This window comes from Bacillus paramycoides (assembly GCF_001884235.1).
Classification (GTDB): domain Bacteria; phylum Bacillota; class Bacilli; order Bacillales; family Bacillaceae_G; genus Bacillus_A; species Bacillus_A paramycoides.
Window position 1 is genome coordinate 115,343 of the sequence record NZ_MAOI01000065.1, and the last position, 57,671, is coordinate 173,013.

Genomic DNA, 57,671 nt, shown 5'->3' on the forward strand with positions numbered 1-57,671 from the left:
TTTACAAAATAGTGATGCTGTACAAATGGATATTAAAACAATAAAACAAGCTTTTGAACAGTTGCAACATCAGGAGCAAGATTTGATTCATGTATTTCAGACGTTAATTCAAAAAATTAGTATTCATCAAGATGGTACGGTGGATATTACGTATACTTTTGAAAGCCCATTATAAGAAGGGAGTGTACATATCCCTTCTTGTTTTTATTATGGATAGGATACACATGTTGTTTCCTATGCTATTTATTATGTTTCTCTACATTATCTGAACTACTATAATAGGTGTTTTTTAATTTAACAACATTGTAAAATTAACCAAGTATTTTCGAAGTTTTTTTGTAATAAGTCTTCTTTTTTTATCCAAAAATATAGTCGACCAGAATCTCCCCAATACATTTCCGACTCATCATTGGTATCAATTTGCAAAAGTAACATCCAATCGTGCGGGCTACCAGGTAAACGTTTTATCTCTTTATCTGAAGGATACGACGCATTTCCTAAATAAAATCTGTTTGTAACAAGATGACACTCTTCAGCCATTTCTTCTGATTGTATAGCTTGTGCTGAACCAAGTAAATGATGAAATCCATCGTTCTCTTCTCTGATATACGATTCTTCTATTTCTTCGTAAAAATCCCATTCATCATCATCTGATAAACCTGTTTCTCCAATTTTTTCTTTTGCCAATGTCCATGTTTCTTCAAATGAAATTAATGAAGAAGGGAATACTTCTGTTGTGATTTCTCTTCGTTTTAGATTTGCTATATTTTCTGTGTACAGAACACGATGTCCTCCAATATCTTTTGGATCAAACCCCCACGGTTCTTCTTCTACATCATAGAAGAAATACAACATGCCCTTCGTAGGTAATGGATTTCCTTTGTGATAGGATTGCACTTCCTCTAAATTCAGTTGTCCAATAAAATATAGAGGCATGTCATTTTTGGTTGGAATCTCTAATTCATCAGGTAAATCAGGAAAACCTCCGAATTTTGATGTTCCCACTGCTATTTTTTCATCAGCTTCTTGGCATAAGTGTATTTGAATCGTTGGTTCAAGTGTATCTAAAATACGCTTCTCTAGATGTACGATACCATACTCTTTGAGCACATTTTGTAGCATTTTTTCATTATGTATCACCTCATTCTTATTGTACAACAACAAAGTTTTAATTCATCTTCAAAAAAGAAAAATAATAATATCGTTGATAATATTTAAAAAGGTCCTTATCTTTTATCGAGATATCCTGCTAATATCTATGTTTTGTCTTTTGGATTGTATATGTAGCTAGTTCAATAAATTTTCACATCAACAAAACGGAAGCTGCTAATAACTTAGATTCCTGTGTATTGTTTTGCAAAAACTACGCATTTCAAAATTTTTACCTCAACCAATTATCATATGTTATTCCACTGAGCTCCTCATTAGTTGAATAAGATTCTTTGAAAGAAGGATATTAGGTTTAGGTGATGCTTATGAAGAAAATCTTAGTTTTAATTAGTGTATCAATGCTTATTTTTTCTCTTTTTTCTGCCCCTGTTCAAGCGAATGAAACAGAAACCACCAATGAAATGGTTAAGTACGCCCTAATTGTAAGTCTCGCACCTTCAATTAATAACGCTTTGGCAGAAATTTATAAGGATGCTTCAAAGGGAGTTCCTCAATGGGGAGGATGGGAGACTGAGATTATAAATATAAAACAATTGACTGGTGTTGGAGGTATTTATGAAGTAACAGTTAGAGTTCATTCTTATTATGGAGCCCATACAGGAAATGGAATTGATGAAATTACAATAAGAATTGCTCATGATGGTCAAGAAGTGACCGATTTTAAACATATTCAGGATGTTTAAAGGGATAAGGGAATTTTCCTTGTCCTTTTATCATAACCTCTTGTTCAACTAACCTAATAAAGCAGGCATTTATTTGCAAACACTACGCATTTCAAATGCAATGCAAAAGCTAGGGGTTAAAGGACGTTCACAAGCAGTTGTTGAGCTTCTTCGTATGGGAGAACTCGAACTATAATAGAAGAAGCCGACTTTTATAAAAAGAGTCGGCTATTTTTCTGTTTATATTTTGAAGTGGGAAAAGGTTCTTGAACTTAAAAAGCAGGTATCTCAGATTTTGAGATAGAAGATATGTTAAGGAAGGAAGAATCCTTTATTGCGTGGTTTTGTAAAAACTTATTGGATGGTACTTATTTAGAACTGGATAAGCCATCAGGTACAGTGATGAAAACATATAACGATTTCAATACAATGCTTGAAGGAGCGTTGAAAATAACTGTTTTATAACATGATGAGGTATTCCAGGTAGGTATCTTTGCTATTCATGAATAAGAAGGTGTAAATATGAAATTGTATTTTAAAGATATAGAGATAGGTGAAATTAAAGATGTTTTTGGAGAAATGCCATGGATGTATGGAACAATTCGTTTATACGAGAATAGTAAACCAATTCAAAAATATTTTCGCGAGATGGTAGACGAAGAGAGTACATTTGATTTTGAAAGCATAGACCGTGAATTTCTAGATGACGAAAATTGGTCTGTTTTTGATGAGGGTGAGCGACGATATTTAGGGATTAATATTCCTGCTATTCATATGGAAGATACAACGATTGCATGGCGCTGGAGATAAGAACTATAGCGTGTGCAATCAGTAGGTGAGCTTCTTCGTATGGAATACCTCAAACGATAAGAAAGAAGCCGACTTTGATACAAGGAGTCGGCTGTTTTTTTGTTTGTATTTTGAAGAAGTTGGATTTGTCAAAGAAACTTTAAAACAATAGTATAAAATGCTTGATAATTTGAAAGGGGAATGTTTAATGAATATAATAAAAAATTCAAATGAGGTTTTCGTATTAGAAACACAGGAACCACCAGCAACTAAAGAAGCCATTCAAGAATTAAAAAAATTTTCTTTAATAGATGTGCCAGCTGATTATTTAGAGATAATTCAACAGAGTACAAATGCAGAATTTAATGTGAATAATGAAATGTATATACGCATTTGGGGACCAGTTGACTGTATAGAGATAAATGAAGCACATAATATTCAAAAGTATATACCAAATTCATTGGCTATTGGTGATGATGAAGGTGGAAAAGCATTATTATATGCAGGTGGGAATGAAGGATTCGGACTGTATATTGTAGAGTTTGGAAATTTAGATATTGAAGAAGCAATTAAAATATCCCATTCATTAAAAACGCTGTTAGTAGACGGCATGGGGGTAGAAAAATTATTGTTGTAGTATTCACAGATACGGAAGTTCAGTTAGAGAAATTTTTCTAGATAGATCTTTTAAAAGGAGAAAAAGAACATGAGTAACTTTGATTTCTTGAAACAATATGTTGTTTCACCTGGAATGGAAGTATCTTCTGATGTTATGTGTGTATTTTATCCTATTGAAGAAAATATAGATTTAATTGAAAAAGAATGGGGAAGAGAATTTCCGATAGAAGAAACATTATTTAGTAACAAGAAGGTTTGTCCGTAATCATATTAATAACGCAATGCAAAAGCAAGGTGTTAAAGGACGTTCACAAGCAGTTGTTGAGCTTCTTCGTATGGGAGAGCTCGAACTATAATAGAAGAAGCCGACTTTTATAAAAAGAGTCGGTTATTTTTCTGTCTTGCAAATTATGAAAAAAAGGAGCAAAATAAAAAAGGTCCTGGTCTATACAGGTACAAATGAAAAATTTTATACAGGGGCATTTTAAGTTAGCGAACTTAAAGTGTGTAAAATATACTGATAAACATAAAATAAGATGATGAATGAGAAAACGGGTGATTAAGTTGAATAGAGCGATCGGTGTCATTGATTCAGGAGTAGGTGGATTAACAGTAGCGAAGGAATTAATTCGTCAGTTACCTAAAGAACGTATTATATATTTAGGGGATACAGCGCGTTGCCCTTATGGTCCGCGTTCTCGTGAAGAAGTGCGTAAATTCACGTGGGAAATGACAGAACATTTGTTAGAACTAAACATCAAAATGTTAGTTATTGCATGTAATACAGCAACTGCGGTTGTGTTAGAAGAAATGCAAAAACAATTACCAATTCCAGTAGTTGGAGTTATTCATCCTGGATCACGTACAGCTTTAAAAATGACAAATACGTATCATGTTGGGATTATTGGAACGATTGGTACTGTGAAAAGTGGTGCATATGAAGAGGCGCTAAAGTCTATTAATAACCGTGTTATGGTAGAAAGTTTAGCGTGCCCGCCTTTCGTAGAACTTGTAGAGAGTGGGAATTTCGAAAGTGAAATGGCATATGAAGTTGTAAGAGAAACATTGCAACCGTTGAAAAGTACTGATATTGATACCCTAATTTTAGGGTGTACACATTATCCTATTTTAGGTCCTGTTATTAAAAAGGTAATGGGAGATCAAGTACAATTAATTAGTTCGGGTGATGAAACAGCACGTGAAGTAAGTACGATCCTATACCATAGTAAGATGCTAAATGAGGGAGAAGAACAAAGTGACCACCTCTTCTTAACAACTGGTAAAATAGGTTTGTTTAAAGAAATCGCTTCAAAATGGTTCGGTCAGCCGATTGAAAATGTGAAGCATATTAATTTAGAAACAGAATAATAGTAGATTCATATAAGAGAACCCCTGAGAAATCAGGGGTTTTTTCTGTATAAGTAGCCATAGCTTGTTCTAAAACATGAAACAGCTCGTATACATAATAGTACAAACTTAGATTTTAGGGGGGAATGGCATGCCTAAATCCACTTTTAAATGGGTTGTTGGTGCTACTATGAGTGCAATTTTATTAACAGGGTGTGGCTTATTAAATCAGGAGAAAGCGAAAGAGCAAATTGATCCGCCGAAAAAAGTTACGTATACAGAAGGTGAAAAGAAAGAAACAGCTAAAAAAGATAAACAAGGGCAAACAGTAAATAGAGAGTTATACCTCGTTGATAAAAATGGGTATGTTGTACCGCAAACTATTGCAATGCCTACTCCGAAAGCGAATGAAGTTGTACAGCAAACGTTAGAATATCTTGTGAAAGATGGACCAGTCACAGATTTATTGCCGAATGGATTTCGAGCGGTTCTCCCAGCAAATACAACGATGACCCTAGATTTGAAGAAAGATGGGACAGCGGTAATTGATTTCTCTAAAGAAATGAAAAACTATGCAAAAGAAGAAGAGCGTCAAATTGTTGAATCAGTAGCGTGGACTTTGACGCAATTTAAAGAGATAAAACAAGTGCAGTTCCAAATAAATGGTGAGAAGTTAGCGAAGATGCCTGTAGCGGGTACGCCGCTTGGTGAAGGTGTGAGCCGTGCAAATGGAATTAACTTTGATGATGAACAAGTAGCAGATGTAACGAATACAAAACCGGTTACACTTTATTTTATGGCGCAAAGTAATAAGAAACAATACTATGTACCAGTAACACGCCGCGTTGCAGATGGGAAAGAGAATGATTATTCGACAATTGTGAATGAGCTTGTAAAAGGTCCGATTCAAGGTTCGCTACTAAATGATTTTAATCCAGGGGTTAAGCTTATTACGAATCCAAAAGTAGAGAACGGAAATATTACATTAAACTTTAATGAAAATATATTTGCGAATCAAGACAAAAATATGATTTCAAATTACGTACTGAAATCGTTAGTATTATCTTTAACGGAAAAACAAGGTGTAAAAAATGTTTCTATTGAAGTGAATGGTAAAGCGAATCTTATGGATGAGAAAGGTGAAAAATTAATAAAACCTGTTGATCGTCCACAAAACGTGAATACAGGTAGTTTTTAATCGTGAATAATTTGATATAATTATGTAAGAAAGGGGAATTGCTTTTTGAGTTCCCCTTCTTTTATTGTTATACATATCATACATTTAAATTTGGCTATACTAATGAGTAGTAGTTAAGAGGGGGTTATTTTTATGCGAGTAGATGGTAGAGGGCAAGCGGAACTACGCCATATACATATTCATACAAATTATTTAAAACATCCAGAAGGATCGGTACTAATTGAAGTTGGGGATACAAAGGTAATTTGTTCAGCGACAATTGAAGAGCGTGTACCGCCATTTATGCGTGGAGAAGGAAAAGGATGGGTAACAGCAGAATACGCAATGATTCCACGTGCGACAGAGCAACGTACAATTCGAGAGTCAAGTAAAGGGAAAGTAACGGGTCGTACAATGGAAATCCAGCGTTTAATTGGACGAGCATTACGTGCGGTTGTTGATTTAGAAGCGCTTGGTGAAAGAACAGTGTGGATTGACTGTGATGTAATTCAAGCGGATGGCGGAACGAGAACAGCTTCTATTACAGGTGCTTATGTAGCAATGGTATTAGCTTTTGAAAAATTATTGCAAGCAGAAAAAGTATCTAAAATCCCTGTGAAAGATTATTTAGCAGCAACGTCAGTAGGGATTGTTGAAGAGCAAGGTGTCGTTTTAGATTTAAACTATATAGAAGATTCTAAAGCAGACGTTGATATGAACGTAATTATGACTGGAAAAGGTCAGTTTGTTGAAGTACAAGGAACTGGAGAAGAAGCGACGTTTAGTAGAGCGGAATTAAATGAATTACTTGATGCTGCTGAACAAGGGATTTTCCAACTTGTTGAAAAGCAAAAAGAAGCGTTAGGTGACATCGTATCTCATATAGAGTAGAGGTGGGAAATATGAAGCAAGTTGTTGTAGCGACAAAAAACGTGGGGAAAGTGCGTGAGTTTGCTGAGTTATTTGAGAGATTTGACTTAGAAGTGAAATCTTTACACGATTTTCCTCATATTGAAGAAGTCGAAGAAACTGGTGAAACATTTGAAGAAAACGCAATTTTAAAAGCGGATAGTCTTAGTAAACAATTGAATTCCATCGTAATTGCGGATGACTCTGGTCTTATTGTAGATGCTTTAAACGGGAAACCAGGTGTATATTCAGCTCGTTTTGCTGGAGAACCGAAAGATGATCAAGCGAATATCGATAAAGTTTTGCAAGAGTTAACTGACATCGTTTTAGAAAAACGTACTGCTCGTTTTTACTGTGCGTTAGCAGTTGCCTTCCCTGAAACGGATAAAGAGCCGGTTATTGTAAACGGAACGTGCGAAGGGAAGATTTTAGAACAGCGCCGCGGGGAAAATGGTTTCGGATACGATCCGATTTTTTATGTAGAAGAATATAAAAAAGCGATGGCTGAGCTAAGTTCAGATGAGAAAAACGCAATTAGTCACCGTGGGCGTGCTCTTCGTAAATTAGAAGAAAAAATCCCAGAATGGTTTTTAGAAGAGTAAGGGAGAGAGATTGATGAAAGCTTTAATCGTAAGCGATAGTCATAGCTCTGTGAAGGAATTACAGCAGTTAAAAGAGAAATACGAAGGGAAAGTAGATGTCATGATTCATTGCGGTGATTCAGAGTTAACGCCTGCTCATGAAGAGCTGCAAGGTTTCGATGTTGTAAAAGGTAATTGTGATTATGCTAACTTTCAAGATGAAATTGTAACTGACGTAGAGGGCATTCGTTTCTTAGTTGTACATGGACATCGTCATAATGTGAAAATGACATTACAAACATTAGCGTACCATGCAGAAGAAGTGAGAGCACAAGTTGCATGCTTCGGACATTCTCACGTATTAGGTGCGGAATTCATTGATGGCGTTTTATTTATCAATCCAGGAAGTGTTTTATTACCACGTCAGCGTGTAGAAAAAACATTTGCTTTATTAGAAATGGATGAAAATCAAATGGAAGTTCGTTTTGAAACATTAGATGGACAACTAGTTGAACAAGCAGTTTTTAAAAGAGGATAAGAAAAATTATCCTCTTTTAAAAAAGGTGTTGACTTTATGTGTGGATATACATATAATAAATATTGTCGATAGGACATCGGCGCTAAAAACAAACAATAAAATAACATATGCGGGTGTAGTTTAGTGGTAAAACAAGAGCCTTCCAAGCTCTGGTCGAGAGTTCGATTCTCTTCACCCGCTCCATGTCCCAGTAGCTCAGCAGGATAGAGCAACGGCCTTCTAAGCCGTCGGTCGGGAGTTCGAATCTCTCCTGGGACGCTAAGAAAACCTTGTTATCTTTTGATAACAAGGTTTTTTGTTTGTCTTTTTTGAAATCTTACAATTCTGTAAGGTAAGTGTAAGGAAGTTCGATGGTAACAAATTACGAATCCTCTATAATGAAGATAACAACGATAAATGAGGAGGAAGAGATGATGAAAGGATTAATCGTAACGGGTTTAACAGTAGCGTTTGGATTTGTAGCATATGAGAAATTAACGTATGTAATTGACGTTGTAAAACATTTAGTAGCTTAGAAAAACTACCATGAGAGGGAAAGGGAATGAGTGAATGAATGGAATGGTTATTCGGAATTATAGGTACTTGTAGTGTAGTTTTATTGTTCTTTGTCCCGAGTGGTATACTTAGTTCGACAACAAGTTTGTTCTTCTTAAGTTTGTTTGCTTGTACAATGCTTATTATTATGTTTTTAATGAAGCGAAGTAAACCAATCTTCTTTTTTAGCATGATTGTTATGGCAATTATTGTTCTCCAAATTATTACCCTTGTTATATATCCCACAATTATAAAAGCTTTCCATTAATGATGAATCCTCTGCGTCTGTTGCTGAGGGTTTTTGTTTATGAAAAAATGAATTTTATGTAACAGTTTGTTGATTTTTTGTTATAAAAATTAAATATTCCTATATTTCAAATAAACAGTTTTGGAATGTTGTGTTCTCATTACGCATTTGATATATTTACTGTGAAGATAATTAAAATCTAGAAAAAGAGGCGGACGTATGGATAAAAAAGAAAATACGGTCGTATTGTTTCCGCAACTATCAGAACGCTATATTGACGAAGGTTTTTTAGCGCTGAAAGAGCGAAAATTCGAAGATGCATTGCGCTGCTTTGAAATATTACGTCAGTATAATGCAGAAACGGAACAAACAGAATTAGCTTCAGTTATTTGTTTGCTAGAATTAAAACGTATGGAAGAAGCGAAAGAAAAATGTGAGCAGTTGCTTGAAACAGGAGCTGTATTATTTGGTGATATTCTTGAAACGTATGTAACTATTTTAGTTCAAACAAATGATTATGAAGGTGTTATCGAAACTGTTGAGGAAGTTTTGCAAACGAAAGATATAATTCCAGAGCAAAAGGAAAAACTAGCGCAGCTTGCTTTGTTTGCGCAAGGGATGCTGAATGATGGAGATATACCGCTAGTGGATTCGAATTTTGAATTGGGGGAATTTACCGATGAACTTTTTGGAGAAAACTTTGGTCAAAAATTAAGGGTAATTCAGAAGCTTTCGTTAAAAGATCTTGATCTTGCACTTCCTGCTTTAAAGAAATTTTTAATAGACGAAGATCAGCACCCGTATTTAAAAACTTCTATTTTGTATAAAATGGTAGAAAATCAAATAGAAGAAGAGATAGAAGTAGAGAAGTTTGGAAATACGATAAAGGTGATACCAGCATTTACAGGTCATAATGAGGAGCAATCCGATAAAATTATACATAAATTATCAAGCCGATTAGAGCAAAGTTATCCAGATATATTTGATACAATGGTTACATACTGGAAAGAATTACAAATTAGCATTTTCCCATTCCCTCTATTAATGGATAAAGTAGAAATTTGGGCTGCCGTCATAGAGAGAATTGGAAGAAAGCGTTTCGGATTGGCTATTGATGAAGAAGAACTTATGACAGCATACAATATCGAGTTTGAGGAATTTCATATTGCTTATCAATGGTTACTACGCGTTGAAAGAGAAGGGTATTTGCCCGTATAATTATGAAAAAGAATCGTTCAGTTATTGAAACGAGCATATTCTATGTTATAATGTAAGGGTTGCAAAAGGCAGAAAACTGCCTGTTTGTAAGAGAAGAGGAGTATAATTCTCTTACTTAATATGTTTCATATTAGTCTCGAACAAAATATACCGTAGTTGTCTTTTAGACAATTAGTAGATTGGAACATTATATCTGAAAGCTTTTGCTAGAGGATTATTTGTACATTTGTTATTTCAAAAAAGAGATAATAAAAATCTTAATCTATAGAGGTATGTGCATACATTATTATAGTTGGAGGGAAAGAATAAATGTCTACAAAATGGGAAAAATTAGAAGGTAACGTTGGCGTTTTAACAATCGAAGTTGATGCTAAAGAAGTAAACAACTCTATCGACGCTGCATTCAAAAAAGTAGTAAAAACAATTAATGTACCAGGTTTCCGTAAAGGAAAAATGCCTCGTCCATTATTCGAACAACGCTTTGGTATTGAATCTTTATACCAAGATGCTTTAGATATCATCTTACCAAAAGCATACGGTGAAGCAATCGATGAAGCTGGTATCTTCCCAGTTGCTCATCCTGAGATTGACATCGAGAAATTCGAAAAAGGCCAAAACTTAATTTTCACTGCAAAAGTTACAGTAAAACCTGAAGTTAAATTAGGTGATTACAAAGGTTTAGCAGTAGAAAAAGTTGAAACAACTGTAACTGACGAAGATGTAGAGAACGAAGTAAAAGCTTTACAAGAGCGTCAAGCTGAACTAGTTGTTAAAGAAGAAGGAACTGTTGAAAACGGTGATACAGCTGTAATCGACTTCGAAGGTTTCGTTGATGGCGAAGCATTTGAAGGCGGAAAAGGCGAAAACTATTCTCTTGCAATCGGTTCTGGTACTTTCATCCCAGGTTTCGAAGAGCAAGTAATTGGTCTTAAATCTGGTGATTCTAAAGAAGTTGAAGTATCATTCCCAGAAGAGTACCATGCTGCTGAATTAGCTGGTAAACCAGCAACATTCAAAGTAACAATTCACGAAATCAAAACAAAAGAACTTCCTGAGTTAAACGACGAGTTCGCTAAAGAAGCTGACGAAGCGGTTGCAACTCTTGATGAATTAAAAGCAAAACTTCGCACAAACTTAGAAGAAGGCAAAAAGCACGAAGCTGAGCACAAAGTACGTGACGAAGTAGTAGAATTAGCTGCTGCTAACGCTGAAATCGACATTCCAGAAGCTATGATCGACACAGAGTTAGATCGTATGGTTCGTGAATTCGAGCAACGTTTAAGCCAACAAGGTATGAACCTTGAGCTTTACTACCAATTCACAGGTACTGACGCTGACAAATTAAAAGAGCAAATGAAAGAGGATGCACAAAAACGTGTAAGAATCAACCTTGTTCTTGAAGCTATCATTGAAGCTGAAAACATCGAAGTTACTGAAGAAGAAGTAACTGCAGAAGTTGAAAAAATGGCTGAAATGTACGGTATGCCAGTAGACGCTATCAAGCAAGCTCTTGGAAGCGTAGACGCTTTATCTGAAGATCTTAAAGTGCGTAAAGCTGTAGACTTCTTAGTAGACAACAGCAAAGCTGCATAATAAAATAACAAGGCGCGATTTTAATCGTGCCTTGTTTTATAAATATAGAAATATATTTATAAAACTTTTCGATGAAGAAGGAAAAGTTCCTTTATAAGTCGAATATACATATTTCAAAAGTTTCAAAAAATTTTATCTGTACATAACTAGTCATATTATTTGTATTTCTCGCCGCGTAGTGACATAATATGTATTTACATACGATACATTTATCGTGTACATACGAAGGCAAGAGGTTAGCACTTTGTAAGGGGTGTGAAAATATGTTTAAATTTAATGATGAAAAAGGGCAATTAAAATGTTCTTTCTGTGGTAAAACACAGACGCAAGTTCGTAAGTTAGTTGCAGGTCCAGGTGTTTACATTTGTGACGAGTGTATCGAGCTTTGTACTGAAATTGTACAAGAGGAGCTTGCGAAGGATGAAGAAGTAGAATTCAAAGATGTACCGAAACCGGTAGAAATTCGTGAAATCTTAGATGAGTATGTCATCGGACAAGATAACGCGAAAAAAGCACTAGCGGTAGCGGTATATAACCATTACAAACGCATTAATTCTAACAGCAAAATTGATGATGTAGAATTAGCGAAGAGTAATATTTCACTTATTGGGCCAACTGGTAGTGGTAAAACATTATTGGCACAAACATTAGCGCGTATTTTAAATGTTCCATTTGCGATCGCGGACGCAACATCTTTAACAGAAGCTGGATATGTTGGGGAAGATGTAGAAAACATCTTACTAAAATTAATCCAAGCGGCTGATTATGATGTAGAGAAAGCGGAAAAAGGAATCATTTATATTGATGAGATTGATAAAGTGGCACGTAAGTCCGAAAATCCATCAATTACACGTGATGTATCTGGTGAAGGTGTACAGCAGGCACTTCTGAAAATTTTAGAAGGTACTGTAGCAAGCGTTCCACCTCAAGGTGGCCGTAAGCACCCGCATCAAGAGTTTATTCAAATTGATACAACGAATATCTTATTCATTTGTGGTGGAGCGTTTGATGGCATCGAGCCAATTATTAAACGCCGCCTTGGTGAAAAAGTAATTGGATTTGGTTCTGAGAAGAAAAATGCTGATGTAAACGAGAAGCATGTTTTATCTCACGTTTTACCAGAGGACCTTTTAAGATTCGGTTTAATTCCGGAGTTTATCGGTCGTCTTCCAGTTATTGCGAACCTAGAGCCGCTTGATGAAGATGCTCTTGTAGATATTTTAACTAAACCCAAAAATGCACTTGTTAAGCAATTCCAAAAACTATTGGAGCTTGACGATGTTGAGTTAGAGTTTGAAGAAGGTGCACTGATTGAGATTGCGAAAAAAGCAATTGAACGTAAAACAGGTGCTCGTGGACTTCGTTCAATTATTGAAGGCTTAATGCTTGATGTAATGTTCGAACTTCCATCTCGCAAAGATATCGAGAAGTGTATTCTTACAAAAGAAACAGTAGCTGATAATGAGCCACCGAAATTGGTGTTACAAGATGGTACTGTACTTGATACAAAAACATCTGCATAATGTGAAGGAGAAACAGCAATTTTTATAATTGCTGTTTTTCTTTATGTTTAGCACTATTCCTCCCAGGAAATACTAAAAGATAAAACATAGCGGGAGGAAATGAATTATGAGCTGGACAAATATATTTTTACTTGTTCAACTTGTTTTTGGCGTAATTGTCGGATTGTATTTTTGGCATTTACTTCGAAATCAGCGAACACAAAAAGTTTCAATTGATCGAGAATCGAAAAAAGAATTAGAGCAACTTCGTAAAATGCGTGAGATTTCTTTAACAGAGCCACTTGCGGAAAAGGTACGTCCTACATCCTTTTTAGACATTGTAGGGCAAGAAGACGGAATTAAGTCGTTAAAAGCGGCTCTTTGTGGTCCTAATCCGCAACATGTGATCATATATGGTCCGCCAGGTGTCGGAAAGACAGCGGCAGCACGCCTTGTATTAGAAGAAGCAAAACGAAATCCGAAATCTCCATTTCGTACGAATGCAACATTTATCGAACTTGATGCGACGACAGCTAGGTTTGATGAACGTGGTATTGCAGATCCTTTAATTGGTTCAGTGCATGATCCGATCTATCAAGGAGCGGGTGCAATGGGGCAAGCGGGTATCCCACAACCGAAAAAAGGGGCTGTAACAGATGCACATGGTGGTATTTTGTTCATTGATGAGATTGGTGAATTACATCCGATTCAAATGAACAAAATGCTAAAGGTGTTAGAAGATCGGAAAGTATTTTTGGAAAGTGCGTACTATAGTGAAGAAAATTCGATGATCCCAACGTATATACATGATATTTTTCAAAAAGGTTTACCAGCAGATTTTCGCCTAGTTGGTGCAACGACACGTTCACCAGAGGAGATTCCACCTGCAATTCGGTCGCGTTGTTTAGAAGTGTTCTTCCGTGAATTAGATACAGAAGAAATCCAAAAGGTAGCTAAAAATGCAGCTGATAAGGTGGAAATGCAAATAGGTGAAAACGGTATTGAAATGATTGGAATGTATGCAAGAAATGGACGGGAAGCAATTAATCTCGTGCAAATTTCTACTGGTATGGCGATAAATGAAGAACGTTCTTTCATTAAAGATGAAGATATTGAGTGGGTTGTTCATTCGAGTCAACTTACACCAAAGTACGAAAAACGTATTTATCCAATTCCAAGGATTGGTCTTGTAAACGGGCTTGCTGTATATGGACCGAATACAGGCGCGTTATTAGAAATTGAGGTAACAGCTATTCCTGCGAAAGATAAAGGGTCAGTAAATGTAACTGGAATTGTAGAAGAGGAAAGTATTGGTAGCCAAACGAAATCGATTCGTCGAAAAAGTATGGCGAAAGGTTCTGTTGATAATGTGTTAACAGTACTTCGTTCTCTAGATGTGTTGCCAGAAGGGTATGATATACATATTAATTTTCCAGGTGGTATCCCGATTGATGGTCCTTCGGCAGGGATTGCTATGGCAACAGGTGTCTATTCAGCGGTGCATCGTACGTATGTGAACAATGAAGTAGCGATGACAGGTGAGATAAGTATCCACGGAGAGGTGAAGCCTATTGGTGGTGTGTACGCAAAAATAAAAGCTGCGAAAAAAGCAGGAGCTAAGAAAGTCATCATTCCTGCGGAAAACATGCAACCATTTTTGTATACTATTAAGGGAATTGAAATCATTCCCGTTCGCAAACTAAAAGAAGTATTTGAGCTAACATTTATGCAGGAAAACAAGCATCGTGAGCTTGATGTACATAATACTTTGGACGAAACAGATGCACAATCAATGTGAGAATAAATAATAATAAAATTTGCCAGACTTCGTTTAAGTTTGTATGCTTAAGCGGAGTTCTTTTTCTTTTCATGAGGCAGAAAAAAACAGGGGATTTACAATTACGAAGAATCTCTGCAATTGCATCTAGATGTATTGTAATATAAAATAGTTGAACAGGAGTTTAATTTATTATGGAGGTGCTATGTCTAGTATGAATGCGAACGAAAGAATCGTGCCCCTCCTACCATTAAGAGGCGTTCTCGTATATCCAACGATGGTTCTGCATCTTGATGTAGGACGTGATAAATCGATACAAGCACTAGAGCAGGCGGCAATGGATGAAAATATCATCTTTTTAGCAATGCAAAAAGAAATGAATATCGACGATCCGAAAGAAGATGACATATATAGTGTAGGTACAGTGGCGAAAGTGAAGCAAATGTTAAAATTGCCGAACGGTACGCTTCGTGTCCTTGTAGAAGGTTTACATAGAGCAGAAGTAATAGAGTTTATTGAAGAAGAAAATGTAGTACAAGTTTCTATTAGAACGGTAACTGAAGAAGTAGAAGATGATTTAGAAGAGAAGGCTCTTATGCGTACGTTACTGGAGCATTTCGAACAATATATTAAAGTTTCGAAAAAAGTTTCAAATGAAACATTTGCAACGGTAGCTGATGTAGAAGAACCAGGAAGACTAGCTGATTTAATTGCTTCTCACTTGCCGATTAAAACGAAGCAGAAACAAGAGATTTTAGAGATTGTATCTGTGAAAGAACGATTACATACACTTATTTCAATTATTCAAGATGAACAAGAATTACTTAGCCTAGAAAAGAAAATTGGACAAAAAGTGAAACGTTCAATGGAGCGCACGCAAAAAGAATATTTCCTACGTGAGCAAATGAAGGCGATTCAAACTGAACTTGGTGATAAAGAAGGCAAGGGCGGGGAAGTTGAAGAACTTCGTGAGAAAATCGAACAGTCGGGAATGCCTGAAGAAACAATGAAGGCTGCACTGAAAGAATTAGATCGCTATGAAAAGTTACCAGCAAGTTCTGCGGAGAGCGGCGTAATTCGCAATTATATTGATTGGTTATTAGCACTTCCGTGGACTGAAGCGACAGAAGATTTAATTGATCTTGCTCATTCTGAAGAGATTTTGAACAAAGATCATTACGGTCTTGAAAAAGTGAAAGAGCGCGTACTTGAATATTTAGCTGTACAGAAGTTAACGAATTCATTAAAAGGACCTATCCTTTGCTTAGTAGGACCTCCTGGGGTCGGGAAAACTTCATTAGCGCGTTCTATTGCAACATCATTGAATCGTAATTTTGTTCGTGTATCTCTTGGTGGTGTACGTGATGAATCTGAAATTCGTGGTCACCGTCGTACATATGTAGGAGCGATGCCAGGACGTATTATTCAAGGTATGAAAAAGGCGAAAACAGTTAATCCAGTCTTCTTATTAGATGAGATTGATAAAATGTCTAATGATTTTAGAGGAGACCCATCAGCGGCATTACTTGAAGTGTTAGATCCAGAACAAAATCATAACTTCAGTGATCATTACATTGAAGAGCCATATGATTTATCGAAAGTTATGTTCGTTGCAACTGCGAATACACTTGCAAGTGTTCCAGGCCCTCTTCTGGATCGAATGGAAATCATTTCGATTGCTGGTTATACAGAACTTGAAAAGGTGCACATTGCTCGTGAGCATTTACTGCCGAAACAATTAAAAGAGCACGGCTTACGAAAAGGTAATTTACAAGTGCGTGATGAAGCGCTTCTTGAAATTATTCGTTATTATACGCGCGAGGCTGGTGTTCGTACATTAGAGCGTCAAATTGCAAAAGTTTGTCGTAAAGCAGCAAAAATTATTGTTACAGCAGAACGCAAGCGCATTGTTGTAACGGAAAAAAATGTTGTTGATTTACTTGGTAAGCACATATTCCGTTATGGGCAAGCTGAAAAAACAGACCAAGTTGGTATGGCGACAGGTTTAGCTTACACAGCAGCTGGTGGAGATACACTTGCAATTGAAGTGTCTGTAGCACCAGGAAAAGGGAAATTAATTTTAACAGGGAAACTTGGGGATGTTATGAAAGAATCCGCACAAGCAGCGTTTAGCTATATTCGTTCTCGTGCAGAAGAGCTTCATATTGATCCGGATTTCCATGAGAAAAACGATATTCATATTCATGTTCCAGAAGGAGCGGTTCCAAAAGATGGACCGTCAGCAGGTATTACGATGGCAACGGCACTTATTTCGGCACTAACAGGTATTCCTGTAAGTAAAGAAGTTGGTATGACAGGTGAAATTACACTTCGTGGTCGTGTATTACCAATTGGTGGTTTGAAAGAAAAAACATTAAGTGCTCACCGCGCAGGCTTAACAAAAATTATTTTGCCAGCAGAGAACGAGAAAGATTTAGATGATATTCCAGAGAGCGTAAAAGAAAACCTTACGTTTGTGCTTGCATCTCATTTAGACGAAGTATTGGAGCACGCATTAGTAGGAGTGAAACAATGAAAGTAACAAAAGCAGATATTGTAATTAGTGCTGTTAAACCGGAACAATATCCAGACAGTGATTTACCAGAAATTGCCTTGGCGGGTCGTTCTAATGTCGGGAAGTCTTCCTTTATTAATAAAATTTTAAATCGTAAAAAGTTAGTACGTATTTCTTCTAAACCAGGAAAAACGCAAACGCTGAACTTTTTCTTAATCAATGAAATGATGCATTTTGTTGACGTTCCAGGTTATGGATATGCGAAAGTATCTAAATCGGAGCGTGCGGCATGGGGTAAGATGATTGAAACTTACTTTACAACACGTGAGCAATTAGACGCTGCTGTATTAGTAGTTGATTTACGTCACCAACCAACAAAAGATGACGTGATGATGTATGATTTCTTAAAGCATTATGAAATCCCAACAATCATTATTGCAACGAAGGCCGATAAAATTCCGAAAGGGAAATGGCAAAAGCATTTAAAAGTTGTAAAAGAAACGCTTGCTGTTGAAATTGGCGATGAAATCGTTCTATTCTCTTCTGAAACAGGACTTGGAAAAGAAGAGGCATGGAAAGCAATTCATAAAATGACAAAAACAAAAAACGCGTGACGAATGTCGCGCGTTTTTTTATTTACGTAACTTTTTAGCGTACGTTTAATGTAACTTCAATATTTCCTCTTGTTGCTTTAGAGTAAGGACATACACCGTGAGCAGCTTCTACAAGTTCTTGTGCTTCGGCATGAGAAACGCCAGCGACATGTACATCAAGTACAGCAGATAGTCCGAAACCACCATCTGTATCTTTACCGATAGAAACGTGTGCAGTAACTTCTGTACTTTCCACTTTCACACGTTTTGTACGAATGACAAGTTGTAATGCACTATCAAAGCAAGCTGCATAACCAGCTGCAAATAGTTGTTCTGGATTTGTTGCCTCTCCGCCTACGCCACCTAGTGCCTTTGGCATTTTCACATCAAGATTTAATATGCCATCATCTGAAACTACTTTCCCATTTCTTCCACCTGTTGCTGTTACTGAAGCTGTATATAATTTATCCATGTTTATTCCCCTTTTCTATCATTAATTATTTTCATGGTTTCAATTAATTTATTTAATTGGATTAATAAAGAACGATATTCTTGTTCTGTAATTCCTAAATTTGTAGCCATCGTTGTCGGTAATGAACAAGCCTTTTCTTTTAAATCTTTACCTTGTTCCGTTAATTCGATACAAACTTTTCGCTCGTCTTCCTTTGAACGAACACGTTTTACAAGTTTTAATGATTCCATCCGTTTTAACATAGGTGTTAAAGTACCAGAATCTAAAAATAGACGTTCTCCAATTTCTTTTACTGTTAGTCCGTCTTGTTCCCATAGTACGAGTAAAGTAATGTACTGGGGGTACGTAATGCCCATTTCTTCTAAATATGGTCGGTAAAAACGGGTAACTTCTCTTGAACAAGCGTAAATAGAAAAACAAAGTTGTTTATCTAGATGCAAAGAATCTTTTTTCATGAGTAACTCCTTCCTTTTTAAATTGTGTACAATTTAATTTTGTAAAATTAATATAACGAAAAAGAAATACAATGTCAAATACATTGTATTGAGAAAGTGAGTGCTATATTTTGGAACAATCATACATATTTTCCTTCGTTATGAAAGAAGATAGAAAAGATGATGGTATAATTAATATGGAATAGTTTCCATCACTTGATTATGAGGACTTTTTTTGGTAACGTACAAATAGAGTTATTATTTTATAATTATTATAAAGTAGAAAGTTATTTCATAAGATTTACTGAATCTCCTGTACTACATACGGAGAATATATAAAAACAATCGATTGTTCACACGATTGTCAGATTCATAAGAGGAAAGTTGTATTATGATAGTAGATAAAGTGATAAAACGGGTGAAGGGGGACATGCTGCGTGCATATTCTTGTTGTTAGTGTAAATTATCGAACAGCCCCTGTAGAATTTCGTGAGAAACTCACATTTCAGGCAGCAGAGCTAGAGCAAGCAATGACTACATTACAAAATCAAAAGAGCGTGCTAGAAAATGTCATTGTATCAACTTGTAATCGCACTGAGATTTACGCTGTTGTGGATCAATTACACACGGGACGGTATTACATTAAGAAGTTTTTAGCTGATTGGTTTCAGCTTGAAATAGAAGAAGTCGCACCATACTTGTCTATTTTTGAACAAGATGGCGCAATAGATCATTTATTCCGCGTAACATGCGGTTTAGATTCTATGGTTGTTGGAGAGACACAGATTTTAGGTCAAATAAAAGATAGCTTTTTAGAAGCACAACAAGTAAAAGCGACAGGTACAATTTTTAATGAATTGTTTAAGCAAGTGGTTACATTAGCAAAACGTGCGCACTCAGAAACGACAATTGGTGGAAGTGCGATGTCTGTTAGTTATGCTGCTGTTGAGCTTGGAAAGAAAATATTTGGCGAGTTAACAGATTGTCATGTACTTATTCTTGGTGCTGGTAAGATGGGTGAACTTGCATTGCAAAACTTATACGGAAGTGGAGCTCGTAAAGTAACAGTTATGAATAGGACGCTTACGAAAGCGGAAGTGATGGCTGAGAAATATATGGGACATGCAAAGCCTTTAAGTGAATTGCAATGTGCATTATTAGAAGCAGATATTTTAATTAGTTCAACTGGTGCATCAGAATATGTCATTACGAAAGAGATGATGACGAAAGTAGAGAAAATGCGCTCTGGTCGTCCGTTATTTATGGTTGACATTGCAGTACCACGTGATATTGATCCTGCAATTGATGAACTAGAAGGCTCTTTCTTATATGATATCGATGATCTGCAAGGTGTAGTGGAAGCAAACCGTGCTGAACGTTTGAAAGAAGCAGAGAAAATTCAATTTATGATTGAAGAGGAAATTGTGTTATTTAAAACGTGGTTAAGTACGCTTGGTGTTGTACCGTTAATATCTGCTCTTCGTGATAAAGCGCTAGCAATTCAAAGTGACACGATGGAAAGTCTTGAGCGAAAAATACCAACTCTTAGTGATCGTGAGAAAAAAGTAATTAGTAAACATACGAAAAGTATTATTAATCAATTGTTAAAAGACCCAATTTTAGTAGCTAAAGAACTAGCTGCTGAAGAGGGAGCTGACGAAAAATTAGCTCTATTTGCGAAGATTTTTGATTTAGAAGCGGAAGAAACCGCAGAAGATACGGAAGAAGTAGAACATAAAAGAGCGTGGACACCATCCGTTCCATCTTTATAATTTGGAAGGATGATCGGATGAGTTTTTTAAATAACAGTATTATTTATCATATTGCAATTATTTTATATGCTTGTAGCATTAGTTTATATTTTATAGATTATTTCCAAAGTAACCGAAAGGCGAATCGATTTGCTTTTTGGTTACTTTCGATTGTATGGGTTCTGCAGTCTATTTTTATGTTGCTTAGGGCTACTGATTCAGAAACGAATCCCATTTTAACTTTATTATCAGGGATTTATTTTTATGTTTGGTTATTGATTACGATGTCATTAATCATTAATCGATTTATGCGAATTGACTTTTTAGTCTTTTTTACAAACGTTGTCGCATTTGGCGTAAGCGCTTTTTCTATTTTTACACCGCTTGGAAAGATGTCGCCAGTACTTGCAGAACAATTAGTGTCAGAACTTGTATACGTGCATGTCGGTATGGCGATTATTTCCTATGCAACGTTTACTGTATCGTTTATTTTTTCTATTATGTATTTATTGCAATATCGGCTATTAAAAAAGAAAAAATGGAATGCGAGATTAAGAAGATTAGGAAATTTGCCGAAGCTTGAATCTATGTCTTATGGATTAAATTTATTTTCTGTTCCGTTTTTCTTATTAGCAATTATATTAGGGTGCATATGGGGATATACAAAGTTGGATAATTTCCATTGGTATGATACGAAAGTAATCGGGTCTTTTGTCGTCCTATTTACATATTGTGCAGGCTTATATTTACGAGCGGCAGATGTGTTGCAAGGTAAGAAAATTGTGCAGTGGAATATCGGGGCATTTCTCGTAATGCTAGTTAACATTTTTCTATTAAGCAGTTTATCTAATTTCCACTTTTGGTATTTATAATGAGGAGAGAGAATTATGCGCAAAATTATTGTAGGTTCACGAAAGAGTAAACTAGCATTAACACAAACAAATTGGTTTATCGATCAGTTAAAAGCGTTCGGCTTACCATATGAATTTGAAGTGAAAGAAATCGTTACAAAAGGTGATGTTATTTTAGACGTTACTCTTTCAAAAGTAGGCGGAAAAGGTTTATTTGTAAAGGAAATTGAACACGCGTTACTGACGAAAGAAATTGATATGGCTGTACATAGTATGAAAGATATGCCGGCTGTACTGCCAGAAGGATTAACGATTGGTTGTACACCAAAGCGTGTTGACCCTCGTGATGCTTTTATTTCTAAAAACGGAGAATCGTTTAAAGACTTAGCGGAAGGGGCGATATTAGGGACGAGTAGCTTGAGACGTAGTGCACAACTACTAGCTGCGAGACCAGATTTACAAGTGAAGTGGATTCGTGGAAACATCGATACACGCTTACGTAAGTTGAAAGATGAAGATTACGATGCAATTATTTTAGCGACAGCTGGATTACAGAGAATGGGCTGGGATGATGAAGTTATTACAGAACATTTAGATGAAACGTTATGTGTACCAGCCGTAGGACAAGGTGCATTAGCGATTGAGTGTCGTGAAGACGATAAGGATTTACTGGAGTTGTTATCACATATTAATGATGCAGTAACAGAAAAAACAGTGGCAGCAGAGCGAGTATTCCTTCATAAACTTGAAGGTGGATGCCAAGTTCCAATCGCTGGATATGCAACCCTTAAAGAAAATGATGCAATTGAATTAACTGCGCTTGTCGGTTCTATGGACGGTTCTGTTTTATTGAAAGAGACAGTATTAGGAACTGATCCAGAGCAAGTAGGATTAGAAGCTGCAGACCGTTTAATTAAACAAGGAGCAAAAGAGCTCATCCTTGCTGCAAATAAGGAGCAACAATAAATATGGATGCTCTCGCTGGCAAAACAGTATTGATTACACGTGCCCAGCATCAAGCGAAACAAATGAGTGTAGCGGTGAAAGAAAGGAGCGGAATTCCATTGGAAATTCCGCTTTTGCGTATGGAAGGCACATCTCAGCAACAAATTCAACGTGCAACAAGGCAACTACATTCGTATGACTGGGTTATTTTTACGAGTAAAAATGGTGTAACTTTTTTTCTGGATGGTTTGAGAAAGAAAATACCTTTAGCTATTAAAATTGCTGCAGTAGGTGTGAAAACAAAATTAGAGTTGGAAAAAAGAGGCTATGAAGTTCATTTTATTCCATCGTCATTTGTCGCTGAGGCATTTGCAGAGGAGTTTGTAAAAGAGTTAAGTGGAAACGAACGCATTTTATTTCCGAAAGGGAACTTAGCAAGAGATGTAATCCCGGTAAAGTTAAGGGAGTTTGGTGTTTTTCTAGATGAGCTAATCGTATACGGTACGAAAGCGAATGTAGGGAAAAAGCAAGAGCTTATAACTGCATTGAAATTAGGGAAAGTAAATATTATTACATTTACGAGCCCTTCAACTGTTGATAGTTTTGTTCATTTACTCGAGGGTACAAACTGGAGAGAATGGACAAAAAAATGTACAATTGCTTGTATAGGACCGATAACAGCAAAAGAGGCAAGGAGCTATTTCTCAGATGTTATCGTACCGGAAGAATACACAATAGAATCGTTAATACACTGCATTTGTGAATCTACTTTACATGCATAATCAAAATAAAAGAATGGGGATAGAAATCTATGAATTCTTTACAATTTAATCGTCATCGTCGTTTAAGACAAAGCGGGGGCATGCGTGCGCTTGTGCGTGAAACTTTTTTACATACAGAAGATTTTATTTACCCTATTTTTGTATTAGAAGGAGAAAATACTCGTAATGAAGTTCCTTCTATGCCAGGCGTATATCAAATCTCTTTAGATTTATTGCAAGCTGAAATGCAAGAAGTTGTTGATTTAGGTATTCGTTCTGTTATTGTATTTGGTTTACCTGCTGAAAAGGATGAAGTTGGGTCATCAGCATATTGTGAGCATGGAATTGTACAACTTGCAATTAAACAAATTAAAGATGAGTTCCCTGAGCTAGTAGTAGTTGCAGATACATGTTTATGCCAATTCACAAGCCATGGTCATTGCGGTGTTATTGAAGATGGCGTTATTTTAAATGATGAGTCTCTTGCAGTTCTTGCAAAAACAGCTGTAAGCCAAGCGAAAGCAGGAGCAGACATTATTGCTCCATCTAATATGATGGATGGATTTGTAACGGCAATTCGTCACGCGTTAGATGAAAATGGTTTTTCACACGTACCAGTTATGTCGTACGCTGTGAAATATTCATCAGCATTTTACGGACCGTTCCGTGATGCAGCACATGGTGCACCGCAGTTCGGTGATCGTAAAACATATCAAATGGACCCAGCAAATCGTATGGAAGCATTCCGTGAAGCAGAATCAGATGTAATGGAAGGGGCCGATTTCTTAATTGTAAAACCAGCTCTTTCTTACTTAGATATTGTTCGTGATGTGAAAAATAACTTTAACTTACCAGTCGTAGCTTACAATGTAAGTGGTGAATATTCTATGATTAAAGCAGCAGCACAAAATGGCTGGATTAACGAAAAAGAAGTTGTATTAGAGAAATTAATAAGCATGAAGCGCGCAGGAGCAGACTTAATTATTACGTATCATGCGAAAGACGCAGCAAGATGGTTACAAGAAGGGGGCGCTAAATAATGAAAAAGTTTGATAAATCGATTGCAGCATTTGAAGAGGCACAAGATTTAATGCCTGGGGGCGTAAATAGTCCTGTTCGTGCTTTTAAGTCTGTTGGTATGAATCCATTGTTTATGGAGCGTGGAAAAGGCTCTAAAGTATATGATATCGATGGTAATGAATACATCGATTACGTATTATCGTGGGGACCTTTAATTCATGGTCATGCGAACGATCGTGTTGTTGAGGCTTTAAAAGCTGTTGCTGAAAAAGGAACAAGCTTTGGTGCACCAACAGAAATTGAAAATAAACTAGCAAAACTTGTTATTGAGCGCGTGCCATCGATTGAGATAGTACGTATGGTTAACTCTGGAACAGAGGCGACAATGAGTGCGCTACGTTTAGCACGTGGTTATACAGGGCGTAACAAAATTTTGAAATTCATTGGTTGTTATCACGGTCATGGTGATTCTTTATTAATTAAAGCAGGTTCGGGTGTAGCGACGTTAGGTTTACCAGATAGCCCTGGTGTACCAGAAGGTGTAGCGAAAAATACGATTACAGTAGCGTATAACGATTTAGAAAGTGTAAAATATGCTTTCGAACAATTCGGTGATGACATCGCTTGTGTAATTGTAGAACCAGTGGCAGGAAATATGGGGGTTGTTCCTCCGCAACCAGGATTTTTAGAAGGACTTCGTGAAGTGACAGAGCAAAACGGTTCACTGCTTATTTTTGATGAAGTAATGACAGGATTCCGCGTTGCTTACAACTGTGGACAAGGTTACTACGGCGTAACACCTGATTTAACTTGTTTAGGTAAAGTAATCGGTGGTGGTTTACCGGTAGGAGCATACGGTGGTAAAGCAGAAATTATGCGTCAGGTTGCGCCAAGCGGACCGATTTACCAAGCGGGTACATTATCAGGTAATCCACTTGCAATGGCAGCAGGTTATGAAACGTTAGTACAGTTAACACCAGAATCGTACGTGGAATTTGAGCGTAAAGCAGAAATGTTAGAGGCTGGATTACGTAAAGCGGCTGAAAAACATGGCATTCCTCATCATATTAACCGCGCAGGCTCTATGATTGGTATTTTCTTTACAGATGAGCCTGTAATCAATTACGATGCAGCAAAATCTTCGAATTTAGAATTCTTTGCAGCTTACTATCGTGAAATGGTAGAACAAGGTGTATTTTTACCACCTTCTCAATTTGAAGGTTTATTCTTATCGACAGCACATAGTGATGCAGATATTGAAGCGACAATTGCGGCGGCTGAAATTGCAATGTCAAAATTAAAAGCATAATTTCTTAGAGAAAATCGCTCTCCATAAGGGGAGCGATTTTTTTTATTCATAAAGTGGTCTTCAGAAACATAAATCTGTAATGACATATAGTTTGGGAGGGGGAAAAGAAGTGGCAACAGATCATTCATTACGATTTTCGTTAAAAGAATCTGTTTGGTTCCAAAAAGGACAGGAAGTCGAAGAACTTTTGTCAATTTCGTTAGATCCAGACGTTGAGATAGAAGAACTCGATCATGAAGTTATCGTGAGAGGGCAATTAGATTTAACGGGAGAGTACGTTGCAAGGCAAGATGATTCAGCTTATTCATTAAGGGAACTATCACCAGCAAAGGCAATTGATTATGTAGAAACAAGGGAAGACGGGGTTAATGAGCTTGTCCATTCCTTTCCACTCGAAATATCAATTCCAAGAAATCGAGTGAAAGTAATTGAAGAGTTATATGTATCAATCGAGGAATTTGATTATGAGTTAAAGGAACATGGTTGCTTACAACTATTAGCGGATATATCCATTTCAGGTTTATGTGATGAAGAAAGAATTGAGGAAGAAGAGGAAGAAGAGGGATATGCTGAGTTAGAAGAGGATACTCAAGCTGAAGAAGAGGAAAGTAGACCAGCGCAGCTTGAAGAAGTATCAGCTTATAAAGAATCAGATGGATGGGAAGATTACGCATTTGAACCGTTCCAGCTAGAAGAAAGGAAAGAGCAGGAAATAGAGGAAGAGGAAGTCGAAGTCGAAGTCGAGGAGTTTGAGAATGTGGCGCGTGAAGAGGAGCAAGAAAAAGCGCCACAGTTTGAATTGTTCGGAAGAAAAGATTTTAAGAAAGAGAAAGCGAAAAAGCAGGAAGCGCAAGAGGAAGAAGCTTACTCGCAGCGAGATGAAAACGCACTTTATTTAACGAAAATATTTACGAAAGAACCAGAAGAAGAATTTACGAAGTTAAGAATGTATTTCGTACAAGAAGGAGATACAATTGAATCAGTTGCAGAACGTTATGAAACGTCTGTACAAAACCTATACCGTGTAAATCAAACAGAAGATATATATTTAACTACAGGGCAAATTATATATATTCCTGTTTCAAAAGCAAAGGTGAAATAAGTGAGTGAGTTTTTTTCACTCACCTCTTTTCTTTTCCTAGAAGCTATGTTTTGAATAAGAAAGGGTTATTCGTATGGATATTGAATTACGAAATCGCTATGAACCCATTGTGAAGCAATATAGATTGGACACTCAGCATATGGAAGAGCACGGAAGTGTAATGAAAATTTATACGAATCAAGGTCCGTATGCGTTAAAGAGAATACAAGATAGGAAATTAGAGCGGAATAACTTTTTGCATCACATTCAATACTTGAAGGAGAAAGGTTTTTCGAATTATGTACCTATATATCATGCGACGGACGGGAACTATATTTTAAGTGATGGGACGTATAGTTATTATTTAATGCCTTGGTTAGAACGTGTAGAAGGCAACGGCGAGGATAATGATCAATATCATAAAATGTTCCAGACACTTGGAATGTTGCATCAAAAAACGGTGAAAGAGGAGACTTATACAGAAGAAGATTTAGAAAAGCATTATACGAATATATCGGAACGCTGGGAAAATGATGGTGAGATGTTAGAAGAGTTTCTTGTAGAATCTGAAGCGAAGTGGTATATGTCTCCATTTGAATTACAATATTGTACGTATTATCACCATGTTATGAGAGCACGTGAGTTCGCAACGAAACAATTAAATGAATGGCATGATGCAATGAAAGAAAAGGAAAAAACACGTATTACCTTCGTTCACGGAAATGTATCGCTTAACCATTTTTTATTTGATTATGAACGAAACGGTTATTTTATTAGTTTAGAAAAATCACAGTTTGCCACACCCGTACAAGATATCGTTAGCTTTTATTCAAGATCTTTGAACACATATCCAATTGCACGGAGTGACCGCTTTGAATGGTATCAAATGTATCAAAAAAATTTTCCGTTTACGAAAGAGGAGCAACTTCTTATGTTTGCGTATATGACGTACCCATCGCATTTTATTCGGCAAATTGAGTCTTATACGAAAAGAAGACAGAGTCGTAATGAAGAAAATGAGCTCCGCGGAGTGAAAAGCCTGCAACAATCGCATTGGCTCGTTAGCAATACAGAATATTTCCTTTCACAATTACAAGCTGCCCAGCAAGGGAACGGATAAAGAAGATAAGTAGGGCGTGCTCTGCTTGTCTTTTTTTGTGAGATAAAAGTCGTAGTCTCAAATTTATCTTGACGAATAAGGTTTCGTTTTTTACACTATTGTATATAATAATTAACAATCATATAAATGCATTGAAGGGGAAGAGTATAACATGAAACGTCTTCAGAGAGGGGAATCATTAGCTGAGAGATTCTCTAGATAGTTATGTTAGAAGGTAGCCCTGGAGCATCTTTTCTGAACGGAATGATTCTCATTAGGAAAAGACGGATTTGTCCGTTATCAAATTAAGAGTATAAGCAAATTCTGAATTTGTTTGTAAATAAAGGTGGTACCGCGATGTCCCTCGTCCTTTTTTGGATGAGGGACATTTTTTATTTTAAGGAGGGAAAATAATGTCAAACACGGAAAAGAATTTACCAACTAAATATGATCATATGTCCGTTGAAGAAGGCCTTTATCAATGGTGGCTTGAAGGCAAATATTTCGAAGCAACAGGAGATGAAAAGAAACAACCTTATACAATCGTAATCCCACCGCCAAACGTAACTGGTAAGTTGCACTTAGGTCATGCTTGGGATACGACGCTTCAAGATATTTTAACTCGTACAAAGCGTATGCAAGGTTACGATGTATTATGGCTTCCAGGAATGGACCATGCTGGTATCGCAACACAAGCGAAAGTAGAAGGAAAACTTCGTGAAGAAGGTATTTCACGTTACGATCTTGGCCGTGAGAAGTTCCTTGAAAAAGCTTGGGAATGGAAAGAAGAGTACGCTTCTCACATTCGTCAACAATGGGGGAAAGTTGGTTTAGGACTAGACTATTCTCGCGAACGTTTCACATTAGATGAAGGTTTATCCGATGCGGTTAATAAAGTATTCGTTCAATTATACGAAAAAGGCTTAATTTACCGCGGTGAATATATTATCAACTGGGACCCAGCAACACGCACGGCTCTTTCTGATATTGAAGTAATTCATAAAGAAGTTCAAGGTGCGTTCTACCATATGAACTATCCGTTAACAGATGGTTCTGGTCACATTCGTCTTGCAACAACTCGTCCAGAAACGATGCTTGGTGATACAGCAGTAGCAGTACACCCAGAAGATGATCGTTACAAACATTTAATCGGAAAAACAGTTACACTTCCAATCGTAGGCCGTGAGATTCCGATTATTGCTGATGAATACGTAGAAAAAGACTTCGGAACAGGCGTTGTAAAAATTACACCAGCTCATGACCCGAATGACTTTGAAGTAGGTAACCGTCATGACTTACCACGTATTTTAGTAATGAACGAAGATGGAACGATGAACGAAAAAGCTGGTAAGTACAACGGTATGGATCGTTTCGAATGCCGTAAAGCGTTAGTGAAAGACTTACAAGAAGCTGGCGTATTAGTAGAAATCGAGCCTCATATGCACTCAGTAGGTCATAGTGAGCGTAGCGGTGCAGTTGTTGAGCCTTACTTATCAACACAATGGTTCGTAAAAATGGCTCCACTTGCAGAAAAAGCGGTAGAACTTCAACAAAAAGAAGAAGAAAAAGTAACGTTCGTACCAGAGCGTTTTGAAAACACATACTTACGCTGGATGGAAAACATTCATGACTGGTGTATTTCTCGTCAATTATGGTGGGGACACCGCATTCCAGCTTGGTATCATAAAGAAACTGGTGAAGTATACGTAGGTACAGAAGCGCCAGCAGATATTGAAAACTGGAATCAAGATAATGACGTACTTGATACATGGTTCAGTTCAGCTTTATGGCCATTCTCAACACTTGGTTGGCCAAACGAAGATGCAGCAGACTTTAAACGTTACTATTCAACAGATGCACTAGTAACTGGTTATGACATTATCTTCTTCTGGGTATCTCGTATGATTTTCCAAGGTTTAGAGTTTACGGGAGAGCGTCCATTTAAAGATGTATTAATTCACGGTTTAGTTCGTGATGAGCAAGGACGTAAAATGAGTAAATCTCTTGGTAACGGCATCGACCCGATGGATGTTATCGAGAAGTACGGTGCAGATGCAATGCGTTACTTCTTATCAACAGGAAGTGCACCAGGCCAAGATTTACGTTTCAGCATGGAGAAAGTAGAATCTACTTGGAACTTCATTAATAAAATTTGGAACGCATCACGTTTCGTATTAATGAACATGGATGATATGAAGTATGAAGAAATTGATTTAACTGGTGAAAAATCAGTTGCAGATAAGTGGATTTTAACTCGCTTAAACGAAACAATCGAAAGTGTAACACGTAACATGGATAAATATGAGTTCGGTGAAGCTGGTCGTTCATTATACAACTTCATCTGGGATGATTTCTGTGACTGGTACATTGAGATGGCGAAACTTCCACTATATGGTGAAGATGAAGCAGCTAAGAAAACAACTCGTTCTATTTTAGCTTACGTATTAGACCAAACAATGCGTCTATTACACCCATTCATGCCATTTGTAACAGAGAAAATTTGGCAACACTTACCACATGAAGGTGAGTCTATTACAGTAGCTGCATGGCCAACAGTTCGCGAAGATTTACAAGATAAAGAGGCGGCAGCAGAAATGCACCTTCTAGTTGATATCATTCGCTCTGTTCGTAACATCCGTGCAGAAGTAAATACGCCAATGAGTAAAAAAGTTCAAATGCAAATTAAAGCAAAAGACGAGGCGGTACTAGCTCAACTTACGAAAAACAGCTCTTACATTGAGCGTTTCTGTAATCCAAGTGAATTAACAATTAAAACTGATTTACAAGCGCCAGAAAAAGCGATGACTGCAATCGTATCAGGTGCAGAGTTATTCTTACCGTTAGCTGATCTTATCAATCTTGATGAAGAGAAAGCTCGTCTTGAAAAAGAACTTGAGAAATTCGATAAAGAAGTAGAACGTGTACAGAAGAAACTTTCAAACCAAGGATTCGTAGCGAAAGCTCCTGCAGCAGTTATTGATGGAGAGCGTGCGAAAGAGCAAGATTATCTAGAAAAACGTGAAGCGGTTCGTCAACGTCTAGCTGACCTAGAGAAATAAAAATGTTTTTCAGAGACTCACTATATTGGTGAGTCTCTTTTCTTTGCGTATAATAGAATTATGAAGGTTGTCTTTTGAAAGGGGAATAACATACGTGATACATACATACGAAGAAGCGATAGGATGGATTCATAGCCGATTGAAGTTTGGTATTAAACCAGGATTAGAAAGAATGAGATGGATGCTAGAAGAGCTCGGAAATCCAGAGCGTCACATAAAATGTGTTCATCTTGCTGGCACAAATGGAAAAGGTTCAACTTTAACATATATGCGCTACATGTTAGAAGGTGCAAAATATAAGGTAGGAACGTTTACATCTCCTTATATAGAAACATTTAATGAACGTATAAGTGTAAACGGAACACCAATTGCAGATGAAGAGATTGCAGAACTTGTAAATATGGTAAAGCCAGTCGTTGAAAAATTAGATGAGACGGACTTAGGGGAAGCGACAGAGTTTGAAATTATTACAGTAATGGCAATTTGTTATTTCGGTAAAGTTAATTTCTGTGATGTTGTTTTATTTGAAACGGGACTTGGGGGAAGATTTGATTCTACAAATGTTATTCATCCTGTTCTCACGATTATTACGAATATCGGTCACGATCATATGCATATTTTAGGAAATACACTAGGAGAAATTGCATATGAAAAAGCAGGGATTATTAAGTCTGGTGTGCCGGTTATTACTGGTGTGCAAGATGAAGAAGCATTGCAAGTAATTCAAAGAGTTGCGAAGGAAAATCATGCAAACGTATATGAACTTGGCAAACAGTTTACATCACTACATAAACATTCTAATGAAGATGGGGAACATTTTGATTTTTCTTGTCCATTTGCCTCGTTTGAAGATGTTCGGATTTCAATGAAAGGGAGTCATCAAGTAGGGAATGCTTCACTAGCGCTTATGGCGATTATGTATTTGAAAACATATTTATCATTTTTAATTAATGAAGAGGAAATGAAGGTTGGATTACAAGAAGCGTACTGGATTGGTCGATTTGAAAAGTTACAAAGTAATCCAGATATTATAATAGACGGTGCTCATAATCCAGAAGGTATTGAAAGTCTTGTGAAAACGGTAGAGGCACATTATAAAGATAAAAATGTAATAATTTTATTTACTGCTCTTGGAGACAAACAGTTGCATAACATGGTAGGACAATTAGAAGAAATTGCTGATGAAATAATATTTACGACATTTGCTTTTGATCGTGCTATTTCTGCTGACAAACTTGCATCGTATTCACAAAAAGAATCAAAATTAATTTTTGAAGATTGGAAAGAGGCAATTGATACGAAGATTGAAATGATAGGAGAAAATGATGTCTTCATCATAACAGGTTCTCTATATTTCATTTCTGAAGTTCGAAAATATATTCGCAAGAAAAACTAGATAGTATTTGCTATCTAGTTTTTTGTTCTACAAATGAAGTCAAATGCATACATATAAGATAATTATATAGGGTAATTTGGCGAATTCCTCTGACAAATATCTCGTTTTTTTGTGAAATGAATATGATATGATGCGGACAACGATAAGAGGTGAGGTGTGAGTGTATGGACAAGCAATCACGAACAATCTCGGTGAAAGTAAATGGAACAGAAGCGAAGTATGAGGAAAAGAAGAAAGATGAGTTTGAATGGATGGTAGTAGAAAGTGAAAGACCGCAAAATGTCGTGCCGTTTCAAAAAGCGAAGGCAGCGCATATGGGAAAATACCGAAAGAAATGGAGTAATACACTAATCGTAATAGTTGCAACTGCAATTATTATTGGTACGGCATTTGGAATGGGGATGCTTCATTTGCTAACGGGACAAGGGACAACAGGAGAAAGTACGGCAACAACTTCGAAGCAGATGGGGAATGAGGAAAAAAAGGTGGGCGGAACGACAGAACCAAAAGAGGAAAAACCAAAAGCGCAAGGGGCTTCATTAGAACCAATGAAATTATTTTTTGTTCAGGGAGGGCTTTATTCTTCTGAAGAAAAGGGACAGGCCGCTCTTGAAGAGTGGAAAAGTAATGGAGGTATTGCTGCTTTGAAACCAAGTGGTGATAAGTATGCGCTAGTTGTTGGAGTTGCGAGTGATGAACAGGTAGTTAATCAATTAATAGATCAGTATAAGCAAGATGGCGTTTCAGTTTTGAAAAAGAATTGGGATATTACAGATAAAGCATTACTCAAAAATGATAAGGAAGTAGGTGGGTTTTTAGCGAAAGTGCAGCCATTATATACTCATTTAACAAAATATGTGTCCACCGTACAAACTAGTGGAAAGAGTAATTCAAAAGATGTAGAGGCGATTGAAAAAGAATGGCAAGCCATTGAAAAGGAAGGGAAGAGTATGAAGCGTGAAGATGCGAAGAAGCTTTATACGTATACATCTGTGGCTATGCAAACGATTAAGGAAAGAAAGAGCGATAAGGAATCTGTAGCTAAATTAAATCAAGTTATTATGGATGGATTACTTTCGTACGAAAAAATGGTTTCACAAAAAGGAAAATAATAAGATAATGAGATGAAGGAGAAAGAAGTATGTATACTTCTTTCTTTTCTTTTGAATTTAGAGCAAAGTGCTTTCTTTATGGCAGAATATAATCGCATTTAAAAAGAATCATTATTTTATTTAGAGAAAATGATATTTCTATAATTTGTGGGGAAACTATTCCTTTGATACGATTGATTTGAATTGTTCTGCTGCATATGAGAAAGGAAGGAGAAAATATGAGAAAAATTATTTTAGCTTCAGGATCACCCCGGAGGAAGGAATTACTTGAATTAGCTGATGTGCCATTTGAAATTGTTGTTAGTGAAGTAGAAGAGACGATTGGTGCATATTCATCACCTTCTGATATTGTTATGTCGCTTGCTTTGCAAAAAGCATCTGCTGTGGCGGAAAATCATAGTGATCACGTTGTAATAGGTGCAGATACAATTGTTACATATGATTCGCATATTCTTGGAAAGCCGTCTAATGAGGCTGAGGCGAAAGAAATGTTACGATTATTATCGGGGAAAACACATGAAGTATACACAGGTGTTGCCATTATATCAAAAGAGAAAACGGCAACTTTTTATGAGCGTACAGAAGTAACATTTTGGGAATTAACAGAAGAGGAAATTGACGTATACGTTGCATCGAAGGAACCACTTGATAAAGCAGGAAGCTATGGGATTCAAGGTAAAGGGTCTATTTTTGTTCAGCATATTCAAGGGGACTACTACAGTGTAGTTGGATTGCCAATTGCGCGTCTTGTCCGTGAATTAAAGCAGTTTGATAGCGATGTAACCCATGCGTAAAATTGCATGGGGTTTTCTTTGGGAGAAATCGTAAAAAAGGGGTGGAGAGATGAACGGTATTCGTGATGTTGTGAGAGAAGAACAGCCACGGGAGCGTTTATTGTTAGAAGGAGCTGGAAGTTTATCGAATCGAGAACTACTTGCAGTTTTACTCAGAACGGGTTCTAAAGAAGAGACGGTTTTAATGTTATCAGACAAAATTTTACATCATTTTGATGGCTTACGAATGTTGAAAGATGCAACGTTAGAAGAGATGATGAGCATTCATGGTGTTGGGATCGTAAAGGCGTCTCAGCTTGTGGCTGCTTTCGAATTAGGTAGAAGAATGGTACGTTTAGAATATCAAAATAGATATAGTATTCGAAGTCCAGAAGATTGTGCGAGCTATATGATGGAAGAAATGCGTTTTTTGCAGCAGGAGCATTTTGTTTGTTTATATTTGAATACGAAAAATCAAGTTATACATAGGCAAACGATTTTTATTGGAAGTTTAAATACGTCGATTGTGCACCCGAGGGAAGTTTTTAAAGAAGCGTTCCGTCGTGCAGCAGCCTCTATTATATGTCTTCATAACCATCCCTCAGGAGATCCGGCGCCGAGCCGTGAAGATATTGAAGTTACAAAACGATTAGTAGAATGTGGTCGAATTATCGGAATTGAAGTGCTTGATCATATCATAATAGGTGACCATAAATTCGTGAGTTTAAAGGAAAAAGGTCATATTTAAGACTATTCTTTTTACTTATTTTGTTTTATAATGTGATTTATGAGTTTTTTGTAGAAAATTATCTACAAAAAGGATACAAATATAAAAAACGTACTGTTTTTATAAATATAAAGTAAGAAAAATGAGTCCGTGAAAATAAGAAGGGAAGATAGATGATATGTTTGGATTTGGTGGATTTACTCGCGATCTTGGAATAGATTTAGGAACAGCGAACACGCTTGTATATGTGAAAGGAAAAGGTGTAGTTTTACGTGAACCTTCAGTAGTAGCATTACAAACTGATACGAAACAAATCGTTGCGGTAGGTAGCGATGCAAAACAAATGATTGGTCGTACACCAGGAAACGTAGTGGCACTTCGTCCTATGAAAGACGGTGTAATTGCTGATTACGAAACAACAGCAACAATGATGAAATATTATATTCAACAAGCTCAAAAATCAAATGGATTTTTCTCACGTAAACCATACGTAATGGTATGTGTACCATCTGGTATTACAGCTGTAGAAAGACGTGCAGTAATCGATGCGACTCGTCAAGCGGGCGCTCGTGATGCATACCCAATTGAAGAGCCATTTGCAGCAGCAATTGGTGCGAACTTACCTGTTTGGGAGCCAACTGGTAGTATGGTTGTTGATATCGGTGGTGGTACAACAGAAGTTGCAATTATTTCTTTAGGTGGTATTGTAACAAGTCAATCAGTTCGTGTTGCTGGTGATGATATGGATGATTCAATCATTCAGTACATTAAGAAAAGCTACAACTTAATGATCGGTGAAAGAACTGCAGAAGCATTAAAATTAGAAATCGGTTCTGCAGGCGAGCCAGAAGGTATTGAGCCGATGGAAATTCGCGGTCGTGATTTAGTAAGTGGTTTACCAAAAACAGTACTAATTCAACCAGAAGAAATTGCAGATGCATTAAAAGATACAGTAGATGCGATTGTAGAGTCAGTTAAAAATACGTTAGAGAAAACTCCACCTGAATTAGCGGCAGATATTATGGACCGTGGTATTGTATTAACAGGTGGTGGAGCATTGCTTCGTAACTTAGATAAAGTTATTAGTGAAGAAACAAATATGCCAGTTCTTGTTGCAGAGGACCCATTAGATTGCGTAGCAATTGGAACGGGTAAAGCATTAGACAATATCGATCTTTTCAAAACTGCTGCTCGATAATATTGCAAAATAAAAATCACTGAAATTAAGAGGGTGTGAACGTGCCACAGTTTTTCTTAAACAAAAGATTAATTGTTTTGTTAGTTAGTATTATTCTTCTCGTGGCATTGATTGGAATCTCATTGAAAGAACGGAACAGTTTAACATGGCCAGAGCAGTTTATTAAAGATACTGTCGGTGTTGTAGAACGTGTATTCCAAAAGCCAGCGAATTATGTTGCCGGATTCTTCGAAAACGTAGAAGATGTAAAGCGCACGTATGAAGAGAATAAAGAATTAAAAGCAAAATTAGATAATTATGCAGATCTATCAGGAAAAGTAAAGCAATTAGAAGATGATAAAAAGAAATTACAAGAGTTAACTGGTAAAAAAGAGTTGAATAGCGATTATACTGAAATTCCAGCTACTGTTGTTTCTCGTAATCCAGATAAATGGTACGATTTAATTGGAATTGATAAAGGGGCACAGCAAGGAATTAAAAAAGATATGGCTGTAATCACTTCACAAGGTTTAGTTGGACGAGTGAAAAGTGTATCGCAGTTTACATCGTCAGTAGAGTTGTTAAGTTCTATGAGCCGAACAAACCGTGTTTCTGCTATTGTACAAGGACAAGAAAAAATCTTTGGATTGATTGAAGGTTATGATAAAGAAAAACAATTACTTCTTTTCACAAAGATTGGCTCTGATGCACCAGTAGCAAAAGATCAACTAGTTGTAACATCTGGACTTGGTGATATTTTCCCGAAAGGTCTTGTAATTGGGAAGATCGTTGATGTTCAGCCAGATCCATACGGTTTAACAAAAACAGCTTATGTGAAACCTGCTGCTGATTTAAATGACGTAGAGCATATTACGGTTGCCAAACGCGCTACGCCTACAGCACCGTTAGAATAGGAGGGGAAGAAGAGATGATAAAGATTTTAAAAAGAGCAGCTCTTCCTCTTTTGCTCCTTTTTGTTTTTTTATTTGAAAATATGTTCTCTACTGTTGTTCCAACGGAAGTTTTTTGGAAAGGCAGTATAGCAGCGCCGCATTTCTTTATAATTGTGCTCTGTTTTATTACAGTGTACTATAGTCCGATTCAAGGGATTTACTACGGACTATTGTTTGGTTTTTTATTTGATACCGTATACACAGAGCTTGTCGGTATATATATATTTGCTTATCCAATTTTAGCTTACTTAGTTTATAGTGCGATGAAGGTATTACAATTGAATTTATTTATTGTTGTTTCTATCGTATTAGCTGGTATTGCAGCATTAGAGTACTATGTGTATGGATTTTTAACTTTGTTAGGACGTACTCATATGTCGGCGCATGTCTTTTTCACCGATCGTCTCCTTGCTACTTTATTGCTAAATGGAATTTTCTTATTAATAGTTTGTTTCCCACTGAGACGATATTTAGTGCGTCTTTCAAAAGCGATGGAAGAAAAAGAAAAAAGGATTTTCTAATTTTATGTCGAATTGAATCGGTGGGGTGAACTTTAGTGGAAGAAAAAAAGCAACAAAATGTAACGATAAAAGGGACGAAAGATGGAATAACACTTCATTTAGATGATTGCTGTTCATTCTCAGAATTACTGAAAGAATTGGACGAGAAGCTTTCTACACATTACTATGACGGTGACGGACGCTCTTTAATTGAAGTGCATGTTAAAGTAGGAAATCGTTATTTAACAGAAGTTCAACAAGAAGAGATTCGTACGTTAATTCGCAATAAGAAGAACCTTGTTGTGGATTCTATTGAAAGTGATGTTATAACAAAAGCGGAAGCAATAGCTTGGATAGAAGAAACAGAAATTGTCCCTATTTCTAAAATTGTTCGCTCTGGACAAGTGTTACATGTAAAAGGAAATTTATTATTAATTGGGGATGTTAATCCAGGCGGAACGGTTATCGCTGGGGGGAATATTTTTGTTGTGGGATCATTAAGAGGGATTGCACATGCTGGGTATAATGGAGATTCAGAAGCTGTCATTGCTGCATCTATTATGAACCCTATGCAACTCCGAATTAGTGATGTGGCAATGCGGGCTCCGGAAGAGAAAGAAGACGGAGCTGAGGCGGCGGAATGTGCGTATATTAATGAGAACAATCACATTGTTGTCGATCGCCTGCAACTTCTCACTCATCTTAGACCTAATTTAACAAAGTTAGAAAGGGGAATTGTATAGCTGTGGGAGAGGCAATAGTAATTACATCTGGAAAAGGCGGAGTAGGTAAAACTACAACGTCTGCGAACATTGGTACAGCCTTAGCGTTATCTGGAAAGAAAGTATGCTTAATTGACACAGATATCGGTTTACGTAATTTAGACGTAGTAATGGGGCTGGAAAATCGTATTGTATTTGATCTTGTTGATGTCGTTGAAGGGCGTTGTCGTTTACCTCAGGCTCTTATTAAAGATAAGCGTTTTGATGATCTATATTTATTACCTGCAGCACAAACAAGTGATAAATCGGCGGTAACACCTGAACAAATGGATGAATTAATACAAGTATTACGTCAAGATTATGATTACATATTAATTGATTGTCCTGCCGGGATTGAGCAGGGATTTAAAAATGCAGTAGCGGGTGCGGATAAAGCAATCGTTGTAACAACACCAGAAGTATCCTCAATGCGTGATGCGGATCGTATTATCGGGCTTTTAGAGAAAGAGGATATTGAACCACCGAAACTTGTTATTAACCGTGTGCGTAGTCATATGCTTCATGAACAAGATATGTTAGATGTAGATGAAATCGTACGTACACTGTCAATCGAGCTTCTTGGAGTTGTTGAGGATGATGATGAAGTTATTCGTGCTACGAATACAGGTGAACCTGTAGCACTGCAACCTAGTGGGAAAGCAGCGCTAGCTTATCGTAATATTGCAAGACGTTTATTAGGTGAGAATGTACCATTACAAGCATTTGAACAAGAAAAAGTATCGGTATTTACAAAGATGAAAAACTTCTTTGGAATCCGTTAAAAGCACTTCGCATATATGCGGAGTGCTTTCTTTTTTCTTCGCATGAATATCTTTCTTCCGTAGCTCATACATATGTACAAACTGTATATAACTGTTTCTATTTGAATAAGGCTAACTAAAGAAAGGAGACAGTATGAAGAATAGACGTGTAGAAGAAATTAAAAAGCGGATTGCGAAAAGGAAAGCAGAGCAAGAAAGGATGGAGGAAGAGCAGTATTTTGCTGGAGGTGATTTTGACAGCGAAACGGTATTTATTGAAGAAGGGGAAAAGGGAATTCATCCCCTATTTCGAAAAGAAGTCTTTCTCTTCAAAGTTTTGCTATCAGCAATATTAGTTCTTTCAATCGCTATTTTATTTAAAAATGCTCCGCCTTCCTTTGATGGCACTAGAGCTGTTACAGAAAAAGTTATGAAAGAAGAGTTTCAATTTGCTACTATATCGAAATGGTATGAAAAGCAGTTTGGAAAACCTCTTGTGTTCTATTCTCCAAATGAGAAAAAAGAAGGGGCTATTCAGCAAAAAGATTATGCAATTCCTGCTTCTGGAAAGGTGATGCAAGGATTTCAAAAAAACGGCCAAGGTGTATTTGTTCAAACAGCTACAAATGCAACGGTGGAGTCAGTAAATGAAGGTGTAGTTATTTTTGCAGGCAAGAAAGAGGAACTTGGAAATACAGTTCAAATTCAACATGCCGACGGTACAGAATCGTGGTATGGAAATTTAAGTGATATGTCAGTGAAGTTATATGATTACGTTTCAAAAAAACAGAAAATCGGAACGGTGAATAGTGACGAAAATAATAAAAACGGTAAATTTTACTTTGCGATAAAAAAGAATGAAAAATTTATTGATCCCATTCAGGTGATTTCATTTGATTAAATATAGAGATGTTTTAACGAAAATTACAGTACATCCATTGTTTTGGGTTATTATCGTTATTGGCATTTTCACGGCACGTTTTAAAGAGTTAATATTATTATTTTGTATCGTTCTAGTTCATGAACTTGGGCATGCTTTTGCAGCGGCATATTATAATTGGCGTATTAAACAAATTCAGCTTTTGCCATTTGGTGGCGTAGCTGAGCTTGAAGAACATGGGAACAAATCATTAAAAGAAGAATTAATTGTCGTTATAGCTGGGCCAATTCAGCATGTATGGATGATTGCGGTTGCTTATATTTTGTATCAAGCGGGCTGGGTAACTAATGATTTGTATCATTTCTTTGTGTGGAATAATGTCGTTATTTTAGGTTTTAATTTATTGCCTATTTGGCCACTTGATGGTGGGAAAGTATTATTTAATGTATTATCATATCGTTTTCCTTATTTACAAGCACATGAAAAGATGATGAAATTGTCATGTGTTTTTTTTAGTGTAATATTAGGATGGCAGTTACTTTGGAATAGTAATAACATTATGATGTGGGTATTACTCGTCTTTCTAGCGATTTCTTTATATCAAGAATGGAAACAAAGAAGGTACGCATTTATGCGCTTTTTATTAGAACGTTATTATGGGAATAAAAGAGATATTGAAAAGATTGCACCTATTGAGGTGAAAACAGAAGATCGTTTATATACGATTTTCACAAAATTTCGCAGAGGATATAAACACTCTATTATCGTCCATGGAAAATATAAAGAGCACTACACATTGGATGAAAATGAGTTGTTGTATGCGTATTTTGCTGAAAAAAGAACAACCTCATCTGTTGAAGAATTAATTGGTTAGTGTTGACGACGACACTAACCTTTTATATTGTAAGGAAAAGAAGTGAAAAGTGAGGAAAGAATTTTGAAGACGTTATATATTAACTACACTGGTTCGGAAAAGCGTGTTGCGATAGAAGAGAAGCGAAAAGTTGTCGAACTATTATGGAAACGTAATGAAGAGCAGGAAATTGTCGGACATATTTATGTTGGACGTATCGTAAGAACAATTGCTGGAATGAACGCAGCCTTTGTAAATATCGGATTAGAAAAACATGCATATCTTTCATACGATGATGTACCATCTTCATATCGCATACATGAAGGGCAGGCGATACTTGTACAAGTTGTGAAAGAGGCAATTGATACGAAAGGGCCAAAATTAACGGCGAAGATAGAAATTACTGGGAAATATGTCGTGTATATGCCGTATGATGAAATGCGTGCTGTTTCTCGGAAAATAAAAAATAACAAGAGAAGACAAGAGTTACTTCATATTGAAGTGGAAGGGACAGGAGGATATATATTCCGTTCTGCTTCTGAAAAAGGGACAATTGATGAAATACAAGCTGAAATGCAGCGACTGCAACAACTATATGAAGAATTAACAAGAAAAGAAGACCAAGGGAAGGCACCGTTACTACTTCATCGACCAGCGACGTTTTTAGATCGTGTATTTCAGGAGAACCCAATTGAAACGATTGAAAAAGTAGTTGTAGATACGAGAAGTGTAGTAAAAGAATTAGAAGAAAAAGTAGGGAAAGAAAGAGTATCCTTTTATAATGAAAAATCTTCTATGTTTAACCATTTTGGAATAGAACGTGAAATCGAGAAAGCACTTCAAAAAATTGTTTGGCTACCAAATGGTGCTTATCTAATTGTGGAACAAATGGAGACGATGACTGTAATTGATGTGAATACGGGTAAGTTTACTGGAAAACAAAATTTACAAGATACAGTACTTCGTACAAATGAAATGGCTGCTGAAGAGATCGCTCGTCAATTGAGACTTCGTGATATTGGCGGCATGATATTAATCGATTTTATTAATATGAAAAGACGGGAAGATAAAGAGAAGGTAAGAGAGAGTTTAATGTTAGCTTTACAAGATGATCGTACATATACGAGAGTGCTTGGGTTTACTGAGTTAGGAATTTTAGAAATGACGCGTAAGCGCAAGAAACATTCGTTACGTGACGTATTATTAGAAGAGTGTGCACCTTGTAAAGCGACAGGCTACGTTATGTCTAATGAAACAATCGCGTACGAGCTAGAGAGAGAACTTATTACTTATGGTAATATAGAGGATGAAGCTGTATTGATTGGTGCCTCGAAAAAGGTGCAAAAAATATTTTTACAAAAAGAGTTACAAAAAAATATTCCGTTTGAAATTTATTTCAAAGACGAAGATGTAGAGAAGTATGCGGTAATTCGTTTCGGAAGTAAAAAAGAAATAATGGAACGGAAAAAATAGTTAGCAGAACATTTGTTGACAATAGTTAATGATTCATGATAACATCTTTATGTTATAGTTTATAGCACCTAAACGGCTATATGCTACAACCGCACAAGACAGGTTCCCTAAAGGCATTTATGTCTACCTCGTTTTTGGCGAGTCTTAGTAATTAAGAGGAGGTGCAAGTATGTACGCAATTATCGAAACAGGTGGAAAACAAATTAAAGTTGAAGCTGGTCAAGCAATCTACATTGAAAAATTAGATGTTGAAGCTGGTGAAACTGTTACTTTTGACAAAGTTCTTTTCGTTGGTGGCGAAAACGTTAAAGTTGGTAGCCCAGTTGTAGAAGGTGCAACAGTTACTGCGAAAGTTGAAAAACAAGGTCGCGCTAAGAAAATCATCGTTTTCAAATACAAAGCGAAAAAGAACAATCGTAAGAAACAAGGTCATCGTCAACCTTACACTAAGCTAGTTGTTGAAGCTATCAACGCTTAATTCTGGTTAACATGATTAAAATTACGATAAGTCGCACGAAATTAGGAAGTATCCAATCATTTAAAATGACTGGACATGCCAATTATGCGCCACATGGACAAGACCTTGTCTGTGCTGGAACTACAGCGGTTGTGTTTGGTTCTATAAATGCAGTGGAAGAACTTTGTAATGTGCAGGCAACTATTGAACTCGGAAGTGATGGCGGATTCTTAACGTATGAATTGCCTAATGATTTAGACGTTCATACAGCAGAAAAAGCACAGATACTTTTAGAAGGATTGGTTGTTTCGCTTAAGACGATCGAACTTGATTACGGAAAGTATATCCGTTTAATAGAAAAAGTGCAGGAGGTGTAACGTATGTTAAGATTAGATCTTCAGTTTTTCGCATCTAAGAAAGGTGTAGGTAGTACAAAGAACGGTCGTGACTCTCAGTCAAAACGTCTTGGTGCTAAACGCGCAGATGGTCAAACGGTTTCAGGTGGTTCAATTCTTTACCGTCAACGCGGTACAAAAATTTATCCAGGTGTTAACGTTGGTCGTGGTGGCGATGACACTTTATACGCGAAAGTTGACGGCGTAGTACGCTTCGAGCGTCTTGGCCGTGACCGCAAACAAGTGAGCGTATATCCTGTTGCTCAAGAAGCATAAGAACTCACGGAAAACTCTAACCTGAGTGCAGGTTAGAGTTTTTCTATATTAAGGGGTATCTAAATGAATGAAAAATGGACAATTATAGATGCATTGCGCCACTCAAGACATGATTGGCTCAATCGTTTGCAGATGGTTAAAGGAAACCTTTCCCTTGGAAAAGTGGAAGAGATTCATAAGCTCATCGATCGTTTTGTCCAAGAAGCGAGACAAGAATCCAATCTGATGGGGCTATCAATGCCTTTATTTTCAGAGTGGATTTTAACATATAATTGGAAACAGCAACCGTGCTTATTGGAGTACGAAGTATTGGGAGAATTACATAACTTATCTCATATCGATGAGAATGTATGTACATGGACGAATCAGTTTTTCTTAATGCTTCAGCATAGTTTAGACGTATATGTTGAAAATTATGTTTGTATCACAATTGAAAGTGACGCGGAGAATGCTCGTTTCTTTTTTGATTTTCGTGGAAAGCTAACGAATGTAGAAGAACTACAAACGTGGCTTGCGAACCAAAACAATAAATGGTATTCCATTTCTTATACAGTACGAGACGAAGAAGTCTCAGTTATATTACAACCAATCGAAAAAAGTGTGGTGAAATAATGTTTGTAGATCAGGTCAAGATATATGTAAAAGGCGGCGACGGTGGTAACGGAATGGTTGCGTATCGTCGTGAGAAGTATGTACCTAAAGGTGGCCCAGCAGGTGGCGACGGTGGTAAAGGTGCAGATGTTGTTTTCGTTGTTGAGGAAGGCTTACGTACATTAATGGACTTCCGCTACCAACGTCATTTCAAAGCTGATCGCGGTCAGCACGGAATGAGTAAAGGTCAGCACGGTCGTAAATCAGAAGATTTAATCGTAAAGGTTCCACCAGGAACAATAGTAAAAGATGAAAAAACAGGTCAAATTCTTGCCGATTTAGTAACGCATGAACAAACAGCTGTAATCGCAAGAGGTGGCCGTGGTGGCCGTGGTAACTCACGTTTCGCAACAGCGACAAACCCAGCGCCTGAAATCGCTGAGAACGGGGAACCAGGTCAAGAACGTGATGTCATTCTAGAACTTAAAGTGCTAGCAGATGTTGGACTTGTTGGATTCCCAAGTGTAGGTAAATCTACATTATTATCTGTTGTATCATCAGCGCGTCCGAAAATTGCAGAGTATCACTTTACAACAATCGTTCCAAATCTTGGTGTTGTTGAAACGGGTGATAACCGCAGCTTCGTTATGGCTGACCTTCCTGGATTAATTGAAGGCGCACACGCTGGCGTCGGACTTGGACACCAATTCTTACGTCATATCGAACGTACACGTGTAATTGTGCATGTTATCGATATGTCTGGTTTAGAAGGCCGTGAGCCATATGAAGATTATGTCACAATCAATAATGAATTAAAAGAATACAATATGCGTTTAACAGAGCGTCCACAAGTTGTTGTTGCAAACAAAATGGATATGCCAGATGCGGAAGAAAACTTACAAGCATTTAAAGAGAAAGTGGGAGACGAAGTAAAAATCTTCCCAATCTCAGCTGTAACGAAACAAGGTGTTCGTGATTTACTATTTGAAGTAGCGAACTTATTAGAAACAACACCAGAATTCCCAATGTACGATGTTGTCGAGGAGTCTGAAGCAAGTGTAATGTACAAATTTGATGCTGAAAGTCTTAAATTTGAAATTACACGTGAAAGTGACGGCACGTTTGTTATTTCTGGTTACGATATCGAGAAGACATTCAAAATGACGGACTTCTCACGTGATGAATCTATACGTCGTTTCGCTCGTCAAATGCGCGGAATGGGTATTGATGAAGCGCTTCGTGCACGCGGTGCAAAAGATGGAGATATTGTAAAAATTCTTGAATATGAATTTGAATTTATCGATTAAGACTGCCAAAATACGGCGGTCTTTTTTTTTTATTTACGGACAATAAAACACCCCTTGAAAACTAGAAGATATTAAGAAGTTAGGTGAGAATCGGGCTGCCGGTAAAATTAAAGAAGGTGTAGGATGAAAATTAGTAGGGATAGGAAAAACTTCCCACTAAATAAAGTTTCAATTTATAATAGAAAAAGGAGTGATTTTAGAAGAATATTTTATGGGGAGAAAAGAAGCATGTATAAAATATTAATTGTAGAAGACGATGAGAAAATTGCAGAAATATTAGAGGAACATTTAGAAAGATATGGATATCAATCATTTAGAGCAAGCGATTTACGTCATATAAAAGATGAGTTTGTAAAAATAAATCCACATCTCGTATTACTCGATATTAATTTACCGTATTTTGATGGATTTTATTGGTGTCGCCAAATTCGCACAGTATCGAATGCACCAATTATTTTTGTCTCTGCAAGAACAGGGGAGATGGATCAAGTCATGGCGATTGAGAATGGCGGAGATGATTATATTACAAAGCCGTTCCATTTAGATATTGTAATGGCAAAGGTGAAGAGTGCACTCCGCCGCGGATACGGTGAGTATGCTTTGGCCGCGGAAAGTGACTGTTTAGGTGTGAATGGGTTGTTATTATTCCCATCACAGCACACAGTAGAGTGGAAAGGTCAACAAACGGAACTTACAAAAAATGAGTTTTATTTATTAGAATGTTTAATGAAACAAGCAAATCAATACGTAACACGTGAAGAGCTATTAGAGGCTTTATGGGATGAAGTAGCTTTTGTTGATGATAATACATTAACCGTAAATGTGAAGCGTGTAAGAAAGAAGTTAGAGGAGCTAGGTATTAAAAGTGCTATTGTAACAAAACGTGGTTACGGCTATGCGCTCCTTACAGAGTGGGGCGAAGGGCATGAAGGTTAAAAGCTACCTCATAGACCGTTTTTCCTTAATCCTTTCTTACATTATAAGCCTTTGTTTATTTGGGCTTGTACTGCAGTTACAAAGCCTTTTAGAAAAGAGGTCATTGGACTGGAGTACGTGGCTATATGGACTTTTATTAGGGACAGTTGTGTTTAGTGTATACCTTATTTACGATTACCGAAAAAGAAGTGTGTTTTTAAAAAGAATAGAACAGTATATTGCCGGTGGACATACATTACACGATGCTTTACTCATAGATGCTTCTTATACATTAGAGCAAGAAATGGTCGTTGAAGCGTTCACGTTGCTAAGGCAGCAATATATGAATGAAGTTCATAAGCAGCATGCGAAAGAGCAACAGCAAATGATTTTTATGAACCAATGGATTCATCAAATGAAAACACCGGTATCTGTTATTGAATTATTGTTACAGAAATATGGTAAGGAACACCGTGAAGCAAGGGGAACGATTGAAAGTATTCGTGAAGAAAATAATCGTATTTTAAATGGCTTAGATTTAGCGTTACATATGGCAAGATTAGATCAGTTTGCGAAGGATTATAAAGTAGAAGTAGTAAATGTTATAGATGTCATTCGAGATATTATTAATGAAAATCGAAAGTCGTTCATTCAATCTTCTGTATTTCCGAAACTTATGCTTGAAGAAGAGACTTGTATGATTGCGTCTGATAGAAAGTGGCTTAGTATCGCCATGAGTCAAATTGTTGTAAATGCAATTAAGTATACAAAAATTTCAGAAGCAGAGAAAAAAGAAATTCAATTTCAAATTGAAGAGAAGGATCAAAAGGTGTTACTACATATTAGGGACAATGGAATCGGTATTCCAGAACAAGATGTGCAGCGTATATTTGATCCGTTCTTTACGGGAGTAAACGGCCGTAAAACGAGGGAAGCAACTGGAATGGGTTTATATATTACGAAGGAAATTTGCGATAATTTACATCATGGAATTTATGTACAATCAACAGAAGGTGAAGGGACAACGTTTACGTTCCAATTTGCAAAAGATGAGGAATATCATACATTAATGAGAAAAATGACAAAACTGTAAGATAACAAAACGTTTTGTAAGGGAAATCACTCGTTTCTTTTTCTTATTTTTCTTATAGTAAATGTAAGAAGAAAACACATAGGGGGATTAGAAATGAGTGTTCTTGAAGTAAAAGGGTTAACAAAGGTATACCAATCGAAAGGTTCAGTAGCGACGACTGCTTTAAATGATATAAATTTTAAAATTGAGGAAGGCGAATTTGTAGGAATTATGGGTCCTTCAGGGAGCGGAAAAACAACACTTTTAAATTTATTAGCGACAATTGATAAGCAAACTTCAGGTCATGTGCTTGTAAATGGTGAAGAAATTAATCAAATGCGTGCTGCAAAATTAGCGGAATTTCGCCGTACACATTTAGGATTTATCTTTCAAGATTTCAACTTACTTGATACGTTATCCATTAAAGAAAATATTATTTTACCACTTGTTATGGCGAAGAAATCTGTAAATGAAATTGATACGAAAGTACTTGAGATTGCGAAGTTTTTGAATATCGAAGGTATTTTAAATAAGAAAGTATATGAAGTGTCTGGGGGACAACAACAGCGCGCAGCAGCAGCGAGAGCAATTATTCATGACCCAACATTAATTTTGGCAGATGAGCCAACAGGAAACTTAGACTCTAAGTCTGCGAAATCATTAATGGGTGCTCTGCAAGATTTACATGAGCAAAAAAAAGTAACAATTGCAATGGTAACGCACGATCCAGTAGCAGCTAGTTATTGCGAACGTATCCTCTTCATTCGCGATGGAGAAATTTTCTCAGAAATACATAAAGGAAGAACGAAGCAAGCCTTTTTCCAAGAAATTTTAGACGTACTTGCGATGCTAGGAGGAGAATATCATGAACTTTCGCCAGCTCGCGCTTAGTAACGTAAAAGGAAATTGGCGTAATTATAAAGCATTCCTTATTAGTAGTTGTTTATCAATCGTAGTATTTTTCATGTATGCTTCCTTCATTTATCATCCAGATGTCGTGAGTGGTAATATTAGTATGAAAACGATGATTACAAAAGGATTAGAATCGATGAATTATATCGTAGTCATCTTCTCAGCACTCTTTATTTTATATGCAAATTCAACGTTTTTACGAGCAAGAAAAAAAGAGTTTGGCTTATTAACGTTAATAGGCGGAACGAAGTCTCAACTTGGCAGAATGATTATATTAGAACAATTGATGTTAGGTAGTATTGCCATTGTAGCAGGTATTGGAATTGGAATGCTTTGTTCAAAACTGTTTTTCCAAGCACTGAGTGTATTACTAAAGGTTGATAAAACACTTCCGCTTGTGTGGAATAGTAAAGCAATTCTTATTACAGCTGGTGTGTACTTTATTCTCTTTTTAATATTATCATTGTTTAGTGTTTGGACAGTAGGACGCTTGCAAATCATTGATTTATTAAGAGAAGCAAGAAAACAAAAAGTGGAGCCTTTTGCATTTACATGGCTATGTGTAGCCGGTATAGGATGTCTCATTGCTGCATACGTCCTTTGCTTCCAAGTAACAATTATGAATTTTATGATGTATTTCTTACCGATTGTAGGGCTGACAATTGGCGGAACGTATTTACTATTTACACAAGGAAGTACGGTCGTATTAAAAGCATTGCAAAAAAGAAAGCAATCTTTCTATACGTACCCAAATATGTTCGTACTTAGCAATCTTATTTATAAAATGAAAGACAATGCTCGTTTTCTATTTGTCATTTCTATTATTACGGCGGTTGTTTCTTCAGCAGTTGGCACACTTTACGTATATTTTGAAAATATGAGTGCGAAAACGGTAGATATTACGCCGCATGCTATTTCATATGAGGAAAAGGGTATAAATACACATAACATTATTAATGAAGATAAAGTACAAGAGATTGTAAAAAAACATGGATTTGAAGATGCTCGAAAATTAACTTTCGTAAAACTACCTGCAACGCAGAAAGTAACGTTTTTTAACAGTGAACATGAAGTACCAACTGCAGTTATTTCAGAGAAAGTATATAATGCGGAAGTGCGTAAACAAAAAAGGGAAGAAGTTAGAGAAGTTCATAATGCACCAGGTAGTGCGACGATGATCATGAGTGATATGACAAATGATATAGTAAAGATAGATCGTACGAAGCCATATGAAGTTACAATGAATGGCCAAAAACAGTCTGTTCAGTTAAATGAACCAACTTCATATTCGGTGTTTAATGATGACGATTATCTCATTGTGAATGATCAAGATTTTGAGAAATATGCAAAGCTCGTACCAGATGAAGAAAAGACGAAATATTACGGTTATTATATTGAAGATTGGAAAAGTACAGAAGACCTTGTGCTAGATTTGAAAAAGGAAATTGCACCAGAAAAACAAGGAGAGTTGAAAAGCTCAGTGCTTGCTTATAAAGATATAAGAGAGGCAGGAGCAATTACAATGTTCATCGGTTTCTTCGTAGCAGTACTGTTCTTCTTCTTCGCTTGTAGTATGACATACTTTAAATGGTTTAACGATAAAGAACAAGATCGTATTCAATTTAAGTCGTTAAAGAGAATCGGTATGACAGATAAGGAAATCCGCAAAATTGCAATTCGACAAATGGGCGTTATCTTCTTTATCCCGATTATAATCGGTGCGATTCATAGTGGATTTGCTCTTCATACGTTAGGAAAAATGCTTTATATCGATTTATGGAAATCAGGTGCGATTGTAATAGGGGCTTATATTTTAGCTTCTGCCATTTACTTTATGATTGCGCAAAGAGGATATTTAAAACACGTAAAAAGCTAGGGAAACCTCTAGCTTTTTACGTATGTAGTAAGTTACAGGAGGACGATAGATGAACATTCGGCAACTAGCGATGCAAAATATAAAGGGGAATTGGCGTAATTATAAAGTGTTTTTCTTAAGTAGTTGTTTTGCAATATTTGCTTCTTATGCATATATGTCTGTAATTGTACATCCGTATATGCAAGAAACGATGTGGTATCAAAACGTACGCTGGGGACTTATCCTATGTAATGTTATAATTATTTCTTTTTTCGTTATATTTATTTTGTATTCTACTTCTATTTTCATAGAAGCACGTAAGAAAGAATTAGGACTATATATGTTAATGGGAGCGACGAGGTCTAACGTAATAGGAGTAATTATGACCGAGCAAATGTTGATTGGGATTTTTGCTAACATTTTCGGTATTGGGCTTGGCATGATCTTTTTGAAGCTCTTCTTTATGGTATTTAGCATGTTACTTCGTCTTCCGAAAGAACTCACTGTCATATTAGACGTAAGAGCAATTGGTGTAACGTTTGTTACATATATGGTCGTATTTATTGTCTTATCTTTTATAAGTGCTTTACGTATATGGAATATAAAAATCATTCGGTTATTAAAAGAATTTCGAACAGATAAAAGAGAAAGAAAAACATCGAAGTGGCTTTGTTTATTCGGATTTGCTTGTTTAGGGACGGGATATGCGTTAGCGCTACAAGTGACGATACAAACGATAGCATTATACTTTTTTCCTGTGTCTATACTTGTCTTTTTCGGAACGTACTTTTCTTTTACACACGGAGCTACCCAAGTGTTAGAAATGATAAAGCGAAATAAAAAGATTATGTATACATATCCGTATTTATTTATAGTGAATCAATTGTCACATCGAATGAAGGAAAATGGTCGCTTTTTCTTTCTGATGTCTATGGCAACGACGTTTGTTGTTACAGCAACAGGTACGGTGTTCTTATATTTTTCTAGCATGCAAGATATGTGGCGAGATGGAGGAGTGCACTCGTTTTCTTACATAGAGAAAGGTACTTCTTCTCACGAAGTCTTTGAGGAAGGTACGGTTGAAAAATTACTGCATCAATATGGGTATGATGATTTTCAATCTATGAGTTTTGTTGGAGTGTATGCATCTTTTCAGTCCAATAAGGGAGAAACAGAAGTTGCACCGTTTATAAAGGAAAGTGAATACAATCAAGAGGCGAGAAAACAAAAACAGAAAACGTATCATCCAAAAAAAGGTACAGTGACACTCGTTTATTATAATAAACGCAATAATCCGAATGTATATAATCAAAAAGAGATTCAATTACAAGTAATGAATCAAACGTATCCATTCGTATTTAACGGTCAGAAAGAAGGGGTGAAATTTAACCATCACCCTGCGCACATTAACGGTCTGTTTTTCGTCATGAATGATGAAGATTTTGATAGCATAGCAAATAAAATTCCGGATTCTGAAAAACTGATGTATAGAGGATACACATTACCAAATATCGAAAATACGAAAGAATTAAATGAAGATTTACGGAAACATATGAAACAAGATAATAATAATGCATTTCGAAGTAATATGGAGTTATATGTGAATATGAAAGAAGGCGGCGATATTACTCTATTTGTAGGTTCATTCATTAGTATATTATTCTTTCTTACTTCATGTAGCATCGTATATTTTAAATGGTTTCATAATATTGCATCGGACCGAAAGCAGTACGGTGCACTATCTAAACTTGGAATGACGAAGGAAGAAGTGTGGAAGGTTTCTCGTTGGCAATTGTGTATGCTATTTTTTGCGCCAATTATAGTAGGGAGTATGCATAGTGCAGTTGCGTTATATACGTTTCATAATACTCTCTTTATGGATGGTTCATTAAGAAAAGTAGGCTTGTTTATTTTGTTTTATATCGCCGCATGCATCATTTATTTCTTTTTCGCTCAAAGAGAATATAGGAAACATTTAGACTAGCGGATGCTAGTCTTTTTTAAATATTCGAAATTTACATAGAAGAATATAAAAAAGTATGGTATAACAGTAAGAAAACGAAAAAGAGGGGAAAAGACGATGATTCGAGTAGGATATTTAGGACCAGAGGCAACATTTACAAATATGGCGGTGAGTCGTTTTTTTCCGGAAGCAGAGCATGTACCGTATCGAACGATTCCAGATTGTATTGATGCAGCTGCAAATGAAAATGTAGATTATGCGGTTGTACCGTTAGAGAACGCCATAGAAGGTTCGGTTAATATAACGGTTGACTATCTTGTACATGAGCAGCCGCTTTCTATTGTAGGAGAAATTACAGTGCCAATTCAGCAACATTTACTCGTGCATCCACATTATGAAGAAGTGTGGAAAGAAGTATATGCTGTGCATTCTCATCCACATGCTATTGCACAGTGTCATAAGTTTTTAAATGAGGAATTAAAAGGCATAACGGTTCGAGATATGACATCAACAAGCGCAGCTGCACAATATGTGAAAGAACATCCCGAAGAAAAAATTGCAGCTATTGCAAATGAGGCAGCGGCAGAAAAGTACGGATTAACAATTGTAAGGCGTGACATTCATACGCATAAAAACAATCATACACGTTTTCTTGTCTTGCATAAGAAAAAAAGAGCGGCACTCCCAAATAACGGAGAAAACCGCGGAGAGAAAACAACGCTTATGATAACGTTACCTGCGGATTATGCAGGAGCGCTATATCAAGTGTTATCAGCTTTCGCATGGAGAAAATTAAACTTATCAAAAATCGAATCTCGCCCGATGAAAACAGGTCTTGGCAATTACTTTTTCCTAATCGATGTAGATAAAGCATATGATGATGTATTATTGCCAGGCGTAACGATGGAACTTGAAGCACTTGGGTTTTCTGTTACTGTGCTGGGGAGTTATTCTTCTTATTGGTTGTAGAGGTGAGGGGTGTTGGTATTTGTCGAATCGCCGATATAATTTCATTTAATAGTATGCTTTGTGCTAGATTAATAAAATCCCACCAGTAAATGGTGGGATTTTTTATCCCGCTATTTGTGGGCAGTAAGACTCCCGCCTCAAAATTCGGCTGGAGCAAAGAAGTTAGGTGGGAGATCAACTGCCCGTAAACGCCCGATTGGTTCAACTAATAATCAGTGGGGGATGAACAAAACCCCCACTGATTAAAGTTTCACTTTATATTAACTTCGCAAGACGATCCTCTAACTGCTCACGCCAAACATCAGCTAGTTCTGGGACAGCAAGGATCTTCTCAATGCTATCTTTATCTTTTCTATTATGAAAATAGATTTCGTTAGAGAAAGAAACAGAAACATTGCTCGGTTGACGTTCTAGTAATGTAATTTTAGAATCTTTACGTACGGTACCTTCTTGAAGAACACGGCATAAGTAGCCGGTATATCCAGTTGCTACAATGCGTGGTAAAATGCCTGGAATGCCAAGACGTTTTGAAATTGTGCTACAGGGTACGCGAGCTTGTGTGACTTGAATGATTGCTTCGCCTAGTTGATATGTATCTCCGATACAAACATCACGCTCTAACATATTTGTTACGGTAATGTTTTCGCCAAATGTGGAAGCTGGGAGCGTTGTTTGAAATTCCTTTTCCCATAGTGCGTAATGTTCATGTGGATACACACAAACAGCGCGGTCAGGTCCACCGTGATGTTTTAAATCTGCTACATCATCACCACGGAAGCCGTCTTTTGAGAGAAAAGCTTCTTCTGTAAGTTCTTTACATATACCTGTAATCATTTCTTTATCTTCGCTATATTTCATTTGTTTCGGTTTGCCAATGCTAAAGTGAACGAGTTCAATTCCCATAGTTGATCTCCTTTATAATTGTTTACAATATTATATCATCTACAAAATAAAAGCACAGAGATTGATGAAAAACTCTGTGCTTTACATTAATAAACGAGAAACCCAGCTCGATCTAGTGCATCACAAGCTGCATCTAATTTTTCTTTAGAATCTGCTTCAATTGTATGTAAGTGAATACCATCTGTTAGCTGAGAAAGGTAAGAAGCGTTAGTGTTTTCGATTTTTTGTAAATATTGCTCTACATCAAAGCGATTACTTACCATAATCGATGCTGTTAAGTCACCGTATACAGGATGCTCAACTTTTACGTCTTTAATCGTAACGCCGTGGTCAACTAACATTGTAAGTTCTTGACGTACTTCTGCTGGTTTATGTTGGCATACGATTACACGTTCAAAAGCTTGTTGTTTCGCTTGTGGTTTTAAATATAAATACCCTTGTGCAGTCGCAATAATTGGTTCATTTCGTGCTTTTAGTAAGGAAATATCTTGAACGATAACTTGCCTACTTACATTCGTCTTTTTAGATAGTTCACTTCCTGATAACGGTTCATTTGCAGCAAGAAGCCATTGCAGGATGAGCTGTCGTCTTTCTTCACCTAAAATCTTTTTTTGATCATTTTGTTTCATTATGATTTAACACCTCTATAAAATTGATTTCCAATTGTGTGTAGTGCATGAATAGTTGTATCAATTTGTTCTTTCGTTGTGTGATGTCCGAAAGAAAAGCGGACATATTGTTTTGCCTCTTCATACGTTCTTCCAATTGCGAGCATTGTCTTTGAAGGTTCTTGTTTACCGACTTGGCAAGCACTTCCAGTCGAAATGGCAATACCATGACGGTTACATTCTAACATCGTATACTGACCTTCTATTCCTTTTATTGTAACCCCAATAATATGTGGTAAACAAGAAGTAGAATGTCCTTCCACTTCAATTTCTAGAGGAAGTGTTTGTAATTGTTCTAAAAAATAAGATCGTAATTGTTTAAAACGAAAGATATCTTCCTTTTGATTCTTTAATATATGCTCTGCGGCTGTTAAAAAGGCGGCAATTCCAGGTACATTCACTGTACCTGGGCGAAATCCTTTTTCATGAGAAGTTCCAGGAAATATTTGTTCCCAACGAACTTGCGGATTTATATAGCAAGCTCCGACTCCTTTTGGGCCGTAAATTTTATGTGCTGAAACAGAGAGACTATCAATCTCCATCGCTGTAACGTCTATTGGAAGTTTACCAAATGTTTGAACACAATCCGAATGAAATAAAACATTATATTTTTTTAAAAGTGCTCCAATCTCTGCAATGTTTTGAACGGTCCCGATTTCAGAGTTTCCATGCTGTATACTTGCTAGAACAGTATCTTCTGTAATAACTGCTTCTAAATCTACTAAATGAATTAGCCCGCTTTTATCAACAGGGATTTCAGTAATCGTATAGCCTTGCGATTGTAAGGAGTGAAAATAACTTCGAATCGATGCGTGTTCCATAGGTGTCGTAATAATATGCTTCCCATTCCTAGCATTTAGAAGGGATTGAATCGCAAGGTAGTTAGATTCTGAACCGCCGCTTGTAAAGAATACACCTTGTTCTTTACCCCCAATCATTTCTGCAAATGTTTCTCTACAAACTTGTAATAAAGACGAGGCACTTCCACCGATATCGTGTAAACTTTGTTCATTTCCAAAATATTTCTTTGTTGCTTGTATATATGTTTCTAAAGCTTCTTCGCTCATAGGTGTTGTCGCTGCATAATCAAGATATATCATTATATAATTTCCTCTCTTCAGTAAGAGTGATATTAATTTTCGTTTTTAGAATGGTAGTGAAAATAAGAATTGTAAAAAAACTCTTGTCATTATTTTAAAACTATGTAAATATAGGTGTCAAGACAGTTGAAAAGTGTAAAGTAGGAGGCAACAATTATGCCAAGTGCAGATGTCTTAATTATTGGAAGTGGCGTTGCGGCACTTCGTGTTGCGAAAGAGCTTTGTCACGAAAAGAATGTGATAATTATCACAAAAAAAACAGGGCGCAATAACAATACACATTTAGCTCAAGGAGGAATTGCAGCGGCTGTTGCTGCACATGACAATCCGAGTGGGCATTTTGAAGATACATTAGTGGCAGGTTGTCATTATAACAATGAAGAAGCAGTTCGGTATTTAGTTGAAGAAGGGCCGAAAGAAATAAATAAACTTATTACAAATGGAATGAAATTTGATGGGGATGAAGCAGGGCTCCATCTTGGTAAAGAAGGGGCGCATCGAAAACGTCGTATTTTACATGCGGGAGGAGATGCAACTGGTAAAAATCTATTAGAACATTTAATTCAAGAAGTAGCTCCATACGTTACTATCGTTGAGCAAGAAATGGTACTTGATTTTATTATAGAAAATAATAAATGTATAGGGGCTTTAACACGAAATAGTGAAGGAAAGTTGAAGCGTTACTATGCTGATTATACAGTGTTAGCATCAGGAGGAATTGGTGGTTTGTACGCCTTTACGTCGAATGATGAGACAATTACAGGTGATGGACTTGCGATGATCTATCGAGCTGGGGGCGAACTTGTTGATTTAGAATTTGTGCAATTTCATCCGACAATGTTATACGTGGGCGGGCGATGTTGTGGCCTCGTTTCTGAAGCAGTCCGTGGTGAAGGAGCTGTCCTTATAAATGGAAAAGGACAGCGTTTTATGATGGAGATACATCCCGGGAAAGATCTCGCACCGCGTGATGTAGTGGCAAGGGCTATTCATGAACAACTTCTTGCAGGTGAAAAAGTGTACTTGAACATCGAAAGCATTCAAAACTTTGAAAAGCGTTTTCCAACAGTCTCATCATTATGTAAAAAGAATGGTGTGAATCTAAAAGGAAATCGTATTCCAGTCGTACCTGGTGCTCATTTTCATATGGGTGGCGTGAAGACGAATTGTGACGGCGAGACGTCTATTCCAAATTTATATGCAGTCGGCGAAGTGGCTTGTAATGGGGTTCACGGTGCGAACAGATTAGCGAGTAATTCATTATTAGAAGGTCTAGTGTTTGGAAGAAGAATAGGAAAACATATTTTAGCTAGACCAGTACAAGAAAGAAAAAATGTATCAGAAGAGAGAGGAAAAAGCTTTATAGCTCTTAATGATTTACCGTTGAAAGAAGAAGTACAAGAATACATGATGAAGCACGTTGGGATTGTACGAACTGAGAAAAGCTTATCATATGCTAAGAGATGGTTTAGTAGGTACGGTGTGCGAAATATGATATTACAATATGATGCACTTACAAATGAAGAGATAACACTTATTAATATGTTAACAGTTTGTGAGCTTATAACAGTATCGGCTTTACAAAGAGAAGAAAGTATTGGTGGTCATTATCGCAGTGATTATCCAGAAAGAAATAAAGTAAGGAAAGAGATTATTCGAGTGAGAAGAAAACTACAACTTGTTTAATGAGGGGAAGAGGGGTTTTATGAACACGTTAAAGGTTAAGGAAGCATTAAATAGATTTTTTCTAGAAGATATAGGAGAAAGAGATGTAACATCTCAGCTTATCTTTCCCGATAATGCACTTGCGAAAGGGACGTTTCTTGTAAAGGATTCAGGGGTCTTTGCAGGGAGTTTAGTAATAGAAGAGGGATTTAAACTAATTGATGAAAAAATTGAAGTTACATTCCACAAAAAAGATGGGGACTTAGTAGAAAAAGGTGAGATTATAGCAACAGCACAAGGGCCTATTGCGTCTTTATTAACAGCAGAGCGCGTTATATTAAATATTATTCAGCGTATGAGCGGTGTAGCGACGATGACTCGTAAAGCAGTTCTTACGTTAGATAGCAATTACACGCGTATTTGTGATACGAGAAAAACGATGCCAGGATTGCGCATGTTTGATAAGTATGCGGTAGTGTGCGGAGGCGGGTTTAACCACCGCTTCGGTTTGTATGATGGTGTCATGATTAAAGATAATCATATTGCGTTTGCGGGGTCTATTACAAAGGCTGTTACGACAGTGAAAGAAAGATTAGGGCATATGGTAAAAGTAGAAGTTGAAACAGAGACGGAGGCGCAAGTGAGAGAAGCGGTAGAGGCTGGCGCAGATGTTATTATGTTCGATAATCGCACGCCAGAAGAGAT

Annotated in this window: 56 protein-coding genes, 2 tRNA genes, 4 pseudogenes and 2 other annotated features (2 of these 64 running past the window's edge); of the genes and pseudogenes, 56 read left to right on the forward strand and 6 right to left on the reverse strand. The window is 36.7% G+C overall.

The features are described from left to right. Window positions 1-175, forward strand: a pseudogene (locus BAU28_RS10345) (recombinase zinc beta ribbon domain-containing protein) (its annotated part extends 454 nt beyond the left edge of the window); the annotation flags it as partial. 119 nt (window positions 176-294) lie between these two features. Here BAU28_RS10345 and BAU28_RS10350 read toward each other — a convergent pair. Continuing rightward, window positions 295-1,122 carry a YwqG family protein gene (locus BAU28_RS10350; RefSeq protein WP_071718520.1) on the reverse strand — a complete coding sequence of 276 codons (828 nt, stop codon included), beginning with the start codon at window positions 1,120-1,122 and terminating at the stop codon, window positions 295-297. 353 nt (window positions 1,123-1,475) lie between these two features. On the opposite strand from BAU28_RS10350, the gene BAU28_RS10355 reads away from it, so the two are divergent. The 21 genes and pseudogenes from BAU28_RS10355 to ysxC all read left to right on the forward strand — a co-directional run bounded on the left by BAU28_RS10355 (window position 1,476) and on the right by ysxC (window position 17,791). Next, entirely contained in the window at window positions 1,476-1,853 is a 378-nt protein-coding gene (locus tag BAU28_RS10355; RefSeq protein ID WP_071718521.1) for a DUF3888 domain-containing protein, read from the forward strand. An 88-nt stretch (window positions 1,854-1,941) separates the two neighbouring features. Continuing rightward, window positions 1,942-2,028: pseudogene (gene gerE, locus BAU28_RS10360) on the forward strand (spore germination transcription factor GerE); the annotation flags it as partial. A gap of 128 nt (window positions 2,029-2,156) precedes the next feature. Continuing rightward, window positions 2,157-2,297 (forward strand): annotated as a pseudogene (locus BAU28_RS29805) (YrhA family protein); the annotation flags it as partial. Between the two features lie 57 nt (window positions 2,298-2,354). Next, window positions 2,355-2,642 (forward strand): hypothetical protein, encoded by a 288-nt coding sequence (locus tag BAU28_RS10365; protein ID WP_071718522.1) that lies wholly within the window; start codon window positions 2,355-2,357, stop codon window positions 2,640-2,642. 187 nt (window positions 2,643-2,829) lie between these two features. Further along, the gene (locus tag BAU28_RS10370) at window positions 2,830-3,258 is read left to right on the forward strand and encodes an SMI1/KNR4 family protein (protein ID WP_071718523.1); all 429 of its coding nucleotides are present in this window, start codon (window positions 2,830-2,832) and stop codon (window positions 3,256-3,258) included. A gap of 69 nt (window positions 3,259-3,327) precedes the next feature. Then, window positions 3,328-3,504, forward strand: coding sequence for a hypothetical protein (locus tag BAU28_RS30385; RefSeq protein WP_165615160.1), 177 nt, complete (start codon window positions 3,328-3,330; stop codon window positions 3,502-3,504). Further along, window positions 3,494-3,595, forward strand: a pseudogene (locus BAU28_RS10375) (hypothetical protein); the annotation flags it as partial. The gene BAU28_RS30385 and the pseudogene BAU28_RS10375, both read left to right, overlap by 11 nt. A 199-nt stretch (window positions 3,596-3,794) precedes the next feature. Beyond that, the gene (gene racE / locus BAU28_RS10380; RefSeq protein WP_002173646.1) at window positions 3,795-4,607 is read left to right on the forward strand and encodes a glutamate racemase; all 813 of its coding nucleotides are present in this window, start codon (window positions 3,795-3,797) and stop codon (window positions 4,605-4,607) included. Between the two features lie 130 nt (window positions 4,608-4,737). Beyond that, window positions 4,738-5,784, forward strand: coding sequence for a GerMN domain-containing protein (locus tag BAU28_RS10385; RefSeq protein WP_071718524.1), 1,047 nt, complete (start codon window positions 4,738-4,740; stop codon window positions 5,782-5,784). Between the two features lie 132 nt (window positions 5,785-5,916). Next, entirely contained in the window at window positions 5,917-6,654 is a 738-nt protein-coding gene (gene rph / locus BAU28_RS10390) for a ribonuclease PH (RefSeq protein ID WP_025147511.1), read from the forward strand. 11 nt (window positions 6,655-6,665) lie between these two features. Continuing rightward, a complete protein-coding gene (locus tag BAU28_RS10395) occupies window positions 6,666-7,274 on the forward strand; it encodes an XTP/dITP diphosphatase (protein ID WP_025147510.1) in 609 nt (202 codons plus the stop codon). Between the two features lie 13 nt (window positions 7,275-7,287). After that, window positions 7,288-7,791 (forward strand): metallophosphoesterase, encoded by a 504-nt coding sequence (locus BAU28_RS10400; protein WP_048372970.1) that lies wholly within the window; start codon window positions 7,288-7,290, stop codon window positions 7,789-7,791. A 109-nt stretch (window positions 7,792-7,900) separates the two neighbouring features. Continuing rightward, window positions 7,901-7,974: transfer RNA gene (locus BAU28_RS10405), tRNA-Gly, on the forward strand. Window position 7,975: 1 nt separating this feature from the next. After that, window positions 7,976-8,049 (forward strand) — tRNA-Arg (locus BAU28_RS10410). A gap of 295 nt (window positions 8,050-8,344) precedes the next feature. Next, complete coding sequence (locus BAU28_RS10415) at window positions 8,345-8,593, forward strand: hypothetical protein (protein WP_002173640.1); 249 nt, start codon at window positions 8,345-8,347, stop codon at window positions 8,591-8,593. A 198-nt stretch (window positions 8,594-8,791) separates the two neighbouring features. Then, window positions 8,792-9,790: a hypothetical protein gene (locus BAU28_RS10420; RefSeq protein WP_071718525.1), complete on the forward strand. Its 999-nt coding sequence runs from the start codon at window positions 8,792-8,794 to the stop codon at window positions 9,788-9,790. Between the two features lie 309 nt (window positions 9,791-10,099). After that, window positions 10,100-11,383: a trigger factor gene (gene tig / locus BAU28_RS10425; RefSeq protein WP_002173638.1), complete on the forward strand. Its 1,284-nt coding sequence runs from the start codon at window positions 10,100-10,102 to the stop codon at window positions 11,381-11,383. Between the two features lie 263 nt (window positions 11,384-11,646). Beyond that, a complete protein-coding gene (gene clpX, locus BAU28_RS10430) occupies window positions 11,647-12,906 on the forward strand; it encodes an ATP-dependent protease ATP-binding subunit ClpX (RefSeq protein ID WP_000472286.1) in 1,260 nt (419 codons plus the stop codon). 106 nt (window positions 12,907-13,012) lie between these two features. Continuing rightward, entirely contained in the window at window positions 13,013-14,683 is a 1,671-nt protein-coding gene (gene lonB / locus BAU28_RS10435) for an ATP-dependent protease LonB (RefSeq protein WP_025147506.1), read from the forward strand. A 184-nt stretch (window positions 14,684-14,867) separates the two neighbouring features. Then, entirely contained in the window at window positions 14,868-17,198 is a 2,331-nt protein-coding gene (gene lon / locus BAU28_RS10440) for an endopeptidase La (protein ID WP_071718526.1), read from the forward strand. After that, entirely contained in the window at window positions 17,195-17,791 is a 597-nt protein-coding gene (gene ysxC / locus BAU28_RS10445; protein WP_048372976.1) for a ribosome biogenesis GTP-binding protein YsxC, read from the forward strand. Before lon ends, ysxC begins: the two co-directional genes overlap by 4 nt. A 34-nt stretch (window positions 17,792-17,825) precedes the next feature. Here ysxC and BAU28_RS10450 read toward each other — a convergent pair whose 3' ends face one another. Then, window positions 17,826-18,242 carry an organic hydroperoxide resistance protein gene (locus BAU28_RS10450; protein WP_025147504.1) on the reverse strand — a complete coding sequence of 139 codons (417 nt, stop codon included), beginning with the start codon at window positions 18,240-18,242 and terminating at the stop codon, window positions 17,826-17,828. A gap of 2 nt (window positions 18,243-18,244) precedes the next feature. Next, window positions 18,245-18,697, reverse strand: a complete 453-nt coding sequence (locus BAU28_RS10455) for a MarR family winged helix-turn-helix transcriptional regulator (protein ID WP_025147503.1) — start codon at window positions 18,695-18,697, stop codon at window positions 18,245-18,247. Between the two features lie 416 nt (window positions 18,698-19,113). Here BAU28_RS10455 and hemA point away from each other — a divergent pair, with 416 nt between their 5' ends. From hemA to pheA, 32 genes are all read left to right on the forward strand, one after another. Further along, a complete protein-coding gene (gene hemA / locus BAU28_RS10460; RefSeq protein WP_048372977.1) occupies window positions 19,114-20,448 on the forward strand; it encodes a glutamyl-tRNA reductase in 1,335 nt (444 codons plus the stop codon). Window positions 20,449-20,465: 17 nt separating this feature from the next. Beyond that, window positions 20,466-21,299: a cytochrome c biogenesis protein gene (locus BAU28_RS10465; RefSeq protein ID WP_002173632.1), complete on the forward strand. Its 834-nt coding sequence runs from the start codon at window positions 20,466-20,468 to the stop codon at window positions 21,297-21,299. 15 nt (window positions 21,300-21,314) lie between these two features. Beyond that, a complete protein-coding gene (gene hemC, locus BAU28_RS10470) occupies window positions 21,315-22,244 on the forward strand; it encodes a hydroxymethylbilane synthase (protein ID WP_002173631.1) in 930 nt (309 codons plus the stop codon). 2 nt (window positions 22,245-22,246) lie between these two features. Beyond that, the gene (gene hemD, locus BAU28_RS10475) at window positions 22,247-23,005 is read left to right on the forward strand and encodes a uroporphyrinogen-III synthase (protein WP_071718527.1); all 759 of its coding nucleotides are present in this window, start codon (window positions 22,247-22,249) and stop codon (window positions 23,003-23,005) included. A gap of 29 nt (window positions 23,006-23,034) precedes the next feature. Beyond that, window positions 23,035-24,024 carry a porphobilinogen synthase gene (hemB, locus tag BAU28_RS10480; RefSeq protein WP_002173629.1) on the forward strand — a complete coding sequence of 330 codons (990 nt, stop codon included), beginning with the start codon at window positions 23,035-23,037 and terminating at the stop codon, window positions 24,022-24,024. Beyond that, complete coding sequence (hemL, locus tag BAU28_RS10485; protein ID WP_002173628.1) at window positions 24,024-25,313, forward strand: glutamate-1-semialdehyde 2,1-aminomutase; 1,290 nt, start codon at window positions 24,024-24,026, stop codon at window positions 25,311-25,313. The genes hemB and hemL overlap by 1 nt, the downstream gene beginning before the upstream one ends. A gap of 79 nt (window positions 25,314-25,392) precedes the next feature. Beyond that, window positions 25,393-26,415, forward strand: coding sequence for a stage VI sporulation protein D (spoVID, locus tag BAU28_RS10490; protein ID WP_116500354.1), 1,023 nt, complete (start codon window positions 25,393-25,395; stop codon window positions 26,413-26,415). Window positions 26,416-26,488: 73 nt separating this feature from the next. Next, window positions 26,489-27,514, forward strand: a complete 1,026-nt coding sequence (gene ysxE, locus BAU28_RS10495; RefSeq protein ID WP_071718529.1) for a spore coat protein YsxE — start codon at window positions 26,489-26,491, stop codon at window positions 27,512-27,514. 122 nt (window positions 27,515-27,636) lie between these two features. Continuing rightward, window positions 27,637-27,868, forward strand: a binding site (T-box leader). 38 nt (window positions 27,869-27,906) lie between these two features. Beyond that, complete coding sequence (locus BAU28_RS10500; RefSeq protein ID WP_071718530.1) at window positions 27,907-30,552, forward strand: valine--tRNA ligase; 2,646 nt, start codon at window positions 27,907-27,909, stop codon at window positions 30,550-30,552. 94 nt (window positions 30,553-30,646) lie between these two features. After that, complete coding sequence (locus BAU28_RS10505) at window positions 30,647-31,948, forward strand: bifunctional folylpolyglutamate synthase/dihydrofolate synthase (protein ID WP_048372988.1); 1,302 nt, start codon at window positions 30,647-30,649, stop codon at window positions 31,946-31,948. Between the two features lie 164 nt (window positions 31,949-32,112). Beyond that, window positions 32,113-33,060 carry a stage II sporulation protein B gene (locus tag BAU28_RS10510; RefSeq protein WP_071718531.1) on the forward strand — a complete coding sequence of 316 codons (948 nt, stop codon included), beginning with the start codon at window positions 32,113-32,115 and terminating at the stop codon, window positions 33,058-33,060. 218 nt (window positions 33,061-33,278) lie between these two features. Beyond that, window positions 33,279-33,854 carry a Maf family protein gene (locus BAU28_RS10515; RefSeq protein WP_071718532.1) on the forward strand — a complete coding sequence of 192 codons (576 nt, stop codon included), beginning with the start codon at window positions 33,279-33,281 and terminating at the stop codon, window positions 33,852-33,854. A gap of 49 nt (window positions 33,855-33,903) precedes the next feature. Then, window positions 33,904-34,581 (forward strand): DNA repair protein RadC, encoded by a 678-nt coding sequence (gene radC / locus BAU28_RS10520; protein ID WP_002173621.1) that lies wholly within the window; start codon window positions 33,904-33,906, stop codon window positions 34,579-34,581. A 157-nt stretch (window positions 34,582-34,738) separates the two neighbouring features. Next, entirely contained in the window at window positions 34,739-35,758 is a 1,020-nt protein-coding gene (gene mreB, locus BAU28_RS10525; protein WP_000466737.1) for a cell shape-determining protein MreB, read from the forward strand. Between the two features lie 41 nt (window positions 35,759-35,799). Beyond that, window positions 35,800-36,651 (forward strand): rod shape-determining protein MreC, encoded by an 852-nt coding sequence (mreC, locus tag BAU28_RS10530; protein ID WP_002173620.1) that lies wholly within the window; start codon window positions 35,800-35,802, stop codon window positions 36,649-36,651. A gap of 14 nt (window positions 36,652-36,665) precedes the next feature. After that, on the forward strand, window positions 36,666-37,211 hold the full coding sequence (gene mreD / locus BAU28_RS10535; protein WP_071718533.1) for a rod shape-determining protein MreD: 546 nt from the start codon (window positions 36,666-36,668) through the stop codon (window positions 37,209-37,211). A gap of 35 nt (window positions 37,212-37,246) precedes the next feature. Next, window positions 37,247-37,933, forward strand: coding sequence for a septum site-determining protein MinC (minC, locus tag BAU28_RS10540; RefSeq protein ID WP_002173618.1), 687 nt, complete (start codon window positions 37,247-37,249; stop codon window positions 37,931-37,933). A gap of 2 nt (window positions 37,934-37,935) precedes the next feature. Further along, window positions 37,936-38,733: a septum site-determining protein MinD gene (gene minD, locus BAU28_RS10545; RefSeq protein ID WP_000503310.1), complete on the forward strand. Its 798-nt coding sequence runs from the start codon at window positions 37,936-37,938 to the stop codon at window positions 38,731-38,733. A 133-nt stretch (window positions 38,734-38,866) separates the two neighbouring features. Next, window positions 38,867-39,613 (forward strand): M23 family metallopeptidase, encoded by a 747-nt coding sequence (locus BAU28_RS10550; RefSeq protein ID WP_071718534.1) that lies wholly within the window; start codon window positions 38,867-38,869, stop codon window positions 39,611-39,613. Continuing rightward, window positions 39,606-40,466, forward strand: a complete 861-nt coding sequence (locus tag BAU28_RS10555; RefSeq protein WP_002173616.1) for a M50 family metallopeptidase — start codon at window positions 39,606-39,608, stop codon at window positions 40,464-40,466. The genes BAU28_RS10550 and BAU28_RS10555 overlap by 8 nt, the downstream gene beginning before the upstream one ends. A 63-nt stretch (window positions 40,467-40,529) precedes the next feature. Continuing rightward, the gene (locus BAU28_RS10560) at window positions 40,530-41,918 is read left to right on the forward strand and encodes an Rne/Rng family ribonuclease (protein ID WP_071718547.1); all 1,389 of its coding nucleotides are present in this window, start codon (window positions 40,530-40,532) and stop codon (window positions 41,916-41,918) included. Window positions 41,919-41,995: 77 nt separating this feature from the next. Continuing rightward, window positions 41,996-42,073 (forward strand) — a sequence feature (ribosomal protein L21 leader region). Window positions 42,074-42,087: 14 nt separating this feature from the next. Next, window positions 42,088-42,396: a 50S ribosomal protein L21 gene (rplU, locus tag BAU28_RS10565; protein ID WP_000270907.1), complete on the forward strand. Its 309-nt coding sequence runs from the start codon at window positions 42,088-42,090 to the stop codon at window positions 42,394-42,396. Between the two features lie 11 nt (window positions 42,397-42,407). Next, window positions 42,408-42,752, forward strand: coding sequence for a ribosomal-processing cysteine protease Prp (locus BAU28_RS10570; protein WP_002008596.1), 345 nt, complete (start codon window positions 42,408-42,410; stop codon window positions 42,750-42,752). A gap of 3 nt (window positions 42,753-42,755) precedes the next feature. Then, the gene (gene rpmA, locus BAU28_RS10575) at window positions 42,756-43,046 is read left to right on the forward strand and encodes a 50S ribosomal protein L27 (RefSeq protein WP_000944957.1); all 291 of its coding nucleotides are present in this window, start codon (window positions 42,756-42,758) and stop codon (window positions 43,044-43,046) included. Window positions 43,047-43,109: 63 nt separating this feature from the next. Continuing rightward, the gene (locus tag BAU28_RS10580; protein ID WP_002173614.1) at window positions 43,110-43,658 is read left to right on the forward strand and encodes a sporulation initiation phosphotransferase B; all 549 of its coding nucleotides are present in this window, start codon (window positions 43,110-43,112) and stop codon (window positions 43,656-43,658) included. Then, window positions 43,658-44,944: a GTPase ObgE gene (gene obgE, locus BAU28_RS10585; protein WP_000497121.1), complete on the forward strand. Its 1,287-nt coding sequence runs from the start codon at window positions 43,658-43,660 to the stop codon at window positions 44,942-44,944. The genes BAU28_RS10580 and obgE overlap by 1 nt, the downstream gene beginning before the upstream one ends. A gap of 228 nt (window positions 44,945-45,172) precedes the next feature. Next, on the forward strand, window positions 45,173-45,880 hold the full coding sequence (locus BAU28_RS10590; protein ID WP_071718535.1) for a response regulator transcription factor: 708 nt from the start codon (window positions 45,173-45,175) through the stop codon (window positions 45,878-45,880). After that, window positions 45,870-46,952 (forward strand): HAMP domain-containing histidine kinase, encoded by a 1,083-nt coding sequence (locus tag BAU28_RS10595; RefSeq protein WP_071718536.1) that lies wholly within the window; start codon window positions 45,870-45,872, stop codon window positions 46,950-46,952. Before BAU28_RS10590 ends, BAU28_RS10595 begins: the two co-directional genes overlap by 11 nt. 93 nt (window positions 46,953-47,045) lie before the next feature. Continuing rightward, window positions 47,046-47,822: an ABC transporter ATP-binding protein gene (locus BAU28_RS10600; protein ID WP_048373010.1), complete on the forward strand. Its 777-nt coding sequence runs from the start codon at window positions 47,046-47,048 to the stop codon at window positions 47,820-47,822. Then, window positions 47,797-49,719 carry an ABC transporter permease gene (locus BAU28_RS10605; RefSeq protein WP_071718537.1) on the forward strand — a complete coding sequence of 641 codons (1,923 nt, stop codon included), beginning with the start codon at window positions 47,797-47,799 and terminating at the stop codon, window positions 49,717-49,719. The genes BAU28_RS10600 and BAU28_RS10605 overlap by 26 nt, the downstream gene beginning before the upstream one ends. A gap of 49 nt (window positions 49,720-49,768) precedes the next feature. Next, a complete protein-coding gene (locus BAU28_RS10610) occupies window positions 49,769-51,682 on the forward strand; it encodes an ABC transporter permease (protein WP_071718538.1) in 1,914 nt (637 codons plus the stop codon). A 96-nt stretch (window positions 51,683-51,778) separates the two neighbouring features. Further along, window positions 51,779-52,630, forward strand: a complete 852-nt coding sequence (pheA, locus tag BAU28_RS10615) for a prephenate dehydratase (protein WP_071718539.1) — start codon at window positions 51,779-51,781, stop codon at window positions 52,628-52,630. 255 nt (window positions 52,631-52,885) lie between these two features. Here the strand turns inward: pheA and BAU28_RS10620 are convergent, their stop codons facing one another. The 3 genes from BAU28_RS10620 to BAU28_RS10630 form a co-directional block, all read right to left on the reverse strand. After that, on the reverse strand, window positions 52,886-53,533 hold the full coding sequence (locus BAU28_RS10620; protein WP_071718540.1) for an MOSC domain-containing protein: 648 nt from the start codon (window positions 53,531-53,533) through the stop codon (window positions 52,886-52,888). 86 nt (window positions 53,534-53,619) lie between these two features. Continuing rightward, window positions 53,620-54,162 carry a transcription repressor NadR gene (locus BAU28_RS10625; RefSeq protein WP_002173606.1) on the reverse strand — a complete coding sequence of 181 codons (543 nt, stop codon included), beginning with the start codon at window positions 54,160-54,162 and terminating at the stop codon, window positions 53,620-53,622. Further along, window positions 54,162-55,304 (reverse strand): IscS subfamily cysteine desulfurase, encoded by a 1,143-nt coding sequence (locus BAU28_RS10630; RefSeq protein WP_071718541.1) that lies wholly within the window; start codon window positions 55,302-55,304, stop codon window positions 54,162-54,164. The genes BAU28_RS10625 and BAU28_RS10630 overlap by 1 nt, the downstream gene beginning before the upstream one ends. 153 nt (window positions 55,305-55,457) lie before the next feature. On the opposite strand from BAU28_RS10630, the gene nadB reads away from it, so the two are divergent. Together nadB and nadC are read left to right on the forward strand one after the other, a co-directional pair. Then, complete coding sequence (nadB, locus tag BAU28_RS10635; RefSeq protein ID WP_071718542.1) at window positions 55,458-56,987, forward strand: L-aspartate oxidase; 1,530 nt, start codon at window positions 55,458-55,460, stop codon at window positions 56,985-56,987. Window positions 56,988-57,006: 19 nt separating this feature from the next. Next, window positions 57,007-57,671: the 5' portion of a carboxylating nicotinate-nucleotide diphosphorylase gene (nadC, locus tag BAU28_RS10640; protein ID WP_071718543.1), read on the forward strand. It continues 169 nt past the right edge of the window; only the first 665 of its 834 coding nucleotides appear in the window; its start codon is at window positions 57,007-57,009; the stop codon falls past the right edge of the window.

Excerpts from the sequence above, each read along its gene's own strand:
- mreB (WP_000466737.1), top strand. The coding sequence starts at position 34,739 with ATGTTTGGATTTGGTGGATTTACTCGCGATCTTGGAATAGATTTAGGA.
- tig (WP_002173638.1), top strand. The coding sequence starts at position 10,100 with ATGTCTACAAAATGGGAAAAATTAGAAGGTAACGTTGGCGTTTTAACA.
- BAU28_RS10510 (WP_071718531.1), top strand. The coding sequence starts at position 32,113 with ATGGACAAGCAATCACGAACAATCTCGGTGAAAGTAAATGGAACAGAA.
- BAU28_RS10365 (WP_071718522.1), top strand. The coding sequence starts at position 2,355 with ATGAAATTGTATTTTAAAGATATAGAGATAGGTGAAATTAAAGATGTT.
- BAU28_RS10570 (WP_002008596.1), top strand. The coding sequence starts at position 42,408 with ATGATTAAAATTACGATAAGTCGCACGAAATTAGGAAGTATCCAATCA.
- hemC (WP_002173631.1), top strand. The coding sequence starts at position 21,315 with ATGCGCAAAATTATTGTAGGTTCACGAAAGAGTAAACTAGCATTAACA.
- lonB (WP_025147506.1), top strand. The coding sequence starts at position 13,013 with ATGAGCTGGACAAATATATTTTTACTTGTTCAACTTGTTTTTGGCGTA.
- pheA (WP_071718539.1), top strand. The coding sequence starts at position 51,779 with ATGATTCGAGTAGGATATTTAGGACCAGAGGCAACATTTACAAATATG.
- BAU28_RS10590 (WP_071718535.1), top strand. The coding sequence starts at position 45,173 with ATGTATAAAATATTAATTGTAGAAGACGATGAGAAAATTGCAGAAATA.
- BAU28_RS10625 (WP_002173606.1), bottom strand. The coding sequence starts at position 54,162 with ATGAAACAAAATGATCAAAAAAAGATTTTAGGTGAAGAAAGACGACAG.
- rpmA (WP_000944957.1), top strand. The coding sequence starts at position 42,756 with ATGTTAAGATTAGATCTTCAGTTTTTCGCATCTAAGAAAGGTGTAGGT.
- lon (WP_071718526.1), top strand. The coding sequence starts at position 14,868 with ATGTCTAGTATGAATGCGAACGAAAGAATCGTGCCCCTCCTACCATTA.
- BAU28_RS10595 (WP_071718536.1), top strand. The coding sequence starts at position 45,870 with ATGAAGGTTAAAAGCTACCTCATAGACCGTTTTTCCTTAATCCTTTCT.
- rplU (WP_000270907.1), top strand. The coding sequence starts at position 42,088 with ATGTACGCAATTATCGAAACAGGTGGAAAACAAATTAAAGTTGAAGCT.
- BAU28_RS10610 (WP_071718538.1), top strand. The coding sequence starts at position 49,769 with ATGAACATTCGGCAACTAGCGATGCAAAATATAAAGGGGAATTGGCGT.
- BAU28_RS10385 (WP_071718524.1), top strand. The coding sequence starts at position 4,738 with ATGCCTAAATCCACTTTTAAATGGGTTGTTGGTGCTACTATGAGTGCA.
- BAU28_RS30385 (WP_165615160.1), top strand. The coding sequence starts at position 3,328 with ATGAGTAACTTTGATTTCTTGAAACAATATGTTGTTTCACCTGGAATG.
- BAU28_RS10605 (WP_071718537.1), top strand. The coding sequence starts at position 47,797 with ATGAACTTTCGCCAGCTCGCGCTTAGTAACGTAAAAGGAAATTGGCGT.
- obgE (WP_000497121.1), top strand. The coding sequence starts at position 43,658 with ATGTTTGTAGATCAGGTCAAGATATATGTAAAAGGCGGCGACGGTGGT.
- BAU28_RS10620 (WP_071718540.1), bottom strand. The coding sequence starts at position 53,533 with ATGGGAATTGAACTCGTTCACTTTAGCATTGGCAAACCGAAACAAATG.
- BAU28_RS10455 (WP_025147503.1), bottom strand. The coding sequence starts at position 18,697 with ATGAAAAAAGATTCTTTGCATCTAGATAAACAACTTTGTTTTTCTATT.
- nadB (WP_071718542.1), top strand. The coding sequence starts at position 55,458 with ATGCCAAGTGCAGATGTCTTAATTATTGGAAGTGGCGTTGCGGCACTT.
- hemD (WP_071718527.1), top strand. The coding sequence starts at position 22,247 with ATGGATGCTCTCGCTGGCAAAACAGTATTGATTACACGTGCCCAGCAT.
- hemL (WP_002173628.1), top strand. The coding sequence starts at position 24,024 with ATGAAAAAGTTTGATAAATCGATTGCAGCATTTGAAGAGGCACAAGAT.
- radC (WP_002173621.1), top strand. The coding sequence starts at position 33,904 with ATGAACGGTATTCGTGATGTTGTGAGAGAAGAACAGCCACGGGAGCGT.
- BAU28_RS10500 (WP_071718530.1), top strand. The coding sequence starts at position 27,907 with ATGTCAAACACGGAAAAGAATTTACCAACTAAATATGATCATATGTCC.
- BAU28_RS10355 (WP_071718521.1), top strand. The coding sequence starts at position 1,476 with ATGAAGAAAATCTTAGTTTTAATTAGTGTATCAATGCTTATTTTTTCT.
- BAU28_RS10350 (WP_071718520.1), bottom strand. The coding sequence starts at position 1,122 with ATGCTACAAAATGTGCTCAAAGAGTATGGTATCGTACATCTAGAGAAG.
- BAU28_RS10515 (WP_071718532.1), top strand. The coding sequence starts at position 33,279 with ATGAGAAAAATTATTTTAGCTTCAGGATCACCCCGGAGGAAGGAATTA.
- clpX (WP_000472286.1), top strand. The coding sequence starts at position 11,647 with ATGTTTAAATTTAATGATGAAAAAGGGCAATTAAAATGTTCTTTCTGT.
- hemB (WP_002173629.1), top strand. The coding sequence starts at position 23,035 with ATGAATTCTTTACAATTTAATCGTCATCGTCGTTTAAGACAAAGCGGG.
- spoVID (WP_116500354.1), top strand. The coding sequence starts at position 25,393 with ATGACATATAGTTTGGGAGGGGGAAAAGAAGTGGCAACAGATCATTCA.
- BAU28_RS10370 (WP_071718523.1), top strand. The coding sequence starts at position 2,830 with ATGAATATAATAAAAAATTCAAATGAGGTTTTCGTATTAGAAACACAG.
- BAU28_RS10465 (WP_002173632.1), top strand. The coding sequence starts at position 20,466 with ATGAGTTTTTTAAATAACAGTATTATTTATCATATTGCAATTATTTTA.
- BAU28_RS10395 (WP_025147510.1), top strand. The coding sequence starts at position 6,666 with ATGAAGCAAGTTGTTGTAGCGACAAAAAACGTGGGGAAAGTGCGTGAG.
- BAU28_RS10580 (WP_002173614.1), top strand. The coding sequence starts at position 43,110 with ATGAATGAAAAATGGACAATTATAGATGCATTGCGCCACTCAAGACAT.
- BAU28_RS10600 (WP_048373010.1), top strand. The coding sequence starts at position 47,046 with ATGAGTGTTCTTGAAGTAAAAGGGTTAACAAAGGTATACCAATCGAAA.
- ysxE (WP_071718529.1), top strand. The coding sequence starts at position 26,489 with ATGGATATTGAATTACGAAATCGCTATGAACCCATTGTGAAGCAATAT.
- BAU28_RS10415 (WP_002173640.1), top strand. The coding sequence starts at position 8,345 with ATGGAATGGTTATTCGGAATTATAGGTACTTGTAGTGTAGTTTTATTG.
- BAU28_RS10550 (WP_071718534.1), top strand. The coding sequence starts at position 38,867 with ATGAAGAATAGACGTGTAGAAGAAATTAAAAAGCGGATTGCGAAAAGG.
- ysxC (WP_048372976.1), top strand. The coding sequence starts at position 17,195 with ATGAAAGTAACAAAAGCAGATATTGTAATTAGTGCTGTTAAACCGGAA.
- BAU28_RS10450 (WP_025147504.1), bottom strand. The coding sequence starts at position 18,242 with ATGGATAAATTATATACAGCTTCAGTAACAGCAACAGGTGGAAGAAAT.
- mreD (WP_071718533.1), top strand. The coding sequence starts at position 36,666 with ATGATAAAGATTTTAAAAAGAGCAGCTCTTCCTCTTTTGCTCCTTTTT.
- rph (WP_025147511.1), top strand. The coding sequence starts at position 5,917 with ATGCGAGTAGATGGTAGAGGGCAAGCGGAACTACGCCATATACATATT.
- BAU28_RS10420 (WP_071718525.1), top strand. The coding sequence starts at position 8,792 with ATGGATAAAAAAGAAAATACGGTCGTATTGTTTCCGCAACTATCAGAA.
- BAU28_RS10400 (WP_048372970.1), top strand. The coding sequence starts at position 7,288 with ATGAAAGCTTTAATCGTAAGCGATAGTCATAGCTCTGTGAAGGAATTA.